This is a genomic window from Rhodobacter sp. JA431 (assembly GCF_900217725.1).
Classification (GTDB): domain Bacteria; phylum Pseudomonadota; class Alphaproteobacteria; order Rhodobacterales; family Rhodobacteraceae; genus Rhodobacter; species Rhodobacter aestuarii.
Genome location: NZ_OBMP01000004.1, coordinates 55,101 through 111,138 on the forward strand (window position 1 = coordinate 55,101; position 56,038 = coordinate 111,138).

Sequence of the window (56,038 nt, forward strand, 5' to 3'; positions counted from 1 at the left end):
TTGGCTCCTACCCATTCGTGACTGATGGCCGTTACGGCACCAATCTTGTGGCCCGCGCCACTGATGAAGCCGCGCTCGCGGCGGCCTATACCGCGCTTCAAGCCAATTTCCCGGAGGGGCAATGACCGATCTTTTCGCGGTCATAGATGCCACTTGGCCCGCGGCCTCTGCTCGCCGGGCTGGGGGGTTCGTGATCCGCGAAGGGTTAGGGGGCGGATCGCGGGTCAGCTGCGCGAGCCTTGAGGCAGACTTTGATCAAGCCGATATCGCGGCAGCGGAGGCTGCGCACCGCGCCCTTGGCCAGCAACCCAAATTCATGCTGCGCCCTGAAGATACTGCGCTGGATGCGGCCCTAGAGGCACGGGGCTATGAGCTTTTTGACCCGGTGGTGATCTATTCCGCGCCCCTTGCGCAATTGCCGCAAGACGTGCCACCCGTAACCGCCTTTGCCCATTGGCCCCCCTTGGCAATTGCGCGCGAGGTATGGGACGAAACCAGCATCGGCCCAGAACGCCAAGCGGTGATGGCGCGAGCAACCGGCCCTAAAGCGGTTGTGCTGGGCCGCAAGCAAGACCGCGCCGCCGGGGCAGGGTTCGTTGCGATCCATGAAGGCGTCGCAATGGTGCACGCGCTTTCGGTTCTGCCGAGCTTCCGCCGCCACGGCCTTGCCCGCGCCATGATGGCCGAGGCCACCCGTTGGGCCGCCGAGCAAGGGGCCGAAACGCTCGCCCTTGTCGTGACCCGCGCCAATGCCCCCGCCAATGCGCTTTACCGTGCCTTGGGCATGGTGGAGACCTGTTCCTACCATTACCGCCGCGAGGTCATCGCATGAAACGCTGGCTCGCCCTGCCCCTGATTTGCCTTGCTGCGCCTGCGGTGGCCGCGCCACTGCAACTCACCTTGCCGCAAGGCGCGATGGTTTCTGCCGAGCGCGCCGCCGCCGGAACCTCTTATGAAATGCGCATCGGGCCTTGGCAGGAAGATTCGCTTGCAAGCCAGCACCTTGAGGGCAGCCGCACCGATCGGGCTTGGCGGTTGCGCGGCAATCAAGAAACCTCGCTTCAGATCTTTGCACCCCTGCGCGCACAGATCGAAGCGGCGGGCTATGCCGTGGTCTATGAATGCGAGACGGATGCCTGTGGCGGCTTTGATTTCCGCTACGCGCTCGATCTGTTGCCCGAACCCGAAATGCATGTCGATTTGGGCGATTTTCGCTATTTGGCCGCGCGCCGGGGCGATGATTGGTTGGCGCTAACGGTCTCCCGCTCCTCCGAATCCGGGTTCGTGCATTTGACCAATTTCACCTTGCAGGAAGTGGCCGCACCGGTGCCCGCAACCCCCTTGGCCGCACCGCAACCCTCCCCGCAGCCACAAGCGGAACAGACAAGCGATCTTGGCACCTTGCTTGAGGCCGAAGGCGCGGTCCCGCTGGATGATCTGGTTTTTGAAAGCGGGGCAGCTGCGCTCGGCAATAACAGCTACGAAACGCTCGCTTCGCTGGCCGATTATCTGGCGATGCACCCTGATGCGCGCGTCGCGCTGGTTGGGCACACGGACAATTCCGGCTCGCTTGCGGGCAATATCGCGCTTTCAAAACGTCGCGCCGAGGCTGTGCGGCAACGGCTGATTTCGGTGCATGGGGTTAGCCCGGCACAACTGAGCGCCGAAGGCGCGGGCTGGCTCGCCCCGCGTGCGTCGAACCTGACCCCAGAGGGGCGCGAGCAAAACAGAAGGGTCGAAGCCGTATTGGCCTCGACCCCCAAGTAACAGCGCCGGGCGGAGAGGCGCCGCGAAAACTCACCAGTTGTCAGGACCTTTGTCGTTGAAGGTCTGCGCCAGAAAATCAATGAAGGCGCGCACTTTGGGCTGCGTGAACCGCCCCGGCGGGTAAACCGCATAGATGCCAAGCGTTTCCATTGGCAGATCGGGCATGGCCTCTTCCACCAGACCTTGCTGCATCGCCTCGGCGTAAAGGAACGAGGGCAGATAGGCGATGCCCAGCCCCGCAATCGCGGCATGCAGCAGCGATTGACCATCGTTCACCGTCAGCCAGCCGGCAGAACGCACCTGCCGCCGCTCGCCCGAAGGCGCGGTGATCTTCCAAACATTGCCATTCGACTGGTTCGAATAATGCAAAAGCTTGTGTTCGTTCAGATCGTCGATCTTTGTCGGGCGACCGTATTTCTCAAAATAGCCGGGGGCCGCGATCATCCGCTTGGCGGTTTCCGTCAGCTTTCGGGCGCGAAGCGTGCTGTCTTCCAACTCACCAACCCGGATCGCCATATCAAAGCCTTCGGAAATCAGCTCCACATAGCGGTTGTTGAGCACCATATTCACGGTGATCTCGGGATATTCTTGTAAGAAATCCCCAAGCACGGGCGAAAGCAAGTTGACCCCAAAATCGGTTGCCACCGAAATCCGTAACAGCCCCGAGGGCGCGACCTGCATGGAGGTTACAAGCGCATCGGCCTCCCCCGCATCATTGAGCACACGTCGGGCGCGGTCATAATAGGCGAGGCCAATCTCGGTGGGCGACACGCGCCGCGTGGTACGGTTCAAAAGCCGCGCGCCAAGCCGCGCCTCCAGCGCGGAAACATGCTTTGACACCGCAGATTTCGAGATACCCATTTTCTTCGCAGCATCAGTAAAGCCACCCTGATCCACAACGGTGGCAAAGGCTTCCATTTCGGTCAGGCGGTCCATCGGTTATCCATCGGCAATGTTTCCTGTTCTCAAAAGCTTTCACCCTCAAATCGGGCGCAAATGGGACACACCAAGGACAATACCGGGGAAATTGCGGGGTTCGGTTAAGGCATGGAAACGATTGTTGCCTTGGTAAACCTAAGGTTAGCTTTGCCCGATCCGCCTCTCATTTCCGCAACTTACCCGCCATGACGCGGCGTTGGGCGTGACAGCGCAGGCCATCTGGCTAATCTGGCCCAAAGGGAGGACATCATGAGCCAGTATCCGCATCTGCTAAGCCCGCTTGATTTGGGGCATGTGGTGTTGCCCAACCGTGTGCTGATGGGCTCGATGCATACGAACCTTGAAGAAACCGGAGATTGGAACCGGGTGGCCGAATTTTATGCCACCCGCGCGCGCGGCGGCGTTGGGCTTATGGTGACGGGCGGCATGGCGCCAAACCGCGAAGGCGGGGTCTTTCCCGGCGCGGCGGGGCTGTTCACGCCTGAAGACATGGCCAATCACAGGATGGTCACAGACCGGGTGCATGACGCGGGCGGGCGGATCGCGATGCAAATCTTGCATGCCGGGCGCTATGCCTATGGGCCAGAATGCGTCTCGGCCAGCGCGGTCAAATCCCCCATCTCGCCCTTTCCGCCAAAAGAACTGGATGCAGCGGGGATTGAAAAGCAAATCACTGACATCGCCACCGCCGCGGCGCGCGCCCGCGAGGCGGGCTATGACGGGGTCGAGGTAATGGGGTCAGAGGGGTATTTCCTCAACCAATTCCTTGTGCGCCATGTGAACCGCCGCACCGATGACTGGGGCGGGTCTTATGAAAACCGAATGCGCCTGCCCGTAGAGGTGATGAGACGCGTCCGCGCGGCGGTGGGCCAAGATTTCATCGTGATCTTTCGTATCTCTCTGATCGATCTCATTCCCGACGGCTCCACTTGGGACGAGGTGGTGACGCTGGCCAAAGCGATTGAGGGGGCGGGCGCCACGATGCTCAACACCGGGATCGGCTGGCATGAGGCGCGCGTGCCGACGATTGCCACCTCTGTCCCGCGCGCGGCCTTTGCATGGCTAACGGGGCGATTGCGGCCCGAGGTGGGAATCCCCGTCATCACCTCCAATAGGATCAACACGCCCGAGGTGGCCGAGGGCATCTTGGCCGAGGGGCAGGCGGATATGGTCAGCCTTGCGCGCCCCTTCTTGGCGGACCCCGATTTTGTGGCCAAGGCCGCTACCGGCCGCGCGGCGGAAATCGCTCCCTGTATCGGCTGCAACCAAGCCTGCCTTGATCATACTTTCTCCGGCAAAATCTCCACCTGTCTTGTGAACCCGCGCGCCGCGCATGAAACCGAACTGGTTCTGGAACCGGCGGAAAGCCCCAAACGCATCGCCGTGGTGGGCGCGGGGCCAGCGGGCATGGCCTGCGCGATCACCTTGGCCGAGCGGGGCCATGCGGTGAAACTTTTTGAAAAAGGTGCCGAGATCGGCGGGCAGCTTTGCCTCGCCCGCACCATTCCCGGCAAAGAGGAGTTTCACGGCCTCACCGACTGGTTCGCCACCATGCTGAAAAAAACGGGCGTGAGCCTGCGGCTCAGCACCGAGGCGACAGTGCGCAATTTGGGCGAGTTTGACGAGGTGGTGATTGCCACGGGCGTTGCCCCCCGCAGCCCCGGCATTGAAGGCGAAGCATTAGCCGTGAGCTACGCTGATCTATTGAGCGGGCGCGCCGAAGCTGGGCCGCGCGTTGCAGTGGTGGGTGCGGGCGGTATTGGCTTTGACGTTGCCGAATTCCTGACCGTGAGCGAAAGTCCAACCCTCCACCCCGAAGACTGGGCGCGCGAATGGGGCGTGGGCGATCCGGCGCAAACCCCCGGCGGCCTTGCCAAACCCGCGCCAAGTCCGCCCACGCGGCAGGTGACGCTTTTGCAGCGCAAGCCCGAAAAGCCCGGTCGCCGCTTGGGCAAAACCACGGGCTGGATTCACCGCGCCGCGCTGAACGCGAAAGGGGTGAAGATGTTGGGCGGGGTGAATTACGAGCGTATCACACCCGAAGGTCTGCACATCACCTTTGGGGAAGCGCGTGAAAACCCTACCTTGATCGCAGCCGAAACGGTGGTGCTTTGCGCGGGCCAAGAAAGCCAGCGCAGCTTGGCCGATAGCCTCAAGGCGCAAGGGATCGCGGCGCATGTGATTGGCGGGGCCGATGTCGCGGGCGAGTTGGATGCCAAGCGCGCCATCGACCAAGGCACCCGACTTGGCGCGATGCTCTGAGATCACAGCAAATTTCCTGCCGAAAGCGCTTTCGTTTTCTGCCGCGCCCGCTAGGGTCTGCGCATGCTTTGGATCAACGATAATTTGGCACTTGCCGATTGGGAGCTTTCAGAAAGCTTCACCCGCGCCCAAGGGCCCGGCGGGCAAAACGTCAACAAGGTGTCGACAGCGGTGGAACTGCGCTTTGAGGCAGAGCGCAGCCCGCATTTAACAACTGCGGTCAAAGCACGGCTCAAGCGCATTGCCGGGCGCAAATGGACCTTGGATGGGGCGATTGTCATTCGGGCAGAAGAGACCCGCTCGCAAACGCGCAACCGCGAACTGGCCCGCGAGCGGCTGGCCGAGATGATCCGGGCCGCGCTGGTGGCCCCAAAGCGCCGCATCGCGACCAAGCCCACCAAGGGCAGCCAGCGCCGCCGCTTGGCGGCCAAATCCATCCGCGGCGAGGTTAAATCCCTGCGCGGGAAAGTGGGCGAAGATGACTGATCTAATCGCGCGGCGTGAAGCGCTTCTGGGCCCGAATGTGCCCACCTTCTATGATGACCCCGTGCACATTGTGCGCGGCGAAGGTGTTTGGCTTTGTGATGCCAAGGGGCGGCGCTACCTCGATTGTTATAACAATGTTGCACATTTGGGGCATTGTCATCCGCGCGTGGTTGAGGCGATCGCGCGCCAAGCCGCGCAACTGAACACGCACAGCCGCTATCTGCATGAAGGCATTCTTGATTACGGCGAGCGGTTGGTGGCCAAGTTTGGCCACGGGCTCAGCCAAATGCTGATGACCTGCACCGGGTCGGAAGCGAATGACGTGGCTTTGCGCATGGCGCAGGCCGTGACGGGAAAGACGGGTTTGATTGCCACCGACAACACCTATCACGGCAACACAACGGCGGTGGCGCATCTGTCCACCCGCCGCCCACCGATTGGCGGCTACCCGCCCCATATCCGCCGTGTGCCCGCGCCTGATAGCCTTGCGCCCTTGGGCGGCAGCCCAGAGGCGCAGGCAAAGGCTTTTGCCGCGAATGTGGCGCAGGCGATTGAAGAGCTAGAGCAAGCAGGCCACGGCTTTGCCGGGCTGATGCTCTGCCCGATCTTTGCGAATGAAGGGATGCCGGGGCTCGCACCGGGGTTTCTGGATACCACGGTCGACGTTGTGAAACGCGCGGGCGGGTTGATTTTGTGTGATGAGGTCCAGCCCGGTTTCGGCCGTTTGGGCAGCCATTGGTGGGGGCATGAGCTTTTGGGCTTTGCGCCCGATCTTGTGACCTTGGGCAAGCCGATGGGCAATGGCCATCCGGTGGCAGCCGTCGTGGCCCGGCCCGATGTGATGGCGGCCTTCCGCAATGCCTTTGGCTATTTCAACACCTTCGCGGGCAACCCCGTTTCTTGTGCCGCCGCCAATGCGGTTTTAGATGTGATCGAAGACGAAGGTCTGGTGGAAAACGCCGAAGCCGTTGGCGCCTACGCGCTGGGGCTTTTGCAAGAGTTGCGTCACCCGTTGATTGCCGATGTGCGCGGCTTGGGCCTTTTCTTCGCGATTGAATTTGCACGCAATGGCCTGCCCGATGGCGCCTTTTGTGGCCGCGTCGTGGAAGCCGCGAAGGATAGAGGCATCCTTTTGGGCCGCGTTGGACGCGCCCAGCACATTTTGAAAATGCGCCCGCCGCTGCCGTTTTCGCGTGAAAATGCGCAGATGCTGGCAACAACCCTCAAAGATATACTGCAAGAGATGCCCGCATGATGGATGACGCCAAAGCCTATGAACTGGCCGGGGCCGCGCAGCGCGCTTGGCTGTGCCAAAGCGCGCCGCTGCAAATGGTTTGGCGGTCTGAAAATATCGTCTTTGCCACCGTGCATGGCTCGGGTGCGAAGCTCGCTTTGCGGCTACACCGCCCCGGCTACCAAGACCCGGCGGCAATTGCCTGTGAACTGGCGTGGTGCGCAAAGCTTGCAGATGCGGGCGTGGCCGTGGTGGAGCCGCTGCCCGCCGCCAGCGGAGCATGGATCGCACAGGTGCAGGGGATGACGGCCTCTTGCCTGCGCTGGATTTCGGGCAAGCCCCTCGGTGCGGCAGATGAAAAACTTGAAGGCTCCGCCGTTTTGGAACGGGCCGAGGATTTGGGCGCACTTTTGGCGCATCTGCATAATGCCGCCGATGCGGGTGCTTGCCCCTCGCCCTTCCCCCGTGCGGCCTGGGATCAAGACGCGCTTTTGGGCCCCGTGCCCCGGCTCGGGCCGTTTTGGGAGAACCCAACGCTAAGCGCGGAGGAATCTACCCTTCTTCAACAGGCCCGCGAGAAGGCGGCGCTGATGCTGCCCCGCGCCACCGATTTTGGCCCGATCCATGCTGACGTGCTGCGCTCGAATGTGATGGTCGAGGCAGGCAAGCTTAGGCTCATTGATTTTGACGACTGCGGGCCGGGCTGGCGGCTTTATGACTTGGCGACGGTTTTGATCCAAAGCTGGGGAGATCCGCTTCTTGGGGAGCATGCGCGACGACTTGTCGCGGGATACCGCAAAAACCGCGCATTGCCCGATGACCAGCTCGAACTGCTGCCACTTTTCCTTTCACTTAGGGCATTTAGCTCTGCGGGCTGGGTGGTCACCCGCGCCGCCCAAGACCCAAAGCGGCAACGCAGCTATGCTCGCCGCGCGGTTGAACTTGCCCGGCTGCTGCTCAAGGATGCGGCTCCTTGGAAAGGAGTCGCATGATGGAGATGCCGCACTTTCTTGGCACCCTCATGGGCAAGAAGCCAGACGCTTTGCAAGTCGCGGCGCTCTGCCTGCGCAGGCCCGATGCCGAGACTACGAAAGATGTTGAGGTGCTGTTGGTATCCTCGCTGGATACTGGGCGCTGGATCGTCCCGAAGGGCTGGCCGATGCGCGGCAAGACCTTGGCCGAGGCGGCGCTGCGTGAGGCTTGGGAAGAAGCGGGCGTGAAGGGCACCGTCAAGCACGAACCCGTCGGCAATTATGTCTACACCAAGGTGCGCAAGACCGGCCTCGATCAGCGCTGCCAAGTGCTTTGCTTTATTGTTGATGTTGAAGAGCTTGAAGACAAATATCCCGAAGCCGGGCGGCGCAAACGGAAATGGGTTACCCCAAAAGCGGCGGCCAAACGGGTTCAGGAAAAAGATTTGAAGCTGCTTTTGCGCACGCTCTCGTGAATGCGGCGTTGAATTAAAGGCGCAAACAGTTTAGGCCCCCGGCCCGAATGTAACAGAATCCTGACGGCCCGGTAACGCGCGGCCAGATGGGTCGTTCGGGGACCGCAACCGTGACCACACCTCCCATCAATCAGTGGAAAACCCTCGACAAAGATCTCAAGCGGATCGGTCGGATCGAGGAAGCCGCGCAGTTTGTTGCCAAGCCGCTTGTGGCGCCGGGGCTGTCGATCGCCTTCATCGTGCTTGCGGCACTGGCGGCGGGCGTTTTGATGGGTGCACAGCCGGGCGCGTGGATCGTGATCGGGGCGGCGGCGATTGGCGCCTATATGGCGCTTAACATCGGCGCGAACGATGTGGCCAACAACATGGGTCCGGCGGTGGGGGCCAATGCGCTGACGCTTGGCGGCGCGTTGCTGATCGCCGCGATCTTTGAAACCTCGGGCGCGCTTCTGGCGGGCGGCGATGTGGTCAAAACCGTCTCGACCGGGATTTTGGCCCCCGATGCGGTGCCCGATGCCGCGCATTTCGTTTGGGCGATGATGTCGGCGCTTTTGGCATCGGCGCTTTGGTTGCACCTCGCAACATGGATGGGGGCACCGGTTTCCACCACCCACTCCATCGTTGGCGGTGTTGTCGGCGCCGGGATTGCCGCAGCGGGCTTTGCCGCCGTGAATTGGGGGGCCATTGGCAAGATCGCGGCCAGCTGGGTCATTTCACCGGTGATGGGTGGGCTGATTGCAGCCGCCTTCTTGGCGCTGATCAAGGCCAAGGTGATTTATGTTGAAGACAAAATCGCCGCCGCGCGCCGCTGGGTGCCGGGCCTTATTGGTATTATGACGGGCGCCTTCGCGACCTATCTGGCGATCAAGGGGCTGAAACGCATCATCCATGTCGAGCCGTTTAGCGCGGTGATGATCGGCCTTGTGCTCGGCCTTGCGGCATGGGCGCTTGCGGTGCCGCTGGTGCGCCGCCAATCGCGCGATATGGAAAACCGCAAAAAGTCGCTCAAGAAGCTCTTCACGCTGCCGCTTGTGGTTTCGGCAGCGCTTCTCTCCTTTGCGCATGGTGCGAATGATGTCGCCAATGCTGTGGGGCCGCTGGCCGCAATTGTGCATGCGGTTGAAGCGGGCGAATTGGCCGACAACGTTACCGTGCCGCTTTGGGTGATGGTTGTGGGGGCGCTTGGGATCTCGGTCGGGCTGATGCTGTTTGGGCCGCGCCTGATCCAGCTTGTGGGGTCCGAGATCACCAAGCTGAACGCGATGCGCGCCTTTTGTGTGGCGCTTTCAGCCGCCATCACGGTGATTGTCGCCTCTTGGCTGGGCCTGCCGGTATCGTCCACCCATATCGCCGTTGGTGGCGTCTTTGGTGTGGGCTTTTACCGCGAGTGGCACTCGGAACGCCGCACACGGATGCTTGGCCTGCAAAAGGGGAAACCGGTCCCGCCCGAGGAACGCTCGCGCCGTTTGCTCGTGCGCCGTGCGCATATGACCACCGTCGCCGCGGCTTGGGTGATTACGGTGCCTGCCTCGGCGCTTTTGTCTGGGCTGTTGTTCCTGATGCTGAACGCGCTGGCCGGTTAAACCAGCACGTCCATGCGCTCTTGCGCGCCCACCTCAAACACCCGGCGGTAGCGCGAAATCTCGCCCGCCGGACCAGTGGCTTTTTCTGGGTTATCGGATAGTTTGACCGTGGGCCGGCCATTCGCCGCCACCGCTTTGCACACAAGGCTAAACGGCCCCAAAGCATCGCCGGGCACAAGGTCGCGGAAATCATTCGTCAACAGCGTGCCCCAGCCGAAGCTGACCTTCACCCGGCCTTTGAACCGCGCGTGTAATTCTTCGATCTGCGCAACATCAAGCCCGTCAGAAAAAATCACCAGCTTTTGCGTGGGGTCTTCGCCACGCGCCGTCCACCAGTTGATCGCCGTTTCCGCGCTTTCAAACGGGTTGCCAGAATCGATCCGAATGCCCGTCCACGCCGCCAGCCAATCGGGGGCGCGCTCCAAGAACCCCTTCGTGCCATAGGTGTCGGGCAAGATGATGCGCAGATTGCCATCATGCTCTTCATGCCAGTTTTCAAGCACCTTATAGGGCGCATCGCGCAACTCGGCATCGCTATCGGCCAAAGCCGCCATCACCATCGGCAATTCATGGGCGTTGGTGCCCACCGCCTCTAGGTCGCGCCGCATCGCAATCAGACAATTCGAGGTGCCGGTGAACGCCCCGCCTTGAGAGGCTTCGCCCAAGCCCTCGACCATCGCCTGCACGCACCAATCTTGCCACAAAAACCCATGCCGCCGACGGGTGCCGAAATCGGCGATCTTGAGCCCGTCGATGCGCTTGAGCCGCTCGATCTTTTCCCACACGCGGGTCATGCCGCGCGCATAAAGCACTTGCAGTTCAAACCGCTTCATCTCGCGCAAAACGGCGCGCGAACGCAGTTCCATCAAGATCGCCAGCGCCGGAATTTCCCACATCATCACCTCGGGCCAATTGCCCTCAAAGGTGAGTTCGTATTGGCCGTCGCGCTTTTCCAGATGATAGGGCGGCAATTGGAAGGTCTCGAACCATTCCATGAAGTCAGAGCGGAACATCTGCCGCTTGCCGTAAAAGGTATTGCCGCGCAGCCAAGTGCTTTCGCCCCGGCTAAGCCGCAGCCCGCGCGCATAGTCCAACTGCTCGCGCAGCTCGCCCTCATCAATCAAATCCGCTAGCCGGATCGATTTGGTGCGGTTGATCAGCGAAAACGTCACCTGCGTATCGCGGTTGTTGCGATAGACCGACTGGCACATCAGCAGCTTGTAAAAGTCGGTATCCAGCAAAGACCGTACAATCGGGTCAATCTGCCAGCGGTGATTGTAAACGCGGGTGGCGATATCGACCATGTCTTACGCTTCCAAGGTCACGCCAGCGGCCAGCATCGCTGCACGCGCCGCATCCAGCGAACCGTTCAAATCAATCGCGCGGCAGGCGCTTTCCAAAACGCGCACCTCAAAGCCAAGCTTCGCCGCATCCATTGCCGACCACGCCACGCAATAATCGAGCGCCAAGCCTACAAAGGTCAGCCGCGTCACGCCCCGGTCGCGCAGATAGCCCGCGAGCCCGGTTTGCGTTTCATGGTCGTTTTCGAAGAAGGCGGAATAGCTGTCGATCGGCGCGCGAAAGCCTTTGCGCAAGATCAGATCGGCCCGTTCCACATCCAGCGCCGGATGAAAGTCAGCCCCTTCCGAGCCCTGCACACAATGCACCGGCCACAGCGTCTGCTTGCCGTAGGGCATATCAATTTCAGAAAACGGCTCCGCGCCTTGGTGATTGGCAGCAAAAGAGGAATGGTTTTCCGGGTGCCAATCTTGCGTCAGCACCCGCACCGGGAATTGGCCCATCATCGCATTGACCTGCGGCAGAATTTCATCGCCCCCCGCAACAGCCAAAGCGCCACCGGGGCAGAAGTCATTCTGAATGTCGATGACAATCAACGCGTCGCGCGGCTCGGTCATACTGTCCCCCATCCGGTTTTCAGACCCAATGGGTAGGCCGCAGGCGCAGCAGGGTCAATGTTTCGCGCATTGGCGCCGTTGCCACAGGGGCACGGCGCCGCGCAAATAGGCAGGTTAGTGCGTGCACTTCTGCGTCAGATGGTTGCACCCTTGGGTGACTTGCGAGCCGGAACCCGGGAAGTCGAGCCGCGGCATATCAAAGCTCCACCCCCCCGCAACAGCGGCAGAAGCGGTCATCGTGGCAACCACAAGGCCGATAATGAGGCGTTTCATCGTGGATCTCCTTTTCTGAACCACTTGGTTCACATGATCTATATGAACTCATCGGTTCACTTTTTCAAGGTGAAAATGAACTAGATAGTTCACATTATTCGGTTGTATGCTCCGGGAATGCCGCTACTTTAGAACAATTCTAAACAGGATGGTGCCATGCTCCCCGGAATTGCCTCTCGCCGCCGCTTCAAAGACCTGTCCGAACAAGAGATTCTCGCGCTTGCGATTTCTTCAGAAGAAGATGACGCGCGGATCTATCGCAGCTTTGCGGAGCGCCTGCGCGAAGATTATCCGGGCACGGCAGCGGTGTTTGAGGGCATGGCGGAGGAGGAAGACGGCCACCGCAGGATGCTGATCGACCGTCATGCCGCGCGCTTTGGCCAGGTGATTCCCCTCATTCGCCGCGAACATGTGGCGGGCTTTTACAATCGCAAACCCGTCTGGCTGGCCGCGAACCTGTCGCTTGAAGCGATCCGTGCCGAGGCGGAAGATATGGAGCGCACGGCGGGCGCCTTTTATACCCGCGCCGCCCAGCAAACCACCGATGCCGATACGCGCGAGCTTCTCGGCGATCTTGCCGCTGCGGAACTCGGCCACGAAAAACATGCCGCAGCGCTGATGGAAGAAAACCTCGATGACGATACCAAGTCCGAGGAAGACCAAGCCGCGCATCGGCAATTTGTGCTGACATGGGTGCAGCCGGGGCTGGCGGGGTTGATGGATGGCTCAGTCTCCACCCTTGCGCCGATCTTCGCCACTGCCTTTGCCACGCAAGACACAAAAACCACTCTGCTGGTCGGTCTTGCCGCGGCGGTAGGTGCAGGCATCTCGATGGGCTTTACCGAAGCCGCGCATGATGATGGCGTGATCTCCGGTCGCGGCTCCCCGCTCAAACGCGGCCTTGCCTCTGGCATCATGACAACCGTGGGCGGTTTGGGCCACGCCCTGCCCTATTTGATCCCCGATTTCTGGACCGCGACCACCATCGCGATGATCATCGTTTTCGTCGAGCTTTGGGCGATTGCCTGGATCCAGAACAAATATATGGAAACGCCGATCTTGCGCGCCGTCACGCAGGTGGTGATTGGCGGCGCCTTGGTCTTTGCGGCGGGCGCGCTGATCGGCGCAGGCTAGGGGATGGTGCTGGCGCTTGGCGCATGCTAGCGCTGGCGCATGTGGGAAATCTTCCTCAAGACATTGCCGTTCTTTGGCCTGATCGGGCTGGGCTGGGGCGCAGGGCAACTGCGCTTTTTCCCGGCAGAGGCGACGGCATGGCTGACGAAGTTCGTCTTTTACTTCGCGCTTTCGGCAATGCTGTTTCGGTTTACCGCCACGCTGCCGCTTGAGGAACTTTTCGATCCCGCCTTTTTTGCCGCCTATCTGACCGGCTCTTTCTTGGTGTGGATCATCGGCTTTACTGTCGCCAAAGCCCGCACCCGCCCCTTGGCCGAAGCGGCAATGGAGGCGCATACCACGATGACCGGCAACACCGGCTTTTTGGGCGTGCCGATGCTGGTGGTTTTGCTTGGCCCCAAGGCCGCAGGCCCGGTGCTGATGGTGCTGGCCGCCGATATGATTGTCTTTTCAACCCTGATCACGCTGATCATCACCTATGCCCGCCACGGCCGGGTGGCCTTTGCGCCGCTGGCGCTGGGGCTGGTGAAGAACCCGATGATCGTTTCGATGGTGGCGGGGCTCGCTTGGGCGCTTTTGCATCTGCCGATGCCCGGCCCGCTGGATGAATTCACCAAACTTTTAGGCGCAGCCGCCACGCCCGGCGCGCTGTTTGCCATTGGCGCCTCGCTTGCCGGGCGCAGTGCCGAAAAGGTGGGGCCGGCGATTTGGCTCTCAGCCGCGAAGCTGTTCCTGCATCCCCTTGCCGTCGCCATTGCGGCGCTGCTGATCTTCCCGGTCGAACCCTTTTCCGCGGGGGTGATGATTGCCGCCGCTGCCCTCCCGGTGGCGGGCAATGTCTATATTCTGGCCGCACATTTCAGCGTTGCCCCGCAGCGCGTGTCTTCGGCGATCCTCTTTTCTACTGCCGTGAGCATTCTCACCATTCCCGCCGTCATCGCATGGGTGCACCAATGACCAAAGCTGTTGTGTTCGACATCGGCAAAGTGCTGATCGAATGGAACCCGGAACCGTTTTATGAAGCCCACCTCGGGGCCGAGCGCGCGGCGGCTTTTTTTGCCAATAGCGGCATCCATGAGCATAACGAGCAAATCGACCTTGGCGCACCGTTCCGGGAAACGGTGGAGGCGCTCGCCAAAGCCCGCCCAGATTGGGCCGAGGCGATCATGCTGTGGCATGATGAATGGCTGACGATGGCAAGCCCCGGCATCCCGCATTCGGCCCGGCTTTTGGCGGCGCTGAAGACCAAGGGCGTGCCGGTTTTCGCGCTTTCAAACTTTGGGCGCGAGACCTTTGAAATCGCCTGCGATGCCTATCCCTATCTGCGCAGCTTTGATCGGCTCTTTGTCTCAGCCCACCACCGGCTGATCAAACCCGACCCACGGTTTTACGCGCTCTTGGAGCAAGAAACAGGTCTTGCAGGGCCGAATCTGCTTTTTGCCGATGACAGGCCCGAAAATATTGACGCCGCCGCCGCGCGCGGTTGGAAAACCCATCTTTTTGAACATCCCCAAGGCTGGGCCGACCGGCTCGTGGCCGAGGGGTTATTGAGCGCAGAGGAAGCCGCATGACGCCCGCAATGATCGGCCCCGAGGCCGAAGCAAAACTGGACTGGATCGCGCTCACCGATGCTTTAGCGGCGGGCCACGCCCTGCCCCGCGCAGAGGTGGCCGATAGCTTCCTTTATCGTGGCAAAGACACGCTCTTGACCCGCTCTGCCCTGATCGACGGGCTGGGCATGTTGGTGAAGGCCGCGACCATCGTGCCGGGCAATGCGCCAGACCTTGCCACGGTGAACGGCGGCGTGATGCTGATGAACAATCAAACCGGGCTGCTGGATGCAGTGCTGGATTTTGGTCTTGTCACCAAATGGAAAACGGCGGGCGACAGCCTGTTGGCCGCGCGTCGCCTTGCCCGGCCCGAGGCGCGCAACATCCTGATTTGCGGCGCGGGCAATGTCGCAGCCTCAATGATTTCGGCCTATCGTACAGCCTTCCCGGAAGCGCGTTTCACGATCTGGAACCGCTCACCAGCCGGTGCCGAGGCTTTGGCCGACCGCATGGGCGCAGCGGTGGAGATGGATTTGGAAACCGCGCTTGGGCAGGCCGAGATTGTGGCGGGCACGACAATGGCGAAAGAACCATGGCTGCGCGGTGACTGGCTGCAACCCGGCACCCATGTTGACCTGATCGGTGCCTTCCGCCCCGATATGCGCGAGGCAGATGATGTGGCGCTAAAACGCGCGCGGATTTTTTGCGATGCCCGCGCGACAACGGTGCATCACATCGGCGAATTCCGCGACCCCATCGCACGCGGCGTGATCGCCGAGGCGGACATCGTCGCCGATTACTATGACCTTGGGTCCGGCACCTTCGCGCGCCAAAGCACCGAGGAAATCACGCTGTGCAAAAATGGTGGCGGGGCGCATCTGGACCTGATGACCGCGCGCTACATTTTGGACGCGGTGCAGGGTTAAGCGCCAGCCAAACAGAGCAATCGCCCGGGCGACCAGCCCGGGCCGCGCCCGACCCTTCCCCCGGGAGGGCGCATTGGGATGTCGCGCATCGCGAAAACGATGGAGGACTTACCCGATAAAGCGCTCATGCCCGGCGGAGCGACGCGCCCACCCAAGGTTCGGGCGCGTCCCTTTGTGTGCAGATCAGGCGCGTTTCGCAACCGCGACGCCCAAGACCTCAAGCACCTTTGCCTCGATATCCTCGGCGTTCATCTTGGCCGAGGCATACATATCCGCCGGATTGGCATGGTCGATGAACGTATCGGGCAGCACCATCGAGCGGAACTTGTAGCCCTGATCAAAGACGCCTTGCTCGCTCAGAAACTGTGCGACATGGCTGCCAAAGCCGCCCACGGCGCCTTCTTCGATGCAAATCAACGCCTCATGCTCGGCCACCAATTGCAAGATTAGATCGGTATCAAGCGGCTTGGCAAAGCGCGCATCAGCCACGGTCGGCGCCATGCCGCGTGCGGCCAAAGCCTCGCGCGCTTTCAGCACTTCGGCCAAACGCGTGCCAAAAGACAAAATCGCCACCCGCGCACCTTCGGCCACGATCCGGCCTTTGCCAATTTCAAGCGGCACGCCTTGGGCGGGCATATCAACGCCCATCCCCTCGCCGCGCGGATACCGGAAGGCAATCGGCCCTTCGTCATGCGCCGCGGCCGTGGCGACCATATGCACAAGCTCAGCCTCATCAGCGGCGGCCATCACCACCATGCCGGGCAGGTTCGCCATAAAGGCAATGTCATAACTGCCCGCATGGGTCGCGCCATCCGCGCCCACAAGCCCCGCCCGGTCGATGGCAAAGCGCACCGGCAGGCGTTGGATCGCCACATCATGCACGATCTGGTCATAGCCGCGCTGCAAGAAGGTCGAATAGATCGCGCAAAACGGCTTCATACCGCCCGCCGCCAAACCGGCCGAGAAGGTCACACCATGCTGTTCAGCAATCCCCACATCAAAACAGCGGCGCGGGAACCGCTCCGCAAAGAGGTTGAGCCCCGTGCCTTCGGGCATGGCCGCCGTCACGGCGACGATCTTTTCATCGCGCGACGCCTCGTCGATCAGGCTCTCGGCAAAGACCTTGGTGTAGTTTGGCGCATTGGAGGGCGATTTGTGCTGCGTGCCGGTTTGCACGTCAAAGCGTGCGGTGGCATGGCCCCGGTCAGGGCGGTTTTCGGCGGGCGCATAGCCCTTGCCCTTTTTCGTCACCGCATGGATCAGCACCGGCCCGGTGGCGCGGGTCTTGAGGCTGCGGAACAGATGCAAGAGCGTATCAAGGTCGTGCCCATCAACCGGCCCAACATAAGAGAAGTTCAGCTCTTCAAAGAGCGTGCCCCCCACCGTCATGCCCTTGAGCATTTCCTTGGCCCGGCGTGCGCCCTCTTGGAAGGGTTCAGGCAGCAGGCTGACGGCCCCTTTCGCGACGGCCTTCAGGTCTTGCATCGGCGCTTCGGAATAAAGCCGGGTCAGGTAAGACGAAAGCGCCCCCACCGGCGGTGCGATCGACATTTCATTGTCGTTAAGCACCACGAACATCCGCTTGCCCAAATGGCCCGCGTGGTTGAGCGCCTCAAACGCCATCCCCCCCGTCAGCGCGCCATCGCCAATGATGGCAATCGCATCGCCGCATTCCGAACCCAGTTCGCGCGCCATGGTGAAGCCCGTCGCCGCCGAGATGGAGGTGGAGCTATGCCCTGCCCCAAAGGCGTCATAGGGGCTCTCAGACCGCTTGGTGAAACCCGACAGCCCGCCCTTGGTGCGCAGGGTGCGAATACGGTCGCGCCGCCCGGTCAGGATCTTATGCGGGTAGCATTGGTGCCCCACATCCCAAATGATCTTGTCGCGCGGGCAATCAAAAACGGCATGCAGGGCAACCGTCAGTTCCACCACGCCCAGCCCGGCCCCAAGGTGGCCCCCGGTCTCCGAGACCGCCGAAATGGTCTCGGCCCGCAGCTCATCGGCCAAGCGTTGCAGATCACGATCAGAAAGGGATTTGAGATCCGACGGCAAGCGGACCTTATCAAGAACGGGGGTGATTGGCGGTTGGCTCATCGGTCTTTACTTATCACGGGCGATCACGAAACGCGCGGCATCGCGCAGGGGTTCAGCGGCGGGGCCGTAGGGCTCCAGCGCCGCAACGGCTTCGGCAACCAATTCAGCCGCGCGCGCTTTTGCGCCCGCCAAGCCAAGGTGGGAAACGAAGGTCGCCTTGCCCGCATCGGCATCTTTGCCAAGGCGTTTTCCTGCCGCTTCCTCGCTGCCTTCCACGTCCAAGATGTCGTCCGCGATCTGAAAGGCAAGGCCGAGCGCTTTCGCATAGGCCGCAAGCGGCGCCCGGTCGGCCCCCGCCAAAATAGCCCCCGCCTGCGCGGCAAAGGAAATCAACGCCCCGGTTTTGCCCGCTTGCAGTTTGATAATGTCGTCGAGCGAAAGCGGCGCTGCAGCCGTTTCCGCGGCAATGTCGAGCGCTTGGCCGTAGACCATGCCTGCCGCGCCCGAACCCTCGGCCAAAGCTTTCACCAGCGCAATGCGATGTTCCGCATCGCCCAGCACCGGTTCGGCACAAAGTTCAAACGCCATCGTTTGCAGCGCATCGCCGACCAAAACGGCGGTCGCCTCATCCCATTTGCGGTGCACCGTGGGCTGGCCGCGACGCAGGTCATCATCATCCATGCAGGGCATGTCATCATGGACGAGCGAATAGGCATGCAATGCCTCAATCGCGAGCGCGGCGGGCATGGCTTGGTCATCGCTCAGCCCATGAATGCGGGCCGATTCCAGCACCAAAAATGCACGCAGCCGCTTGCCGCCTTGCGCAGCATAGGCCATGGCATCGCGCAGATCGCTTTGCGGAAACGCGGCAATGGTCGCTTGCATCGCGGTTTCCACCGCGTCTTGCACTTCCTTCAGACGTTGATCGAACATTACAGACCTTCCACCGGTTGCGTGCCTTTGGGCACCCCGCCTTCGCCAAGGGTGATCTTTTCGACCCGCTCCTCGGCTTCCTTAAGCAGCTTCGCGCAGCGCTCCTTGAGCAATGCCCCACGTTCCGAGAGCCGGATCGACTGATCCAGCGCCACTTCGCCGCGTTCTAGCTGATTGACCACCTGTTCAAGCGCGGCCATCGCCTGCTCAAACGTCATGTCTGCAATTTCGATTTCCGCCATCGGCCCCTCCAAGACCCTCTCGGAGTGCCACGGCGCGGCGCCCGAATCCAGCCCCAGACAGCAAAAAGGGGGCCTGAAAAGCCCCCTCGGTCGATAAGTCGCAAAGAGAAAGGGTCGCGGGATTTCCCTGCGACCCCCGAGATCTACGGAGATGGTCCGGTTAGGGTCTGGATCAGATCCTCCGTCCCAGCTATGGATGAAACCTTTGGGTCTGCCCTCAGGCCTCGGCCCCCATAACTGTCCCGACACCTCTCTCCAATATCACTCTAGACACTGGACCACCTCCTTTCAATGCGTTGCCGATAAGGAAAGGGTGGCACAGATTTGGTGTATGACAAGTAAAATTACGCTAACCGTGGCGTGACACGCCAAATAAATGCCCGGAAAGGCACCAGCGCGACGACCGCAAGCGCAATTTTTACGCACCAATCGGCCAGCGCGAGCGACACCCAGAGCGGCAGCGCGGGTCCAAGCCCCAAAAGCGGCAGGATTTCATTAGCCCAAGCCACATCATTGGCCGGCTCAAGGAAGGTCAATTGCGCGGCGAAGGCAATGGTGAAGAAGATCACCGTGTCGAGGCTCGAGCCAACCAAAGTCGAGGCGAGCGGCGCTTTCCACCAGCCGCCGCGCGCGCGCAGGCGGTTAAAGATCGACACATCAGTGAGTTGCGCCGTGAGGAAGGCCAGACCAGAGGCCAAAGCGACGCGGAAGCTCACCAGCGGACCGAACTCGCCCATGATTTGCGAGCCAATCAGCGAACAAATCACACCGACGACAAAGCCCGAGACCACAACCAGCCGCGCGGCGCGCGCGCCTTGCAGACGGTTCGTCAGGTCGGTGACCAGAAAGGCGAAGGGATAGGTGAAAGCCCCGAGCGTCAGCCATTGGCCGTAAAGATGCTGCACGAGGATGTTAGAGGCCACCACAATGGCGGCCATGGCAAGAATGCCGGGCAGGTAGCGCATATTGGATCACCGTTTTTACATGGTAGCGGGGACATGGTCCGCACCATGCGGACGGGGCGCGGATACGCCCGCGCCCGGCATCGGTCAAGCAAAACATCAGCGATTAACGCTGTATTCGACAATTTCGGTGCGCTGGATCGGCAAGAAATTGTCATCCGAGATCATCGTGAGCCGGATCGCCCCCTTGGCATCACGCCAGACCGCCAGCCCCTCGAGATTGTCAAACTGGCCCGCCGCGCTTTGCAACAGAACCTCACCAGCGGAGATTTTGTCGCCCGTAATGTCAAACACCCGCACCCGCGAGGCAAACCCAAAAAGGCCGCGAAAATCACGCTCCAACAGATAGAAACGACCATCGGGGCCGAAATCGGCGCCCACCGGCTTCCAATCTCCATCACGCGAAATGGCAAAGGGCTGGCTCCAAAGCCCGCTTCGATACCGCCAGATCGGGGTTACGCCCACGCTCCCCGGCACCTCTTCCGGCAGGGTATAAAGCGTGCCATCCGCTGCGACAGCTAGGGCCTCTAGCGCGCCGTTCCTTGGGAAGAACCGAAACGCCTCAGGCCGGGGTAAAAGCCCCGCAGGCCCAGCATCCGTTGGGAACACGCTAACCCGGGCCAAACCCTCAAACGAGATATAAAGCACGCCACCTTTGGTAACCGCCAAACCTTCGGAGTCGCCCGTATGATCACGCAACGCCCGACCAAGACTGTCATGCAAAACGACGGGGCCAGCGGTCTGCACACCGACGATTTGCCCTGACGCATCGCGCGCAAGCTGCCCGCGCCACAGCGTGGCACGGTCGGAAAGGGCAATGAAGCCGCGCCCATCCTCTGCCAATTCGAGCGCCGAAAAGCCCCCAAAGGCCTTTTCAGGTCGGGTCCATTCATAGCTTTGCAGAAAGCTCGCTTTATCTTGCGCGGTTGCCGCGCAAGCGCCCAAGGCAAGGGCGAAGGCCGCGATCAGGGCGCGGCAAGAACGGTGCGGCATTGGGCAGGCAAATCCGACATCACATAGGTTTTCGCGCTTTTCTTCACCGGCTGAGGCTTGGCCGGTTTCGCGGGCTTGCCCGTGGGTTTAGGCGGGTTGAGCATATCCGTCACCCACCAATTCAGTGTTTCGTCACAGCCATCACCGCCATTTGAAAGCTGCCGAACGGTGGGCTTTTGCGTTTCGCACAAACGCGAACCCGGAGGGCATTTGAGCCGAACATGGAAATGAACGTTATGACCGTAAAACGGCCGGATCTTCTGCAACCAAGCTTTATCAGCCCGAGTAGCTTGATTGCACATCGCAATCTTGGCAGCCGCCGCAACGAAGATGCGATCCACCCGCGGGTCCGAAGCCGCCGCCCTCAAAAGCGCCATATGCGCCGGGGTCCAATTGCCGTTCACGCGGGTTTGGTCTTCGGTGCGGATCGAGATGGACGAGATATTTTCGCGCTGCCCGCGGCTCAACCGCAGCGATTTGGGCGGCAACATCCAGATATCAACATCCAACCCGATCTGGTGGCTCGCATGCCCGCCGGTCATTGGCCCACCACGCGGCTGGCTGATGTCGCCGACGTAAAGCCCCTGCCAACCGGGCAAAGTGGCGGCATAGGCGGACAGGTCTTGAATGAAGGCAATCGTCTCTGGCTGGCCCCAGTTTCGATTACGGCTCAACCGCATCGCTTGCCACGTCGGCCCGGTTTCGGGCAATTGCAGCAGCCCCGACGCGCAGCCCCGTGCATAAGTGCCAATCGGCTCAGAAGCCCCCTGCGCGGGCATGGATTTAGAGCCAAAAAGTGTACGTGCCAAAGGCTCGGCTTGCAGCGGGGTGATGGTCAGCGCCAATAGGGTCAGGGCGGCAAACAGGCGTAGGGGTCTCATCTGGGCTCCTCTCAACTGTTGCGGGTATCGTCCCCCGCGCTTTTTACGAAGTCTAGCAGGATCAGCCCCAAAACGAAAAGCACGATGATCGGCGTGATCCCGGCGGATTGGCTGCCAGTCATTCCCGTCACCACCCCAATTGAGATCGGCGCAATGAACGCCGTGGCCTTGCCGGTCAGCGCATAAAGGCCGAAGCATTCGGTCATCTTCTCTGGGTCGGACTGGCGCACCATCATCGTGCGGGAGGCCGATTGCAAAGCCCCTCCGCCTGCGCCAATCAACCCACCCAAGATGAAAAAGGCGATATCGGGCAAGCTGCTTTCAGCAGGCACCGCAATACCAAAGACGCTGTCGCGCGAGATCATCACCACGCCAATCACCACCGCCGTGAGCATCAAAAGGTTGAAGACGATCACCGTTTTCGGGCCGAAGCGATCATCCGCCCGCCCGCCAAGCCAAGCGAACAAAGACCCGGTGATCAGCGTCAAAATGCCAAAAATGCCGATCTGCGTGATCGACCAATTGAGCACCCCCGCCGCATAGATGCCGCCAAAAGTGTAGATGCCATTGAGCCCATCGCGATAGAACATTGATGCCGCGAGATACGCAAAGAGGCTCGGCTTTTTCGGCAGATGCGAAAGCGTCTCACGCAGCTCTGGCCAGGCTTCGCGGGTGGCTTGCGCCACCGGCACCGCGCCCGCATGGCGCGGCTCGCGCACCCATAGGAAAAACGGGATCATGAAAACCGCATACCAAAGCGCGGTCAGCGGGCCGACAACGCGGGTATCTTCACGCGTGGCGACATCCAGGCCTAGGATAGGTTTAAGCCCGATCAGGGTCTTGCCCGTCTCTGGATTGGCTTGCAGCAAGGTAAGCATAATGATCAGGCACAAAAGCCCGCCCACATAGCCAAAGGCCCAGCCCGACCCCGAAACCTTGCCGATATTTTCGCGCCCCGCGAGGTCTGGCAGCATCGCATTGGTGAAGGCGGTGGCAAATTCCATCCCGATCATGCCAATCGCGAAAGACAGCATGATCAAGATAAGGCTGAAATCACCGGGAATGGCAAACCACAACCCCGCCGCGCCCAGCACATACATGAGCGAAAAAAGCCACACGAAGGGGAGCCGTCGCCCGGTTCGGTCAGCAATCGCGCCAAGGAAGGGCGAGGCCAGCGCGATGATCAACCCAGCCGCCCCAACGCCATAGCCCCACACCGTTTGCGCGGTGGTGCCATCGCCCAAAAGCACCTTCATGAAAGGGGCAAAAATGAAGGTGATCAGCAGTGTGTTGTAGGGCTGGCTCGCCCAGTCAAAGAACCACCATCCCCAGATGCGCTTGCGGTCCGTGATCATCATGCCCCCCTGTCCCGGATGGCAAGATCAAAGCCCTAAAGCGGCCAGTGGCGCAAGATTTACCTTATCCGTGGAATTTAGCGCGGCATTTCGGGCGGCCATGGGCGCTGTTGATCGGCGGCAGCCCAAGCCTGCACCCAAGCGGGCAGTTCGGGGCTCATACCCTTGTGCCCCATGTCTTCTACGACCTGTTGCGGCGGCACGATCCCGGCTTTGGAGGTGATCGCGCCGCGGATCAAAATGTGGTTGCAGCATTCCTCGCCGCGCCACATCGCCTGTTCCATGTAGAAAAAGCGCGCGTCCCAACCCAAGCAACGGGTGCGCATTTCAAACCGCTGCAGCATCGTGATGCGCTTGCGGTAGCGCGTGGTATTGCCCGCCACCACAATCCCCCACCGGTTGCGCAGCATCGCCTTTGTCAGCCCGGTTTGTTCCGAAAGTGCGATCCGGCCCAAATCAAACAGCGTGATGATCCGGCCGTTGTTGAGGTCTTTCCACGGGTCAATATCCCACGGCCAAGCCCGATGCGTGGTGGTGATCTGGTCCAAAATATCCATGCGCTTTCCGCGCGAACCGATGATCGCCTTCATCATACGAATGATCGGATACATGAACCCCTCCGTTCAGCTATATCCCCCTTGCCGCAGCGCAGCAGCCCGGTCAACCATGCCCTTGCGGAAAATGCCCCACGTCCAACAGTTGCAAGACGGGCGCGGCTCGCTTACCTGTCAGCTAACTTTGCGGAGGTTTCCGATGCTTTCTTCCTTCCTGCCCTATAGCGTGCTCGTGGCGCTGTCGCTGGTGTTCCAGATCCTGTGGTTCGTCATTTTGGCCCATGTGATCATGAGCTGGCTGATTGGCTTCAACGTGCTGAACATGCGCCAGCCGCTCGTTTACAAGCTGTGGGATCTGCTGACCCGCGCGCTTGAGCCGTTTTACGGCCCGATCCGGCGCATCTTGCCGCCGATGCAGGGCATTGATCTGACGCCTATGATCGTGATCATCGCCCTGATCTTCATCCAGCGGCTTTTGGGCATCTAAATGCCCGACCAGCCGGAGCGTGCGCCCGAGGCATTGCTTGCCTCGGTGTTCGGATTCCATGCCTTTCGACCGGGGCAGGAAGAGATCGTGCGCGCGGTTCTGGCAGGGCGCAACACTTTGGCGATCATGCCGACGGGCGGCGGGAAATCTTTGTGTTTCCAACTGCCTGCGCTGTGCCTAGACGGGCTGACGGTCGTTATCTCGCCGCTCATTGCGTTGATGCGCGATCAGGTGCGCTCACTGCGTGAGGCGGGCGTTGCGGCGGGCGCGCTCACCTCTGGCAATACCGAAGAAGAGACCGAAGAGGTCTTTGCTGCAATTGATGAAGGGCGCCTCAAGCTCCTTTACATCGCGCCCGAGCGACTCGCTGGCATTGGCACGCAAAACCTTTTGCGCCGCGCCAAGACCCGGCTGATTGCGGTGGACGAGGCGCATTGCGTGAGCCAATGGGGCCATGATTTCCGCCCCGATTATCTGCGCATTGGCGATTTGCGCCGCGCGCTGAATGTACCCTTGGCGGCGTTTACGGCCACGGCAGACGAGGAAACCCGCGCCGAGATTGTGACTCGGCTGTTTGATGGGCAGGCCCCGGCCACGTTCCTGCGGGGGTTTGACCGGCCCAATATCTCGCTCGCTTTTGAGCCCAAAGACCAACCACGCAAGCAAATCCTCGACTTTGCCGCCGCAAGGCGTGGGCAATCGGGCATTGTTTATTGTGCCTCGCGCGCGAAGACCGAACAATTGGCGAAGGCGCTGCAAGAGGCGGGGCACCCCGCCTGCCATTATCATGGTGGCATGGAGGCAGAAGACCGCCGCGCAGTCGAGGCCCGCTTTCAGCGCGAAGACGGGTTGATTGTGGTCGCCACCGTTGCCTTTGGCATGGGAGTCGATAAGCCAGATATCCGCTGGGTCGCCCATGCCGATCTGCCCAAGTCGATCGAAGGCTATTACCAAGAAATTGGCCGCGCGGGCCGCGATGGCGCGCCAGCCGAAACGCTTACGCTCTATGGCGCCGATGACATCCGCTTTCGGCGCCAGCAAATTGACGAAGGCATGGCCCCGCCGGAGCGCAAAGCAGCAGATCACGGGCGGCTGAATGCGCTTTTGGGGCTGGCAGAGGCCACGGGCTGCCGTCGCCAAAGGCTGCTCTCCTATTTCGGCGAAAGCTCCGAGCCGTGCGGGAATTGTGATCTGTGCGACACGCCGCCAGACCTGTTTGACGGCACCGAACCCGTTCGCAAAGCGCTGTCTGCCGCGCTGCGCACGGAGGAAAGCTACGGCGCGGGCCATCTGATCGAGATTTTGCTGGGCCAAACCAATGACCGGATCACCGCGCGCGGGCACGACAAGCTGCCGACTTTTGGCGTGGGCAAAGACCTGAGCCGCACGCAATGGCAGGCGGTGTTTCGGCAAATGCAGGGGCATGACCTCATTCGCCCCGATACCGCACGGCATGGCGCATTGGTGATGACCGAGCGCGCGCGGCCGATCTTGCGCGGTGAAGAAAGCATCACGTTGCGGCGCGATCTGGTGCGCAAGGCGCGCGCAAAACATGTGCCCAAGGCGCTGGTGTCAGATGAAGATGCGCCGCTGCTTTCGGCACTTAAGGCCAAGCGGCGCGCCTTGGCCGAGGCCGCTGGCCTGCCCGCCTATATGGTCTTTCCCGACCGCACCTTGATTGAAATGGCCGAAACCCGGCCACAAACGCTCGACCAATTCGCACGGATCAGCGGCGTGGGCGCGAAAAAGCTTGAAAGCTATGGCGCTGCGTTTTTGGAGGTGATTGCCGGGGCCGAGGCCGCAGCGCCCGTGCATCCGGCCCGACGCAAATTGGCAGGGCGCGAGGCGGGCACGCTTTATGATGCGCTAGAGGCCGCCCAGCGCGACCTCGCCCGCGGGTCTGATGGCTATGATCGGTTCCTGACCTGCCCGGCCAATGTGTTGCGCCGAATTGCCGAAAAGAAACCCCGCACCCGCGCGGAACTGGAAAAGGTCGGCGCATTGGGCGAAGCGAAATTGGACCGCTTCGCCGAGGCGTTTTTGGCGATTATCGCGGAAGAGCGCTGATTACTCTTCCGGTTCCGGCAGCACCGGGCGCGCTTCCTCGGGTTGATGCGCCTTGATCCTGTCCGTGATCGCGGCCTTCTTGAGCGGCTTCGTCAGATAATGGTCGAGCCCCGCTTCAAAGATCGAGTCGCTATCGCCCTCCATCGCATGGGCGGTGAGCGCACAAATCGGCACATGCGCCCCGGTGCCAAATTCCTCAGACCGGATCGCGCGGGTCGCCTCGCGCCCATCCATTTCGGGCATCGAGATATCCATGAAGATCAGGTCTGGCTTATATTTGCGCCATTCTTCCACCGCCTCGCGGCCATTGCCCGCAAAGCGCAGCTCGATATCGAGATCCTTGACCATCTTGCCGAACACCAATTGGTTGGTGCGGTTATCCTCGGCGGCCAAGATCCGCATCTGCCGCTTCACCGGCGCAGGCGGCGGGGGCGGCGGCGGTTCAGGTTCGGGCAGCGGCTCCGGTTCGGGCCGGACAGAAATTTTTTGCAGCATCCGGAACAGATCGGAGCGCAGCACGGGCTTTTCGAGGCAGCCAAAAAGGTTGCAATCCGCCTCTGCCTGCTCCAGCGCGGCATTGTCAGAGGTGAGCAACAAAATCGGCGTTTCATGCCCCATCGCGCGCAGGCGTTTGGAAAGCTCGATCCCGTCAAGATCGGGCATGTGATGATCGGTCAGCACCACGTCGAACTGCCCGCCATCATCAATGACATTGAGCGCCTCTGCCCCGGTGCGGCACAGCGTGACTTCGAGCCCATAGGTCTCAAGCTGGCGTTCCAAAATGACCCGGTTCACCAGAAGGTCATCCACCACCAGCGCCGCGCGCAGCGTGACGGGCGGGGTCGGTCGGTCAACGGGTTCAGCGGGTTCGGCACGCGGCAAGGTGACGATAAAGCCAAAGCAAGACCCTTCGCCCAGATTGCTATCCACCCAGACCGAGCCGCCCATCAGCAGCACCAACTGTCGGGTGATCGCAAGGCCAAGCCCGGTGCCCTCAAACCGGCGGTTCGAGGTGCTTTCGACCTGATTGAACTCACCAAAGACATGGTCGATGTTGTCGGCGGAAATGCCGATCCCGGTGTCTTCCACGGTGACGTGAAGTTCATAGGCATCGTCTTCACGCTCAAAGCCCACGACACGTGCCAGCACATGACCGGAGGCGGTGAACTTCACCGCATTGCCAATCAGGTTGGTCAAAATCTGCCGCATCCGCCCCGGGTCCGCCATGAAGCGGGTGGGCAAGAACAGGTCGTAATCGACCAGAAGCTTGATCCCCTTATCCTTGGCAGAGGGTTGAAGCAGCACCATGATCTCGTGCAGGCAGCGTTCCAGATCGAACTGTTCGGGGTATAGCCGCAGCCGTTCCGCCTCGATCTTCGAATAATCCAGAACGTCGTTGATGATCGTCAGCAGTGCTTCGCCCGAAGAGCGGATCGTTTCCGCGTAAAGCTGCTGTTCTTCGTTCAGATCGGTTTCGTAAAGCAATTCGGCCATGCCCACGACGCCATTCATCGGCGTGCGGATTTCATGGCTCATATTCGCCAAGAAGGCGGATTTCGCGCGGTTCGCGGCCTCGGCCTTATTGCGCGCCTCCTCCAATTCGCGCTCACGCTCAATGATCGGGGTGATGTTTTGCGACAGGCACACAAGGTCACCGTCGTCGCTCCACCGATCAATCATCTTGATATGCTGCCCCTCGCGGGTCTTGAGCACCATCGGCTCGATATGCTCGCGTTTGATTCGGGCAATCATGTCATGATGCCAATCAAGCGGGTCACGGCCCGCCATATCAATCATCTGATGATTGGCAACGATCTTGAGCACGGAATCATAGGTGACACCTGCCGTCACCGCGATCTCGCCATGAAAGAAAGACAGATAGGCTTTGTTCGCCACAACAAGCCGCAACTCACTGTCATAAACGGCAAAACCATCCTGAATCGTTTCAAGCGCGTCCCAAAGACGGCGCTGCGCGATCATCGCAACCGATTCTGCGCGCTCGAGATCACCGCGCACACGGTGGTTTTCCCCCTTGAGAGAGGCGGCCTCCGTAAGGGCCACTTGCAACCCGTGGCGTTGCTTCACGATCTGATCTGAAAGCGCCCGCGCATGCAGCGCAAGCTTTTGATTAGCGGCAAAAAGTTCGCGTTTCTTTTGCTCCAGCAGACGTTCTGCAGCCAACCGCGCGCGACGTTCTTGCGCCAATTTTTCCGACAACGCGGCTTCCATGCCCGGCACCCATTCAAAGTCTTTCCGGCAAAACTCGGCCATTTGGGTGAATTTGCAGTTAACGTTGTTGGGGTGTGAGCTTCACCGTTGAACGAAATTCCTTTGCGTGAGACGCTCTTGGCATCCAGTCCGGAGGATCAAATGCATTTGCCCAAAGCCTTGCTCGCCCTCTCCCTTTCTCTCATGGCCGCGCTGCCTGTAGCCGCCCAAGATAGACCGCTGACCCCTGCAAAACGTCTCTCCATCGCAGAAGGGATGGACCTGAGCGGGCGCGATTTGGCGCAATTGTTCGACACCACGCTGGAAGCCTGTCAGGCGGCGTGTCTACAAATCCCGGCCTGTGAAGCGATCACCTTTAACGCGCGCAACAACTCGTGCTTCCCCAAAACAGAGATCACCGGAATGACGCCCTATCAGGGTGCCTATTCCGGGGTTGTGGTGAAAGCGGCCAAAGAGACGGAAGCCCGCGCCCGGATTCGTGCTGCCGATCTTGGCTTTCTGCGCGAGGGCACAATCGCTGCTGCGACCGAGATGGCCAATGCCATGGGGCGGCGCCATATGACGAATTTCTCTTCGCCGAACGAGTTGCAGCAGGCGTTGCAAGCCGCCCGCGAACGCGGCGACCGAGAGCGGATGCAAGCCCTTACCGGCGCGCTTTTGGTGCTGAATGACTCCGCCGATTTGTGGGTGGATTACGCCACAATCGGGCTGGCGCTCAGCGACACCCGCGCGACCGCGTCGCAGCAAGTGACCGCCGCGGTGAACGGCTATTTGCGGGCGCCCAACAGTGCGGGCCAAGCGCAAGCGCTTTTGGTGATGTCAGACGCGTTGGAAAAGGCGCGCCGCACCAAGGAAATGCTGGAAGCTTTGAGGCTCGCAGTCACGCTTTCCAACCGACAAGACATTGCGACCGCATTGGAAAAGGCTGAGGGCAAATACGGGTTCCGGATCTCGGAGCATCAGGTGGAGGCCGACAAAGCCAGCCCGCGCATCTGCGCCACTTTCTCAGAAAACCTTGCGAAAAGCGGGGTAGATTACGCAAGCTTTGTGCAACTGCCCAAAGCGGGGCTCAGCGTTGAAGCCGAGGCGAACCAAATCTGCATCAGCGGAATTGAGCATGGTGAGCGTATCTCGCTGACCTTCCGCAAGGGCCTGCCCGATGCGCGCGGCGATACGCTGGGCAAAGATGTCGAGATCACGGCCTATGTGCGCGACCGCTCGCCCGCCGTAAGCTTTGCTGGGCGTTCTTATATCCTGCCGCGCGGAGCCGATACCGGCGTGCCGGTGCAAACGGTCAACCTTGAGCATCTGGACCTAAAAATCTTGCGCGTTTCCGACCGCAACCTGATCGCGGCGATGCGCGATGGCTATTTTGCACAGTCGCTCGACAGTTGGGGGCTCGACTATTTCGCGGGCGAGATGGCCGAAGAGGTCTGGCGCGGCACCGCAGATGTGAAGCTGCAAGTGAACCGCGACATGACCACCCGCCTGCCGGTGCAAGAGGTGACCGGGGCCTTGGGCGCGGGGGTTTATGTATTGGTGGCGGCGGTACCCGGTGCCGACGAATATGAAAGCCCGCCCGCCGCGCAATGGTTTGCGATTTCCGATCTGGGGATGACGACGTTTTCCGGTGCGGATGGCCTTACCGTCGCGGTGCGTGGCCTTTCTGATGCCGCCGCTGTGGATGGTGCCAAGGTGGAACTGGTTTCCAAAGGCAACAGCGTGATTGCCACCGCCATGACCGATGCTGCCGGGCTTGCCCATTTCGGCCCGGAGCTGGCGGCAGGCCACGGCAATGCTGCGCCGGGTCTGCTTTCGGTGACACGCGGCGAGGATCTGGCCTTCCTATCGCTTTCGGATGCCGAGTTTGACCTTTCGGATCGCGGGGTGGAAGGCATGCCGCCTGCCCCGGCTATTGATGTGTTCATGGCCACAGACCGGGGTGCCTACCGGGTGGGCGAAACCATCCACGCCACGCTTTTGGCGCGCGATTCCACTGCCACCGCGCTTGCGGGCCTGCCGCTTACCGCCGTGCTGATGCGCCCCGATGGCGTGGAATATGCTCGCGGCCTTGCCGAAGATGTGGGCGATGGCGGGCATCTTGTCGCGATGGATTTGGGGGCCGAGGTGCCGCGCGGCACCTGGCGGTTGGATATCTTCGCCGACCCGAAAGCCGCGCCGCTCACCTCTAAAAAACTGCTGGTAGAAGACTTCCTGCCCGAGCGGATCGACTTCACTCTTGACCTGCCCGAGGGGGTACTCTCGGGCGGTGATCTGCCCAAAATCGCGCTTGATGCGCGCTATCTGTTCGGCGCACCCGGTGCCGCGCTTGAAACCGAGGGCGATTTGACGATGCGCGCGGCGGCAACCGTGCCGGGCTATGATGGCTATCGTTTTGGCCGCCATGATGAGCCGACCGAAACCTCTTGGGGCGGTCTCGATAGCGGGGAAACCGATGCCCAAGGCCATGCCGATATCTGGGCGGAAATCCCCGAATATGGCTTTGATCAAGGCCGCCCGCTGCAAGCCACCTTCACGCTGCGCGTGAAAGAGGGCTCGGGCCGCCCGGTGGAGCGCAGCATTTCGCGGCTCGTGATGCCGCCCAAACCCGTGGTCGGGATCAAGCCGATGTTTGGCGAGAATACCGTGGCCGAGGGCACCGAGGCGGGCTTTGAGATTGTCGCGCTCAATGACAAGGTGCAGCCCGTGGCGCTTCCGGTGCGCTGGGTCGTGAACCGGGTCGAGACACAGTATCAGTGGTATGCGATGGATGGCTACTGGAACTGGGAGCCGATCACGCATCGCACCCGTGTTGCCGAAGGCAGTGCCACCACCGGCACGCTCAACCCGCTTAGAGTTTCGGCCAAGGTCGATTGGGGCCAATATGAGCTGGTGATTGAAACCGGCGATGATGAGGTTGTGGCGAGCTACGCTTTCGATGCGGGCTGGTATGCGCCTGCCGATGTGCTGACCAGCCCCGATCGGCTGCAACTCTCGTTGGATCAACCCGCTTATAAGGCGGGCGACACCGCGCAATTGCGGGTGGTTGCCCCTGCCAAAGGGGTGGCGCTGGTGTCGGTGCTCTCAAACCGGGTGATTTCGCTTGAGGCGGTTGAAGTGGCCGAGGGCGAGAACAAAATCGCGCTCCCCGTCACCGCAGAATGGGGCGCAGGCGCCTATGTCACGGCCTCCGTCTTGCGGCCCTTGGCCGAAGAGGCCCCCACCCGCGCCCCGAACCGCGCGATGGGGCTGGCCTATGCCAAGGTTGATCCGGGGCTGCGGGCACTGAAGGCCAGCTTTGATATGGCCGATGCCTCTGACCCGCGCGCCCCCATGCCGGTGGCGCTCAAGGTCGAAGGGATCGCGCCGGGTGAAACCGTGCATGCCACAATTGCCGCCGTGGATCTGGGGATTTTGAACCTGACGGGCTTCAAAGTTCCCGATCCGCAGGCGCATTACTTTGGCCAACGGCGGCTGGGCGTCGGCCTGCGCGATATTTACGGGCGGCTGATTGATGGCCGCGCGGGCGAGGCAGGCGTGATCCGTTCTGGTGGCGATGCCGCGCGCGAAATGTCGATGCAGGCGCCGCCCCCGACAGAGGAATTAGTGGCCTATTTCTCGGGCGCTTTGACGGCCGATGAAAACGGGGTGATTCACACCAGTTTTGACATGCCCGCCTTCAACGGCACGGTGCGACTTTCGGCCTTGGTTTGGTCCAAAACCGGGGTGGGGCAAGCCAGCAAAGATGTGCTGGTGCGCGATCCGGTGGTCGTCACCGCCTCGCTGCCGCGCTTCTTGGCACCGGGGGACCGCTCGCGCCTGTTGCTTGAGATTGTCCATGCCACCGGGCCTTCGGGCCGGATGGGGCTTGATGTCAGTTCGATGGGGCTTGGCCTTGGCGCTGCGCCTTCGGGCGTTGATTTGGCCGACCTTGGCAAAGCCGAAATCGAGGTGCCGCTGACCGCGCCGATGATTGAAGGCGTGCAAGAGGTGCGCGTGGCGCTCACCACCCCCGATGGCAAGCTTTTGGAAAAAGTGCTGAAGGTGGAGGTGAAAAACCTCAGCCCCGAGGTCGCGCGGCAATCGCGGTTTGACCTTGCAGCGGGGGATACCTTCACCTTTGACGCCAATGTCTTTGCCGGGTTCTTGCCCGGTTCGGCGCGCGCCACGCTCGCCTCTGGCCCGCTCGCGCAATTCAACACACCCGCGCTACTGTCGGCGCTGGATCGTTACCCTTATGGCTGCACCGAGCAGGTGACCTCCAAGGCGATGCCGCTGCTTTATCTCAGCTCGGTCGCTGAGGCGATGGAACTGGCCTCGCCCGCAGATTTACAAGACCGGATTGATACCGCCATTCGCAAGGTGCTGACCAATCAAGATGCCTCTGGCGCGTTTGGCCTGTGGCGCGCCGATGCGGGCGATGGCTGGCTTGATGCCTATGTGACCGACTTCCTGAGCCGGGCCCGTAAAGCGGGCCATGCGGTGCCCGACACTGCCTTCCGCAACGCGCTCGACAATCTGCGCAACCAAATCAACTACGCGCCAGATTTTGACGCAAACTCCAATGGTGGCGGGCAGGAACTGGCCTATCAACTGATGGTGCTGGCGCGGGAAGGGGCGGCAGCCGTTGGTGATTTGCGCTATTATGCCGATGTGAAAGGCGATGATTTCGGCACGCCCTTGGCTGCGGCCCAATTGGGCGCGGCGCTTGCCTCTTATGGGGATCAAACGCGGGCCGATGCAATGTTTGCTCGCGCCGCGCGGATGATCCGCGACTATGGCAAAGAAAAACCCGGTTGGCGCAACGACTATGGCACCCAATTGCGCGACAGTGCGGCGGTGCTGGCGCTAGCCTCGGAATCAGGGTCCAATGCCGTTAGCCTAGACACGGTTGGCACCTCGCTGATGGGGCGGCTCAACACCGGCACGCTGTCAACGCAGGAAGCCACTTGGACGCTGCTGGCCGCCCATGCGTTGATTGATCGCCCCGGCGCAGATGGGCTGACGATTGACGGTCTGCCCGCCGAGGGGCCGCTCGTGAAGGTGATTGACGCGGAGACCGCAGGCCGGTCGATTGCCATTGCCAATACCGGGGCGCGCCCGGCCACGCTGACGCTGACATCGGTGGGTGTGCCCGAAGTGGCGGAACCCGCAGGGGGCAATGGCTGGGCGATCAGCCGTAGCTATTACACGCTGCAAGGGGAGCGCGCCGACCCCGCGCTTGTGGCGCAAGGCACGCGGCTGGTGACGGTTCTGGAAGTGGCGCCGCAGGGCTATCAAGAAGCGCGGCTGATGGTTTCTGACCCGCTGCCCGCAGGTTTTGAGATCGACAACCCGAACCTGATCAGTGGCGGCGATCTGGCGGCACTTGATTGGCTGGAAGCCACCTCCAACACGCGGATGACCGAGTTCCGGCAAGACCAGTTCTTGGCGGCGGTGGATTGGCAGTCGAAACAACCGTTCCGGCTTGTCTATATCGTCCGCGCTGTGTCGCCCGGCACCTTCTTGCATCCCGCGCCATCGGTCGAAGATATGTATCGCCCCGAGATGCGCGCGCATGGGGACACCGGGGTGGTGCGGATCGAGTGAGACCACGGCTTTTCTTTGCGGCCGCCCTTGGCCTTGCGCTGACTGCGGGCGGCCGTGATGCGTTTGACGACTGGATCGCGGCGACCGACTTGCCGCCTCTGACCGTCGCTGTCGGCACTGAAGTTCTGGCCCGTGATGGCAGCCTGTTGCGTGCCTTTCCGGTGGCCGATGGGCGCTGGAGGCTGGCCCCCGGCCCAGTGGACAGCGCCTATCTGCAAGAGCTTGTCGCCTATGAAGATGGGCGGTTTTGGCAGCATGCGGGCGTGGACCCTTGGGCGGTTTTGCGCGCCGGGGCGCAGGTGCTTTGGCATCAAAAGGTCGTTTCGGGGGCCTCAACGTTAACGATGCAAGTGGCGCGGCTTTTGGAAGATGGCCCCACCGGCACGCTGGCGGGCAAAGCACGGCAGGCGCGGGTGGCACTGGCGCTCGAACGGCGGCTGAGCAAAGAGCAAGTTCTTGATCTTTACCTGAGGCTCGCCCCCTATGGGGGCAATCTTGAGGGCGTGCGGGCGGCCTCCTTGTCTTGGTTTGGCAAAGAGCCGCGGCGGCTTACCCCCGCACAAGCGGCGCTTTTGATCGCCCTGCCGCAATCGCCCGAAAGCCGCCGCCCGGACCGCCATCCGCAAGCCGCCAAAGCCGCGCGCGACCGGGTGCTGGATCGGCTCGCTGCCGCAGGTGTTTTGGCCAAAGACAGCGCCGCAGCAGCCAAAGCCGAACCCATCCCAAACGCGCGACGCGCTTTCCCCGCCCTTGCCCCACATCTCACCGCACGGCTGTTTGCCGGTGCGCCCCAAGGCGCGCGGATAGAAACAACGATTGATCCGCAACTGCAGCGCGCGGCGGAAAAACTCGCCCGCCGTGCTGTGCGCGGGCAGGTCGGGCAAGTGTCCGTGGCGATGCTTATGGCCGATCATCAGAGCGGGGAGATTTTGGCCGAAGTTGGCGGCGCAGAATGGACAGACAGCGCGCGCGCCGGGTTTGTCGACCTGACCCAAGCGCCGCGCTCGCCCGGGTCTACGCTCAAGCCGTTTATCTATGCGCTGGCTTTTGATGACGGCCTCGCCCATCCCGAAACGCTGATTGAAGACCGCCCCGTTGCCTTTGGCCCGTGGCGACCACAGAACTTTGACCGCGAATTTCGCGGCACCGTCACGATACGCCAAGCGCTGACGCTGTCGCTCAACATCCCCGTCGTCAGTCTGACAGAGGCTTTGGGGCCCGAACGGCTTTTGGCCACTTTGCGCCGTGCAGGCGCGACCCCCACCCTGCCCACGAGCGCACCACCCGGATTGGCGATCAGTTTGGGCGGGCTGGGGATCAGTCTTGAAGACCTTGTGCAAGCCTATGCCGCGCTCGCCCGTCTGGGCCAACCGGTGCAGCTTTCTGCCGAAGCGGGTGGGGCACATCCGCTGGATGGGCAGTTGTTCGGAGCCGTGGCCGCGTGGCAAGTGAGCGAGATTTTGTCGCGTATCGCGCCGCCGCCGGGCGGCACGCCAAATCGCATCGCCTATAAGACCGGCACTTCGTATGGGCACCGTGATGCGCTGGCTTTGGGTTTTGATGGTCGCCATGTGGCGGGCGTTTGGATGGGGCGGGCCGATGGCACGCCGGTGCCGGGCGCCTTTGGCGGCGAGCTTGCCGCGCCGATCCTGTTTGAGATGTTCGACTGGGTTGGGCCCGAACGCGCGCCTTTACCACCGCCGCCGCCCGCTACGCTATTGCTGCCCAATGCGCGACTGCCGCAACCGTTACAACGCTTCCGCCCGCGTGATGCCGCTTTTGCCGAGGTGGTGGCGGGTGCGCCGGAAGTCACCTTCCCGCCCGATGGGGCCGAGGTGGAAACAGCGGGCCAAGGGCTGGTGGTCAAGCTGCGTGGCGGTCAACCGCCCTTCACATGGCTCGTGAACGGCGCGCCGCTGATTGTGGGCTCACGCACGCGCGAAACGGTGCTGAACCTGACAAACCCCGGTTACGTGAGCCTAACGGTTCTCGACGCGCAAGGCCGCGCCGCGCATCGGCAGGTTATCCTGCGCCGTTAGACGAGCGTCTTAGCCCGCGAACCGCCAAATGAAACACAGGCGCGCCCGACCCGTGTTGCTGCCCTTCGGCTCGACCATTTCCCACTGCCCGACCAGCTTGTGCTTGCTACCATGTTTCATTGTTACGCCCTTTGATCGTCGATGCCGCAGCATCGTCGAAAAGGGTTAACGAACCATGGGCTCCAGCAGCACGGGTTCCAGCGGCTGGCGGCCTTCGGGGGTCAAGAGCCACGCTTTACGCCCCTCGATCACTGCGGTGGACAGCGGCCCACCATAGCCAGCAGAACTATCTAGGTTGAGCCGGTTGCCATAATGGGTGGATTCATCAAGCGCGGTATGACCATGCACAATAAGCGCACCATGGTCGCGCGTATCGGTCAGGAACTCGCCCCGGATCCACACCAGATCATCTTCTTGTTGCGCCTCCAGCGGGATGCCGGGGCGAATGCCCGCATGCACAAAAACAGCGTCATCGCGGGTGTAGCTGGTGGGCAATTCTCGCGCCCAGATGCGATGCTCGGGCGGCACGGCGCAAAGTGCCTCGGTATGCACTTGCTCGACGGGGCGATTGCCCGGTTCGCGGATGCCATAGCTTGCCAACGTCTGCGGCCCACCGAGGCGCGGGTGCAGCCAAGTATATCCGGGCCTCAGGCGCGGATCGCGTTTCCACGGATCATCTAGAAAGGTCGAAAACATCCGGTCATGGTTGCCCTTGATCACAACAATGTTTTCGCCCCGGCTTTGGGCCTCGTACAAATGCGCGATCACCTGCGCCGATTTTGGGCCGCGATCACACAAATCGCCCAGCACCACCACTGGGCTATCGGCCGCGCCATCGCGGGCGCGGTCTTTTTCAATCATCTCGAAGGCGCGCAGCATCAGGTCATATTGGCCGTGAATGTCGCCAATGGCGTAAGTCTGCATAGTCTCTCCAATGGATAAGGCCCCCCGCGGTCGCGGAGGGCCCCGATTACCTAAGGTTAGCTAGCTCAGCGGATATTAAATTCCAACGGCTTCACTTGCTGGAAGAGACCGGTGGCTTCCAAATCGGCCACAGCCTCGGCCCCGAGCACCTCATCAAGATAGGCAATGGCAATCGCTTCGCCACCCGCCGCTGCGCGGCCAAGGGTAAAGTTCGCGACGTTGGCCTTGTGCTTGCCAAGCATCGTGCCGAGCGTACCGATGATGCCGGGCACGTCTTTGTTGGTGGTGTAGAGCATGTGCTGCCCCACCTCGGCGTCGATGGTGATGCCTTTGATCTGGATGAAGCGCGGTTTGCCATCCGAGAAGCAAGTGCCCGCAATCGACCGCTCGCGCTCATCGGTGACCACGGTCACTTTGATGTAGCCATCGAACACGCCCGATTTGTCTTGCGTCGTGGTCGAGATTTGGATGCCGCGTTCCTTCGCGATCACCGGGGCCGAGACCATGTTCACATCGGGGTTGGCGCGGCTCATGATGCCCGCGATCACCGCGCAATCAAGTGCCTTGAGGTTCATGCCCGAAGCGGTGCCGTCATAGGTGATGTTGATCGCTTTGATCGGTTCATCGGTCATTTGGCCGATGAAGGCACCGAGGTATTCGGCCAGTTTCACCCAGGGGCCCATGACCTTCGCTTCTTCAGCGGTCATCGAAGGCATGTTGAGCGCGTTTTCAACCGCCCCGTCGAGCAGGTAGTTCGACATTTGCTCGGCGACTTGCAGCGCCACGTTTTCTTGGGCTTCCGAGGTGGAGGCACCAAGGTGCGGGGTGCAAACGACGTTGGGCAGGTTGAAAAGCGGGTTTTCGGTGGCCGGTTCAACCGAGAACACGTCAAAGGCAGCGCCCGCGACATGGCCCGATTTCAGCATTTCGGCCAGCGCCTCTTCATCGACCAGACCGCCACGGGCGCAGTTGATGATGCGCACGCCGGGTTTGGTTTTGGCGAGGTTTTCGCGGCTCAGGATGTTGCGGGTGCTGTCGGTCAGCGGCACGTGCAGCGTGATGAAATCGGCGCGCTTGAGCAGGTCTTCCAGTTCGACCTTTTCGACGCCCATTTTTTGCGCCTTTTCTTCGCCCAAGAAGGGGTCATAGGCCACGACCTTCATTTTCAGGCCTTTGGCGCGGTCGCACACGATCCCGCCAATGTTGCCCGCGCCGATCACGCCGAGCGTTTTACCGGTCAGTTCGACACCCATGAATTTCGACTTTTCCCATTTGCCCGCATGGGTCGAAGCCGAAGCCTCGGGGATTTGGCGCGCCACGGCGAACATCATCGCAATTGCATGTTCGGCAGTGGTGATCATGTTGCCGAAGGGCGTGTTCATCACGATGATGCCCTTTTTCGACGCGGCTTCTTTATCGACGTTGTCGACACCGATACCCGCACGGCCGATCACTTTGAGGTTGGTGGCTTTTTCAAGCAACGCAGCCGTGGCCTTGGTGGCCGAACGGATCGCCAGACCATCATAGTTGCCGATGATCTCGGCCAGTTTTTCTTTGTCTTTGCCGAGTTTCGGCTGGAAATCGACCTCGATGCCGCGATCTTTGAAGATCTGAACGGCGGCGTCAGAGAGGGCGTCGGAGATGAGAACCTTGGGGGCCATTTCTAGGGCTCCTGAATATTCAGAAAATTTGGGAAGGATGGGCGCCGCATGCGCCCATCACGTTCACAGATCAGATGTGAAATCAGGCTTGCGCCGCGATTTCCGCTTCAAAAGCGTAGGCAACCCACGGCATCAGCGCTTCAACGTCCGATTTCTCGACCGTCGAGCCGCACCAGATACGCAGACCAGCCGGGGCATCGCGATAGGCGCCCATGTCCAGCGCAACGCCTTCTTTTTCCAGCCGTTTGGCAACGGCTTTGGCAAAGGCAGCACCGTCTTTGATGCGGTCGTCGGTGAATTTCACGCAAACGCTGGTGGTCGAAGCCGTCGCTGGATCATTGGCAAGGTTCGCGATCCAGTCATTGGCGTCGCAGAAATCCCAGACAACTTTGGCATTGGCGGCGGCACGGTCGACAAGGCCTTTCAGCCCGCCCACGGTTTGCGCCCATTTCAGCGAGACAAGGTAATCTTCGACGCAAAGCATCGAGGGCGTGTTGATCGTTTCACCTTTGAAGATGCCTTCGATCAGCTTGCCGCCTTTGGTCATGCGGAAGATTTTCGGCAGCGGCCATGCGGGGGCGTAGCTTTCAAGGCGCTCCACAGCGCGCGGGCTGAGGATCAGCACACCGTGACCACCTTCACCGCCCAGCACCTTCTGCCAAGAGAAGGTGGTGACATCGAGTTTGTCCCACGGCAAGTCCATCGCGAAAGCGGCCGAGGTGGCGTCGCAAATGGTCAGGCCTTCGCGGTCCGCCGGGATCGCGTCGCCATTCGGCACGCGCACACCCGAGGTGGTGCCGTTCCACGTGAACACAACATCGGTGTTAAAATCGACGGTGGCAAAATCGACGATATCGCCGTAGCCAGCTTCTTTCACTTCGGCGTCAATCTTGAGCTGTTTCACCACATCGGTGACCCAGCCGGAGCCAAAGCTTTCCCAAGCGCACATGGTCGCTTTGCGGGCGCCAAGGAGCGACCAAAGCGCCATCTCAACAGCGCCGGTGTCCGAGGCAGGAACGATGCCGATGCGGTAATCCGCAGGCACGCCCAGAATTTCACGGGTGAGGTCAATCGCCTCTTTCAGCTTGGCTTTGCCAATCGCGGCGCGGTGCGACCGACCAAGCGGCGCATCAGCAAGCATGTCGAGGGAGTAACCGGGGATCTTCGTGCAGGGGCCCGAAGAAAAACGCGGGTTAGCCGGCCGCGTGGCCGGAGCAGTCTGTGCCATCTGTGCTATCCTTCCAGATAAACGCCCCTCGTTGGGGAGGGGTGTCCCGCCGTCGCTGGTATAGGTTTCGCTGCACTGGCACAATATAGAAAATACCGCTAAAGCGTCGCATCAGGCGCAAAAAGCGACACAGAATTCCACTATCGGAAACAGACCGGATAAAGCCCATGTTTATTGCCACTTTGCTTGCCAACCCCACCGCTGCCGATCTGACCGCCATTGCGGTTGAGTCGCTGCGCAATGCTTGGGGGGGCGGCGAGTTGCGCTGGCTCGCCCCCGGTATTGCGGCGGAATTCGCGCTGGAAAGCGTGCCCGAGAATCGCTGGCAAGTGTGGGAAGATCTTCAAGGCATGGGTGTCGACCTTGTCGTGCAACCGCAGGCCGGGCGTCGCAAACAGATGCTGCTGGCCGATATGGACAGCACGATGATCCAGCAAGAGTGCATTGATGAGCTGGCCGATGTGGCGGGCGTCGGCGCGCAGGTAAGCGAAATCACCGCGCGGGCGATGAATGGAGAGCTCGACTTTGAAGGCGCGCTGACCGAGCGGCTGGGGCTTTTGACCGGGCTACCGGAAAGCGTGATCGCGCGGGTGATTGCCGAGCGCATCACCTTCATGCCGGGCGGGCACGATCTGCTGCGCACGATGAAGGCCAATGGCGCCTATTGCGCGCTGGTCTCGGGCGGGTTCACCGCCTTTACGGCCTATGTCGCCGAAACGCTCGGGTTTGAGGAGCATCGCGCCAATGTGCTTGGCATTGAAAACGGTGCGCTGACGGGCATTCCGGTCAAGCCGATCTTGGGGCGCGAGGCGAAGGTGCAGGCCTTCCATGACATCACCACCCGGCTTGGCCTCGCCCCCGAACAAGTGATGGCCGTGGGCGATGGCGCGAACGATCTAGGCATGTTGAAACTGGCGGGAGCAGGCGTGGCGCTGCACGCCAAACCCTCTGTCGCGGCGCAGTGCGATATTCGCATCAACCACGGTGACCTGTCGGCGCTGCTTTACATTCAGGGCTATGCGGTCGGCGATTTCGCCTGAAGCTCGGCCCCGCCCTGCCAGATGCGGGCAAGCTGCCAATCTTCGGTGAAATGCACCAGATCGGCGGGATAGCCGGGGGCGATGCGCCCGGCCCTTGCCCCAATCACATCCGCGGGGCGAGCGGTCATCATCGCCAGCGCCTGCGCAGGCGGCAGACCCAAACTGCCTAGGCAAAACCGCAAAGCTTGCGGCAGGCTGAGGTCTGCGCCAGCAAGCGTGCCATTTTCGGTGCGCAAGGCGCCATCGGCGCGCAAAATGCGCTGCCCGGCCAAGTCAAACGCCGCCAAATCAGTGCCCGCGGCGGCCATCGCATCGGTGACAAGAATGATCCGATCCCCGGCCAGTTGCAGCGCCAGCTTTGCAGTCTCCGGCGCGACGTGAATGCCGTCGGCAATCAACCCCACAGCGAAGGGCAGGCTCAGCGCCGCGCCCACAAGACCGGGCTCGCGGGAACCAAGCTGGCTCATCGCGTTAAAAAGATGCGTCACCCCGCGCGCACCTGCCTGGCTTGCAGCCTGCGCTTCCGCAAAGCTGCAGTCGGCATGGCCCAAAAACACAACCACCCCCGCTTCGGTCAGCCGGGCGATTTGCTCGGGCGTCACCGCAGCCGGAGCCACAGTAATTTTCAGCACGGGCAAACCGGCGCGCGCTTCGCAGAGTGTTTCGAGGTCGTCTTGATCCATCGGGCGGATGTGCTGGGCAGGATGGCAACCGGGGCGCTTGGGGTCCAAATGCGGGCCTTCAAGATGCAACCCCAAGAACCCCGGCACACGGCCCACAGCCGCCACGCCCGCCGCCAAGACCTTGCGCGTTTCAGCAGCAGAGTTGGTGATGAGCGTTGGCAAAACAGAGGTCGTCCCCAAGGCGGCATGGGCGGCGCAAATCGTGGCGATCTCTTGCACTGGGTCATCGCCCGCGCCCAGCATCACCCCGCCGCCGCCGTTCACTTGTAGGTCCACAAGACCCGGCGCCAGAACCCCGCCTTTGAGCGCGATCTGCTCTCCCTCAGGGCATTGCGCCAAGGGTGTGATCGCTTCAATCTGGCCATCGCAAACCACCAGCGCCTGGCCCTCATGAAAGGCCGCACCGTCAAAGAACCGCGCGCCAGTAAAGATCACTCTGCCCATATCGTTTCATCCATCGCCATGGCCAGCGCGCCATCGACAGCCGTCCCCAAAGGCTCGGCCCGAGGCCAATCGGGCAGCGCAAGCGTGGGGCCGAGCCCGCCTTGCCACACAACCGGCAAGGGCGGATCGCATTGCAACAAGCCAATTGCACGGCGCAGTTCCGCCTGCGTTTCAGCCATGACCTCTTGTGTCAGCGGGTCATCCAGCGCAGCCGCCATTTTATAAACGAGCCGCGCATGATCCCCCGGCGTTTTGGAGAGCGTAAAGGCCACAAGTCCCGGCCCGCCGCCCAAATCCGCCAGCACCGTTTCAGCCAAAGGGGTGAGCGGGGTATAGCCATCCAACATCCGGGTGATGCGGTTGAGCATTAGCCGCCCCATCCATGCGCCCGACGCTTCATCGCCCAACCGAAAGCCCCAGCCGCCGATCGCTTTCACCTCGCCATGCAATTGCCGCGCAAAAACAGAGCCCGTGCCAATCGCCGCCACGATCCCAGCGCCTTGGCCCAGCGCCCCGCGCAGCGACGTGGCAATGTCTTGCACCACCTTGGCGCGAAACGGCAGTTCTGCCGCCAAGCGCCCCCCGGCGCCCGAAAGGTTTGCCCCGGCCACCCCCAAAACCGCGCGCACATCAGCCACCGGATGATCCCCGATTACCTCAAGCGCCAAAGCCTTTAAGCGCGCTGCAGCGGTTGTGTAATCGGAGGCGATATTGGCCGAGCCACCCTCGCCGCGCGCCAAAATTTGACCCGACGCATCGGCCAAAACCGCGCGGCACCCGCTGCCACCGCCATCAATGCCCAGATAGATCATCGTCCCTCCGTTTGCCGCAAGATGCCGCGCGGCTTAGGGCCGGGCAAGGCGAAACACGGCGAATATACGCGTGCCGCCCGATCCGGGCTTGCGATCTTGGTAACGAGATTGTTAGGAGATTGCCCGAACACTGGGGGGCAGATGTTACGCAAATCGGCTTGGGCATTGGCGCTGGGAACAATGGCGCTTTCGGGTTGTGTGGCCGTGGTGCCGCTACCGATCATCAAACCCACCGAGGTCAGCAGCCGCGCCAATGTATTGGATGGCAGCCTGACACTTGCCGCGCCTGAAGGCTATTGCGTTGATCCGAAATCGCGGCAAGACGGAGCCGAGGCTGCCTTTGTTCTTTGGGGCAATTGCGCCGCGATTGCGCGGGATGGGAGCGCACCGCAACCCAAGCACCGCGCCCTCCTAAGCGCGACCGTCGGCCCCATGCCCGACGTTCCGCTTGAGACTGCCCTGAAGAATTATGAGACCTTCTTCCAGTCCGAAGCCGGGCGGGCGGCGATGGCGCGATCTGGGCAGGCCGAAGACGTCGAAATTCTGACGGTGCAAGAACAAGAGCGGCGTTTGCTGTTCAAAATATCGGACCGCTCCGCCGTAACGAAGGGGCCGCTTGATGCCGTCTACTGGCGCGCGATCACCGGGCTGGATCATCATATCGCCGCGCTGTCGGTGATGCCGATGCGCGGCAGCGCCCTAAGCGACAAAGCGCAACTCTCCCTTTTGCAATCGCTAGAGGCGAGTATCCGCGCCGCGAACTGAATCTGGCTCACGCATAAGTTGTGACGTGCGGGAAAACCCCCATATCGAATGATTTGCGGCTTCATTTCCACGGCTCGACATGCCAAATGGGACATGTGGGGTAGATTGTTTCGCAATTCGCAACGCCGCAGCGGCACTGTAGCACTATTGGGGCACAATGGTGAAAATGACGGGCAAGTCTAACACCTTCCTTGATCGGCTTGTGCAAGGCCGGATGCTCGCCCGCTGGGCCCGCGCCGCACGCCTTGCCCCCGCGCTTGAGGGGCAAGAATTGCGGCAGCTGCGCTCTGATGCCCGCGCTCTCAAACGTGAAATTGACCGGGTTTTGTTCGCCGCTGAGGGCAAGCTTTCGATGCCGCTGGGCGGTGGGGATGGGATTGAGCGCCCCTTGGGCTGCGATTGGGCTTGGCGCCCCGAGGTTTGGCGTGGGCCAGTCTTTCCGCAAGGAGTCGCGGCCGCGCAATCGCGCGCGATGATGGGCCGCGAGGTTACGCTGTTTCATGATTGCAAAGTCTCGGAACTGACCCTGCGCCAAATCCGTAATACTGGCGTGCAAGACTTAGCTCCCTTTGGGCTGCGCATGGATGTGTTCCGCTTTGACGGGTCTTTCCTGTCGCTGGTACTGGACCTCCCCGAGGCAGGCGTGACAGGGCTGCGGCGCAACCATCTCATCCGGCTCGGGCTTGAGGTGGAGCTGGAAAAACCGCTTGAGATTTTCTGCCGGCTGAATGTGAAGCACGGCCCGAACACCGACCAATTGGTGCGCGAACTGCCCGTCCAGACGGGGCAGAATTTCGTCGAATTCGACCTCGCCTATACAAAGATGAATGAAAAGCGGGTCGAGAAGGCTTGGGTGGATATCATCTTCGAAGGGCCGCAGATGAACCAGATCGTGCTGCGCGACCTGACCTTCGCGCGCCATCCGCGCGCTGAAATTTAAGGGGGCGACATGCTGGAACAATCGCGCGTCCGCGCTGGCCATTGGGAAGGCATCTGGGCGGGAGCCGAGGCGCCCGATCTTCAGGTCTCGCATCTCGAAAAAGACCTGCCCGATCTGAGCGCCGAGAAGATGGAAAACGGCAAGTGGAAGCTGCGCCTGCCGATCCCGCCGGAGTTGTTGTCAGACGGCGTGCAGACCTTCTTGATCCGCATGGATGAGGAAACGTTGACCCATTTCACCATCGTCACCGGGGTGCCGCTGGAAGATGATCTTCGCGCAGAGATTGACCTGTTGCGCGCCGAGCTTGATATGCTCAAACGCGCCTTCCGCCGCCATTGCGTGGAAACCGGGGCTTAAGCGATTAGCCTTTCGCCGTTTTGCCCGGTGATGCGCAGGCGCATCAGCGTGCCTTCGGGCATGTCGCGATCAAAGCTGACCTCGGTGAAAAACTCCGTCCGGCCCAAACGCGGCCCTTCGGTGAGAATTTCGCGTTCTTGCCCAACTTCCGCTTCTAGGTGACGCAAAAGCGCCGCCTGCCCCGCCGCGCGCAGCCGCGCCGCGCGGTCTTTGATATCCGGCCCCGCCACACGCGGCATGCGCGCGGCCGGCGTGCCTTTGCGGGCGGAATACGGGAAGACATGCAAGAAGGTCAGCCCACAATCCTCGACCAGGCGCAGCGAGTTTTGGAACATCTCTTCCGTCTCGGTCGGGAAGCCTGCAATGATATCGGCCCCAAAGACGATGCCGGGGCGCAGCTTGCGCGCCTCTTCACAAAAGGCAATCGCATCATCGCGCAGATGGCGGCGTTTCATCCGCTTCAGAATCATATCATCGCCATGCTGCAAGCTCAGATGCAGATGCGGCATCAAGCGCGGCTCGGTGGCGATGGCGAGCATCAGGTTTTCATCCGCCTCGATACTGTCGATCGAGGAAATCCGCAGCCGGGCAAGATCGGGCACCAGTTTGAGGATGCGCATCACCAAATCGCCCAAACGCGGCGCGCCGGGCAGGTCTGCCCCCCAAGAGGTGAGATCCACCCCCGTCAGCACAACTTCATGGAAGCCCTTGTCCACAAGCCGCTTGATTTGCTCGACCACCACGCCCGCAGGGACCGAGCGCGAATTGCCCCGGCCATAGGGAATGATGCAGAAGGTGCAGCGGTGGTCGCAGCCATTTTGCACCTGCACATAGGCGCGGTGGCGGCCAAAGCCATCAATCAGATGCCCCGCCGTTTCCTTGACCGACAGAATATCATCGACCATCACCCGCTCGGTCTCGCCAATGAAATCGGCGCCTTTGGGGGCAAGTGCGGCCCAAGTCTCGGCCTGCATCTTCTCATGGTTGCCGATCACACGCGTCACCTCGGCCATTGCGGCAAAGGTCTCTGGTTCGGTCTGCGCAGCGCAGCCCGTAACAATGATCGGCACATCGGGATTTTCGCGCGCGAGCTTGCGAATCTCTTGCTTGGCTTTGCGCACCGCCTCGGCGGTGACGGCACAGGTGTTGACCACAACCGCCCCTTCGAGCCCCGCACCTGCGGCGAGTTCTTTCATCGCCTCCGTCTCATAGGCATTGAGACGGCAGCCAAGCGTGGCAAAAACGGGCGGCTTCATAGGCTGGCCAGAAATGCGGGCGCCAAAACGCCCTCAAACACCGTCGCGGTGGGGCCGGTCATCCAAACGCCATCGTCGCGCCAGTCAATTTCCAACTGCCCCCCATCAACATCAACGATCACTTTGCGGCCCGTGAGCCCCTTGAGATGCGCGGCAACGGCGGTGGCACAGGTGCCGGAGCCGCAAGCAAGCGTGATACCCGCGCCACGCTCCCAGACCCGCATCCGTAGGTGGTCCGGCCCGGTGAGCGAGGCAAATTCGACATTGGTGCGTTCGGGGAACAGCGGATGGTGCTCAACCTTCTGGCCCAGCGCCACCACATCCACAGCCTCGGCATCGGGCACAAAGAAAATGCAATGCGGGTTCCCCATCCCCACAGCGACAGGCTCGCCGGGCAGCGGCAAGGCCATCGGGTCGGCGGTGACGGGAATCGCCGCCGCGTCCAGAATCGGGTCGCCCATATTGACCGAAACGAGCCCGTCTTCCCGCCGACAGGCCGCCAACTGGCCGCGTTCGGTGAAGAGCGTGACCGAAGCTTTGCCCAGATCGCGCATCACAAGGTCTGACACACAGCGCGTGGCATTGCCGCAGGCGCCCGCCTTTGAACCATCGGAATTCCAAAATTCCAGCGTGAAATCTGCCCCTTCAGCGGGCAAGATCACCGCAAGCTGATCAAAGCCCACACCGCGGTGACGGTCCCCCAGCGCCCGCGCAAGCGCAGGCACAACAGGGTTTTCGCCCGTCCGGGCGTCGATGATCACAAAATCGTTGCCAAGGCCGTGCATCTTGAGAAAGCGAAGACCGGCGGGGGAGAGGGGCGCGTGTTCCATGCGCGCCCTCTACACCCGCGCCCGAGTTTTTTCCAGTGTTGCAATTTTTTCGCGCTTTGGGCCTTGACCCCCCCGGCACACCCCTTTAGAGACCCGCTCCAGTGATGGGCCGTTAGCTCAGTTGGTAGAGCAGCTGACTTTTAATCAGCGGGTCACAGGTTCGAATCCTGTACGGCTCACCATCACTCTCCTGACATCGAAAAAAGCACATCCCCCTTGGGGGCTGGACTTTTTTCTGTGCTACCCCATCTGAACGGTTCCCGAGGATGGAGGCCCTATGACACGCCGGTATGAAAAAACCGAAGAGGCGCTGGCGCGCCTGACGCCAGAGCAATTCTATGTCACGCAAGAAAGCGGCACCGAGCGCCCCTTTACGGGCGAATATTGGAATCGCACAGAACCGGGGCTTTATGTGGATATTGTCTCGGGTGAGCCGCTCTTTTCCTCGCGCGATAAGTTTGAAAGCGGTTGCGGCTGGCCCTCATTCACGCAGCCTGTCGAATCGGCCCATGTGACCGAGCATCAAGACCTGAGCCACGGGATGCGCCGGGTTGAGGTCCGCTCGACCCATGGCGACAGCCATCTGGGCCATGTCTTCCCCGATGGGCCGCGCGACCGGGGCGGGCTGCGCTACTGCATCAACTCCGCGAGCCTGCGCTTCATCCCCAAAGACCGGATGGAGGAAGAGGGCTACGGCGATTATCTGGCACTGCTGGAGGACTAAGATGGAAAAAGCGATTCTGGCCGGGGGCTGCTTTTGGGGCATGCAGGATTTGATCCGCAAACTGCCCGGCGTGAGCGCCACGCGCGTGGGCTATTCGGGGGGTGATGTCGCCAACGCCACCTATCGCAACCACGGCACCCATGCCGAAGCGATTGAGATTGCCTTTGACCCGGCGGAGATCAGCTATCGGCGGCTGTTGGAGTTCTTCTTCCAGATCCATGACCCGACCACGCTGAACCGGCAGGGCAATGATCACGGGCTGTCTTACCGCTCGGCGATCTATTTTCTGGATGAAGCGCAACAGCAAACCGCGCTAGACACGATTGCCGATGTGGATGCCTCTGGCCTTTGGCCCGGCAAGCTGGTGACCGAAGTTGCCCCGGCAGGCCCGTTTTGGGAGGCCGAGCCGGAGCATCAAGATTATCTTGAGCGGTTCCCACATGGCTACACCTGCCACCGCATCCGCCCCGATTGGGTCTTGCCCAAGCGTCAGGAATAAGACCGCACCAGCGCGCCCGACAAAAGCACCCAGCCGTTCGCCACGACAAAGAAGGCCAGCTTGAAGGGCAGCGCCACAACCGCGGGCGGCACCATCATCATGCCCATCGACATCAAGATCGCCGACACAACAAGGTCGATGATCAAGAAGGGCAGAAAGACAAGGAAGCCAATCTCAAAGGCACGGGTGATCTCTGACAGCATGAAAGAGGGCACCAGCATCGAAAGCGGCGCGGTGCGAATCTCGCCCTCAAAGGCCACGCCATCACGCAGGGCAGAAAGTTGGCTGAACGTGTCAGGGTCCACACGGCCCGCCATGAAGATGCGGAAGGGTTCCACCCCACGCTCAAAGGCGGTGATCATGTCGATGCTGCCCGCAATCAGCGGCTCGATCCCGGCTTGGTAGCTGGCCATGAAGGTCGGCTCCATGATGTACCAGGTCAGGAACAACGCGAGACTGACGATAAGCATATTGGGCGGCGATTGCTGCAACCCCATCGCTTGGCGCAAGATCGACAGCACCGTGACGATGAAGGGAAAGCACGTGACCATGATCGCAATGCCCGGCGCGAGGCTGAGCAGCGTGATCCCGGCGATGAGCAGCAGCGAAGAATTGGTCAACGACCCCTCGCCGCCGAGGTCAATATTGATCGCCTGCGCGCCCGCAGGGAGCGTGCCGAGCAGAAAGACACCAACGATTAACGTTAATAGTCTGTAGTGACGGGCCATTTTCACAGCCCGTTTTGCAGATCAACGACTTCGGTGAGCCGCACAGCCAATTGGCCGTTCGAATCGCCTTCCATCTCGGTCAACTCGCCACGCGCGATCAGCTTGTCGCCCACATAAAGCTCGACCGGGTCTTCCACCCGACGATCCAACGGCAAGATCGAATCGCGTTTCATGCGCAGCAGGTCGCGCACAAGCGGACGCGCCTTGCCGACAGAAATGGTGATTTCGATCGGCACTTGCGAAAACGGGTTCGCGGTTTGGGGCATATCATCCATGAGCGGCCTCCTGCGGGTCTTGGTTGGCGCTGAAATAGGTTTCGATTGCGGCACCGATTGCGCCGATCACCCCGTCGAGGTCGATCCGCGTCTCTGTTTCGGCGAATTTCAGATACACCTGCCCCTCCCCCAAGGTGGGTTCGGCCTGAAAGATCAGGGGCAGGCTGGCACGATCGGCCATGACTTCTTCGATCATCGGCAGGCTGGCCGGGTTCGCCACAACGGCGATTGGCACGGTGGTCGCCTGCTCGGACAGGGGCTCAAGCTGCTCCACCACCATATGCGCGAGCGTTTGGCGCGCCATTTCGGGCAGCATCTTGGTCGCGATGCCCATCAACAGCGGGCGTAATGCAGCCAGAATTTGCTGGCGGGCCTCGTGATAGGTGAAGGACAGTTCCTGCAAGTTCTGGCCGAGTTCCGCGCGCAGCTTTGCCCCTTCGGCCGCTTGCGCGGCCACGGCATCATCCCAACCCGCCGTGTAGCCTTTTTCGAAAGCGGCAAGCCGTTCTTCCTCAAAGGCACGCGGGTCGATCTCGATCTGCGGCTCTTGCGGCGCGGTCTCGACCTCGAAGGATTCAAGTTGGATACCGCGACGCGTCATGCGCGTTCCTCCGCCTCGTTCATCCAAGCCCGCAGAATCTCAACCGATTCGGCCTGACGCTCCTCGATCAGTTTCTTGAGCCGTGCGACCGGATCGGCGTTGTCACTATCGCCACCGAAGCCGCCGCCGAAGTCGCCCATCGCCATACTCATCGGCATGTCGCCAAGATCGAAGTCGGACACCACGGCCATGTTACCAATCGGCATATCATCCTCCGCAATCTCACCCGTCAGAGCAGGCGTTCCATCAGAGCTCGGGATGCCTTCGGCGCCGATCATACCACCGGGCAGTTCGCCCAGTTCAGCCTCAGCCGCTGCGGCAGCCCGCTGCGCCAAGATCGGACGCATCACAAAGAGACCCAGCACCAGCGCCACAATCGCGGCCACAGCAATCTTGATCAGCTGCATCACATCCAAAGGAGAGGAGGCAAACATGCTGGCACTGGCTTCGGTGCCCAGATCGGTGATCGGCTCAAAGGCCATCGACCGAATGGTGATCACGTCGCCGCGCGTTTCATCAAAGCCAACGGCCGAGGCCACCAGTTCTTTCAACGCCGAGAGTTCTTCATCCGAGCGCGGCACGACCGCCGCAACACCATTGGCATCGGTGCCTTCGACCCCATCCACCAGAACGGCAACGGTCAGCCGCTTGATGTCGCCCGGGGTACGCAGCACCTCGCGGGTGGTTTCAGAAACTTCGTAATTGGTGCGCTCACGCGATTCGCTCGATTGGCTTTGCGATTTTCCACCATTGCCCGCATCCCCCGCCGGGAGGTTGGACGCCACGGTCACCGCCCCCGGTTTGGTATCGTCGGATTTATCCGAGCGCGCCTCCACATCGGTCGAAATCGGAACCCGGCTCCCCGGATCAATCAGTCGTTCGGTGATCGCTTCGCGTTCGGTCACGGTCTGGACGGAAACTTCGACCACCGCATTGCCATATCCCACGCGCGCCTCAAGCAGCCGTTCAACATTCTTGCGCAGCTCTTCCGCACGATCGCCCGCCACTTGCCCGGTGACTTCATCGCCGGTCGCAATCAGCCCCGAGACACTGTCGATGATCGAGACATCATCAGGCGACATGCCCTGAACCGCAGAAGACACAAGGAATTTCAACGCTTTCGCATGGGTGGGCGAAAGCCCGCCCGAGGCCGTTACCACGGTAACGGAAGCGCTGGCATGGGTATCGCGGCGGAAAGATTGCGCGGCAGGCGCCGCAATATGCACGCGCGCTTGGCGAATCATTGGGTTCGAAACGATGGTCCGGGCCAATTCGCCCTCTTTCGCGCGCCAATAGGCAGCGTCGAACATTTGCGAGGTTGTGCCGAAGCCCGAAAGCGAATCGAGCAATTCGTAGCCCGCGCCCCCGGTTGCCGGAAGACCTTCGCCCGCAAGCGACATCCGCAGCTCATCACGCCGCGTCGATTCTACGTAAATCGAATCGCCACGCACTTGGTAAAGCACGCCGCGCGCTTCCAGCGCGGTCACGACCTCACCTGCGCGCGGCCCCTCGAGCCCCGCATACAAAAGCGCCATGTCAGGCTTCGAGGCAAAGCTCGAAAGCGCCAATACAGCTGCAAACATGAGAACTGTCGCACCAATTACGACCGCACGCTTTAGCGTGTCTAATCCCTGCCAAAGGGCCAAGAGTTGTTGCAAGACGCACCTCCTTCGAGCGGGCTTCTGCCCCGTCGTCGAAAGCATCTTTCTCCGATCGCCCTTAACAATCGGTTAGTGGGTGCCGGTCTATATCGGGGAAGAACGAAGAAATCGGGATACCGCCATGGCCGAGCCAGAAGCTGAAGGCGAAGAAGCGCCAAAGAAGAAATCTAAGCTGCCGCTGATCATTGGATTGGTGCTGATGCTCGTCTTGGGCGGCGGCGCATTCTTTGCCATTTACTCCGGGATGATTCTTGCCGCGCCCCCTGCAGAGGGCGCGGCGGCGCATGAACCCGAACCTGAACCCGAGCCGCTGCCGGAGATCGCCTTTGTGGCGCTGGATCCGATGGTGATCTCGCTGCCGGGTGGTGGCAGCCGCCACCTCCGCTTTACCGCGCAACTTGAAGTGCCGCTCAACTACCAAAAGGAAGTCGAGCTGGTGAAACCGCGGGTGCTTGATGTGCTCAACGGCTTCTTGCGTGCGGTTGAGGTGAAGGATCTCGAAGACCCTTCTTCGCTAATGCGTCTGCGCGCGCAAATGCTGCGCCGGGTGCTTGTTGTTGTGGGCGAGGGCAAGGTCAACGACCTGCTCGTGATCGAATTCGTGCTGAACTAGGAGAGGCAGATGTTGCAGTATACCGCCGATATTCTCATGGGTCTGGGCGCGCTGGGTGCGACCATCTACTGCATGGTTCTGGCCCGCCGTCTGAAACGCTTCAACCAGCTGGAAAACGGCATGGGCGGCGCAATCGCCGTGCTGTCGGCGCAGGTTGATGACATGACCAAGGCGCTGAACCGGGCGCAAGCCACTTCGGCCAGCTCGGCCGAGCAGCTTCGCACGGTGACCGAACGCGCCGAACAAGCGACGCAACGGCTTGAACTGTTGCTTGCCACAATGAACCAAACCCCGGCCCCCGCCGCGGCAGCCCCCGCGCCGCCGCCCGCACCGGAACCCGCCGCGGATGCGCGCCGTCACCAACGCGTGTTGCGCCGCCGGCTGCGTCCGTCGGATCTGGAGGCCGCGGAATGAAACCCGCCAAAGCAGCCAAACAACCGACCAAAGCACCGGCGAAGAAAAAGTCGCGCAAACGGTTCGGACGCGGCAGCTTGATGCTAATCGCGAGCTTGTTTGCCGTCTCGGGGGCGATTCGTTTTGGCACCGGGATCGCAGAAGCTTTCGCGACCGGCACCGGGGCGCATGACGCACCGCAAGAAACTGCGGGCGATTGCGTTTCCGAGCCCGGCGTCATGCTGATGCTCAAGGAAGTGCAAGCGCGCGAGAAAAAACTAGGCGAGCGCGAACAACTTCTGACGGATCGGTCGCAAGCCATCACTTTGGCCGAGCGGCGAATCGAAGAACGGCTGGCCTCGCTGGTTGAGGCGGAGCGCAACCTTGCGCAAACCGTGACCATGGCCGACGAAGCCGCCGATGAAGACGTGGCGCGGCTTGTCACCGTCTATGAGAGCATGAAACCGAAAGAAGCGGCCCCGCTCTTTGCGGCGATGGCCCCGGACTTCGCCGCTGGCTTCCTTGCGCGGATGCGCCCGGATGCTTCCGCGGCAGTGATGGCGGCGCTCGAACCTCAGGTTGCCTATTCGATCTCGGTGATCATGGCCGGGCGTAATGCGGGCGCACCGCAGGAATAACCTTGCAGAGCATTTGTTAAGCCAAATCTGGCACAGTCGCTCCGTATGAATGGAGAACGGACATGATCGGCATTATCGGGATCGTCGTCATCTTTGGCATGGTCTTCGGCGGCTACGTGGCTGCCGGGGGCAAGATGGGGATCATTCTGAAATCACTGCCCTTTGAGATGATTATGATCGGTGGCGCTGCGGTGGGGGCCTTCTTGCTCTCGAATGACGGGGCCTCGGTCAAACATACGCTCAAGGATGTGGGAAAGGTGTTCAAGGGCCCGAAATGGAAGCCCGGGGACTACCGCGACCTTCTGTGCCTGCTGTTTGAACTGATCCGACTCGCCCGGCAAAACCCGGTCGCGATCGAAGAACATATCGAGGATGCAGAAAATTCCTCGATTTTCGGGAAATACCCGAAAATTGTACATGACCACGAAGCGGTGGAATTGATCTGCGATACGATGCGCTCGGCCTCGATGAACTATGACGACCCCCACCAGGTCGAAGAGGTGCTCGAAAAGCAGCTCGAGGCAAACTATCACCACGCCATGCACTCAAGCCACGCGATGCAATCGGTGGCGGATGCTATGCCCGCGCTTGGGATCGTGGCCGCCGTGCTCGGCGTGATTAAAACCATGGGCTCGATCGACCAGCCGCCCGAAATTCTGGGCAAAATGATCGGCGGCGCGCTTGTGGGGACGTTCTTGGGCGTGTTCCTCGCCTATGGGTTCATCGGCCCCTTCGCGGTACGCATCAAAGCCGTGGTCGATGAAGACGCCAATTTCTACAAGCTGATCCGTGAAGTGCTGGTGGCCAACCTGCACAACCACGCCACCAACATCTGCATCGAAGTCGGCCGTCAGAACACGCCGCATCACATCCGGCCCAGTTTCTCGGAACTCGAAGAGGCGCTCAAGGCGGTGAAATCGGAGGCGGCATGAGGTTCTTCGCCCTCGTCCTCACCGGGCTGCTGGTTTTGGCCAGCCCGGTTGCGGCGCAACAGATTGACGTGCGCTCTGGCGAACACGCCGATTTCTCCCGGCTGGTCTTCATGTTCCCGCCCGGCACCGACTGGAGCACGGAGCGTGTGGAGGGGGGCTATAAGCTCACCGCGCCGCCGCGCACCCGCTTCAACCTTGCCAATGTGTTTCGGCTGATCCCGAAAACCCGGATTCAGGCAATTTCCGCCGATATTGATGCGCGCTCGGTCTTTATTGAAACCGCGCCGGATGTGCATCTTGAAGTCTTCCAATTGCCGATTGGCGCGGTGGTGGTCGACATCGCCGATGGGGCCGAGCCTGAACCGTTCGAGCCCGGCACCCCCAAGCCGCAGATAACAGCACCGGATCATTCCTACCGCCCGGCTCCAAAGCTTGGCTATCTGGATCTTTATTGGTCCGATAAACCGACTCAAATGCGGCCCGAAGCGCAACCTGCCCCGCCGCCCGCCCCAAAGCCCGCACCGCAACCCGGTGAAGCAACGGAAAACGTTGCCTTCCCCGATGGGCGGATCAGCGCGGCTGAGATTGCTTTGATTGACGAATTGGGGCGCGCTGCATCGCAGGGTCTGATCACCATGCAGATGCCCAAGCATCCAGTGGCAGACCCGCATCAGACAGATGGGCATGAAGCGGGAGGGCATGACATGCCCACAACTGAACCCGCGCATGATACCCCGACAGAGGGCCATGATACCGAAGGCCATCCCGGCAGGGATGAATCACATCTTGCCTTGCAAGCAGAAACCGTGATCGACCGGGATTCCTCGGCGCATTTCGCACCGGGGCGGCTGGCAGATTCGGGTCACAGCTGCCCGCGCGATGCCGACTTTGATCTGCAATCTTGGCTGACCGAGGAAGCCCCTTCGGTACAGATCGCACATGCCCGACGCGATCTTTTGGCAGAATTCGACAAGCCGCGGCTACGCGCGGTCGAACATCTGGCAAAGGTCTATATCGCGCTCGGCCTCGGCACCGAAGCAAAGGCCCTGTTCAAATCCTTCGGGCTGGAAGAAGAGGCCAATCCCGCGCTGACCATTTTGGCAGATGTGGTCGATGGCAACACCCCCGACCCCTATCCCGCATTCAAAGCTTTCACCGCCTGTGACAGCCGCGTTGCGCTTTGGGCGCTCGTTGCGCAACCCGAACCGCCGCAGCGGGAAACCGTGAATTTTGGTGCCGTTCTGCGCGCCTATTCGGCCCTGCCCCCGCCGATTCGGAACCTCATTGGCCCAAAACTCAGTGACCGTTTGATCGAAGTTGGCGCGGCAGATGTTGCGCAAACCGTGCGTTCGATGCTGGCGCGCGCGCCAGCGGAACATCGCAGTTCGCTCGAATATATGGATGCGCGAATTGATCTGTCTGAAGGGCGGGTCGAAGACGCCACCGAACGGCTTGATAAAGTCGCCGAATCGCATTCCGAGATCGCCGCTGAAGCGCTGATTTTGTCGGTTGAGACCAAACTCTCGGAAGGGATCGCCATCCCCACGAATGAGGTCGAGAACGCGAGCGCCCTAGCCAAGCAGCTCGGCGGCAGCGACATGGGCGACAAGCTTACCCGGGTCGAGATTCTGGGCAACGCCTCAACCGCAAAATTCGACCCCGCTTTTGAGGCGCTCGAACGCTGGGAAGAGCCCCTCGATGAAACGCTGCGGCGCGATACCCAAAACGATTTGCTCGCCATGCTGGCGAAATTGCCCGACGAGCAGATGTTCATCGAAACCTTCTTCCGTTTCCGCCCGCAATGGAGCCCGGAAGAATTGGAACCCGGAGTGCAGATCGCGCTTTCGGAGCGGCTGTCGAAAAGCGGGTTCGATATTTCCTCACGGGCAGTTCTGTCACCGGCAACCCGGCGCAGTGAACCGGGTCGGTTGGCCATGGCACGTGCCGCCCTTGCGGGGCGCGATGCGGCGGCAGCCTATTCGCATCTGGTCGGGCTTCAAGGCGAAGAGGCAGCCCTTCTGCGCGGCGAGGCGCTTAGCCTTTTAGGCCAGCATCAAAACGCCGAGGCAGCCTTTGCCGAAGCGGGCGCGACCGAAGCGCGGCTGGAAGCCGCCTGGCGCGCAGGCAATTGGGACCAAGTGACCGATGGCGG

The 56,038-nt window shown here is 61.3% G+C and carries 52 protein-coding genes and 1 tRNA gene (2 of these 53 only partly in view); 29 read left to right on the forward strand and 24 right to left on the reverse strand.

Translation table 11 applies throughout. The annotated features are described in order from the left end of the window. The 3 genes in view from CRO18_RS09475 to CRO18_RS09485 are tightly spaced (each overlapping or abutting the next) and all read left to right on the forward strand, a layout consistent with a single transcriptional unit that may run on beyond the window. On the forward strand, nt 1-125 hold the 3' portion of the coding sequence (locus CRO18_RS09475) for a molybdopterin-binding protein (protein ID WP_097081958.1). It extends 604 nt beyond the left edge of the window; only the last 125 of its 729 coding nucleotides appear in the window; its start codon lies beyond the left edge, outside the window; it ends in the stop codon at nt 123-125. Beyond that, nucleotides 122-832 carry a GNAT family N-acetyltransferase gene (locus CRO18_RS09480; protein WP_097081959.1) on the forward strand — a complete coding sequence of 237 codons (711 nt, stop codon included), beginning with the start codon at nt 122-124 and terminating at the stop codon, nt 830-832. The genes CRO18_RS09475 and CRO18_RS09480 overlap by 4 nt, the downstream gene beginning before the upstream one ends. After that, nucleotides 829-1,767: an OmpA family protein gene (locus tag CRO18_RS09485; protein ID WP_097081960.1), complete on the forward strand. Its 939-nt coding sequence runs from the start codon at nt 829-831 to the stop codon at nt 1,765-1,767. The genes CRO18_RS09480 and CRO18_RS09485 overlap by 4 nt, the downstream gene beginning before the upstream one ends. A gap of 30 nt (nt 1,768-1,797) precedes the next feature. Here CRO18_RS09485 and CRO18_RS09490 read toward each other — a convergent pair whose 3' ends face one another. Then, nucleotides 1,798-2,703: a LysR family transcriptional regulator gene (locus tag CRO18_RS09490; RefSeq protein ID WP_076484466.1), complete on the reverse strand. Its 906-nt coding sequence runs from the start codon at nt 2,701-2,703 to the stop codon at nt 1,798-1,800. Between the two features lie 252 nt (nt 2,704-2,955). Between CRO18_RS09490 and CRO18_RS09495 the strand changes: the two genes are divergently transcribed. The 6 genes from CRO18_RS09495 (at nt 2,956) to CRO18_RS09520 (ending at nt 9,718) form a co-directional block, all read left to right on the forward strand. Further along, nucleotides 2,956-4,968: an NADPH-dependent 2,4-dienoyl-CoA reductase gene (locus CRO18_RS09495; RefSeq protein ID WP_097081961.1), complete on the forward strand. Its 2,013-nt coding sequence runs from the start codon at nt 2,956-2,958 to the stop codon at nt 4,966-4,968. A gap of 63 nt (nt 4,969-5,031) precedes the next feature. Continuing rightward, entirely contained in the window at nt 5,032-5,454 is a 423-nt protein-coding gene (gene arfB, locus CRO18_RS09500; RefSeq protein WP_097081962.1) for an alternative ribosome rescue aminoacyl-tRNA hydrolase ArfB, read from the forward strand. Next, nucleotides 5,447-6,709 carry an aspartate aminotransferase family protein gene (locus CRO18_RS09505; protein WP_097081963.1) on the forward strand — a complete coding sequence of 421 codons (1,263 nt, stop codon included), beginning with the start codon at nt 5,447-5,449 and terminating at the stop codon, nt 6,707-6,709. Before arfB ends, CRO18_RS09505 begins: the two co-directional genes overlap by 8 nt. Then, nucleotides 6,706-7,680, forward strand: a complete 975-nt coding sequence (locus CRO18_RS09510) for a phosphotransferase enzyme family protein (protein ID WP_097081964.1) — start codon at nt 6,706-6,708, stop codon at nt 7,678-7,680. The genes CRO18_RS09505 and CRO18_RS09510 overlap by 4 nt, the downstream gene beginning before the upstream one ends. Beyond that, the gene (locus CRO18_RS09515; protein WP_249276032.1) at nt 7,680-8,135 is read left to right on the forward strand and encodes an NUDIX hydrolase; all 456 of its coding nucleotides are present in this window, start codon (nt 7,680-7,682) and stop codon (nt 8,133-8,135) included. The genes CRO18_RS09510 and CRO18_RS09515 overlap by 1 nt, the downstream gene beginning before the upstream one ends. A gap of 86 nt (nt 8,136-8,221) precedes the next feature. Then, on the forward strand, nt 8,222-9,718 hold the full coding sequence (locus CRO18_RS09520; protein ID WP_097081965.1) for an inorganic phosphate transporter: 1,497 nt from the start codon (nt 8,222-8,224) through the stop codon (nt 9,716-9,718). On the opposite strand, the gene pncB is transcribed toward CRO18_RS09520, so the two are convergent. The 3 genes from pncB to CRO18_RS18810 all read right to left on the reverse strand — a co-directional run bounded on the left by pncB (nt 9,715) and on the right by CRO18_RS18810 (nt 11,907). Next, nucleotides 9,715-11,022, reverse strand: a complete 1,308-nt coding sequence (pncB, locus tag CRO18_RS09525) for a nicotinate phosphoribosyltransferase (protein ID WP_097081966.1) — start codon at nt 11,020-11,022, stop codon at nt 9,715-9,717. The genes CRO18_RS09520 and pncB overlap by 4 nt on opposite strands. 3 nt (nt 11,023-11,025) lie before the next feature. Continuing rightward, nucleotides 11,026-11,634 (reverse strand): bifunctional nicotinamidase/pyrazinamidase, encoded by a 609-nt coding sequence (gene pncA, locus CRO18_RS09530; RefSeq protein WP_097081967.1) that lies wholly within the window; start codon nt 11,632-11,634, stop codon nt 11,026-11,028. A 114-nt stretch (nt 11,635-11,748) separates the two neighbouring features. Next, nucleotides 11,749-11,907 carry a hypothetical protein gene (locus tag CRO18_RS18810; protein WP_170952620.1) on the reverse strand — a complete coding sequence of 53 codons (159 nt, stop codon included), beginning with the start codon at nt 11,905-11,907 and terminating at the stop codon, nt 11,749-11,751. 156 nt (nt 11,908-12,063) lie between these two features. On the opposite strand from CRO18_RS18810, the gene mbfA reads away from it, so the two are divergent. Genes mbfA through CRO18_RS09550 form a run of 4 tightly spaced genes read left to right on the forward strand, consistent with a single transcriptional unit; the run spans nt 12,064 to nt 15,517 of the window. Then, the gene (gene mbfA, locus CRO18_RS09535) at nt 12,064-13,041 is read left to right on the forward strand and encodes an iron exporter MbfA (RefSeq protein WP_097081968.1); all 978 of its coding nucleotides are present in this window, start codon (nt 12,064-12,066) and stop codon (nt 13,039-13,041) included. 39 nt (nt 13,042-13,080) lie between these two features. Further along, a complete protein-coding gene (locus tag CRO18_RS09540; protein ID WP_097081969.1) occupies nt 13,081-13,998 on the forward strand; it encodes an AEC family transporter in 918 nt (305 codons plus the stop codon). Beyond that, complete coding sequence (locus tag CRO18_RS09545; protein ID WP_097081970.1) at nt 13,995-14,612, forward strand: HAD family phosphatase; 618 nt, start codon at nt 13,995-13,997, stop codon at nt 14,610-14,612. Before CRO18_RS09540 ends, CRO18_RS09545 begins: the two co-directional genes overlap by 4 nt. Further along, nucleotides 14,609-15,517, forward strand: a complete 909-nt coding sequence (locus tag CRO18_RS09550) for an ornithine cyclodeaminase family protein (protein WP_097081971.1) — start codon at nt 14,609-14,611, stop codon at nt 15,515-15,517. Before CRO18_RS09545 ends, CRO18_RS09550 begins: the two co-directional genes overlap by 4 nt. Before the next feature lie 183 nt (nt 15,518-15,700). Here CRO18_RS09550 and dxs read toward each other — a convergent pair whose 3' ends face one another. The 8 genes from dxs to CRO18_RS09590 all read right to left on the reverse strand — a co-directional run bounded on the left by dxs (nt 15,701) and on the right by CRO18_RS09590 (nt 23,528). Beyond that, entirely contained in the window at nt 15,701-17,611 is a 1,911-nt protein-coding gene (gene dxs, locus CRO18_RS09555) for a 1-deoxy-D-xylulose-5-phosphate synthase (RefSeq protein WP_097081972.1), read from the reverse strand. Between the two features lie 6 nt (nt 17,612-17,617). Further along, entirely contained in the window at nt 17,618-18,484 is an 867-nt protein-coding gene (locus CRO18_RS09560) for a polyprenyl synthetase family protein (RefSeq protein WP_076484452.1), read from the reverse strand. Beyond that, on the reverse strand, nt 18,484-18,726 hold the full coding sequence (locus CRO18_RS09565; RefSeq protein ID WP_097081973.1) for an exodeoxyribonuclease VII small subunit: 243 nt from the start codon (nt 18,724-18,726) through the stop codon (nt 18,484-18,486). Before CRO18_RS09565 ends, CRO18_RS09560 begins: the two co-directional genes overlap by 1 nt. A 344-nt stretch (nt 18,727-19,070) precedes the next feature. Beyond that, nucleotides 19,071-19,691, reverse strand: a complete 621-nt coding sequence (locus tag CRO18_RS09570) for a queuosine precursor transporter (RefSeq protein WP_076484450.1) — start codon at nt 19,689-19,691, stop codon at nt 19,071-19,073. A gap of 96 nt (nt 19,692-19,787) precedes the next feature. Beyond that, nucleotides 19,788-20,681, reverse strand: a complete 894-nt coding sequence (locus CRO18_RS09575; protein WP_076484449.1) for an esterase-like activity of phytase family protein — start codon at nt 20,679-20,681, stop codon at nt 19,788-19,790. After that, nucleotides 20,654-21,562, reverse strand: coding sequence for a penicillin-insensitive murein endopeptidase (gene mepA, locus CRO18_RS09580; RefSeq protein WP_076484448.1), 909 nt, complete (start codon nt 21,560-21,562; stop codon nt 20,654-20,656). The genes CRO18_RS09575 and mepA overlap by 28 nt, the downstream gene beginning before the upstream one ends. A gap of 11 nt (nt 21,563-21,573) precedes the next feature. Next, nucleotides 21,574-22,917, reverse strand: coding sequence for an MFS transporter (locus CRO18_RS09585; RefSeq protein ID WP_097082153.1), 1,344 nt, complete (start codon nt 22,915-22,917; stop codon nt 21,574-21,576). A gap of 77 nt (nt 22,918-22,994) precedes the next feature. Next, nucleotides 22,995-23,528, reverse strand: coding sequence for an acyl-CoA thioesterase (locus tag CRO18_RS09590; protein WP_076484447.1), 534 nt, complete (start codon nt 23,526-23,528; stop codon nt 22,995-22,997). A 142-nt stretch (nt 23,529-23,670) separates the two neighbouring features. Between CRO18_RS09590 and CRO18_RS09595 the strand changes: the two genes are divergently transcribed. Beyond that, the gene (locus tag CRO18_RS09595; RefSeq protein ID WP_076484446.1) at nt 23,671-23,958 is read left to right on the forward strand and encodes a YggT family protein; all 288 of its coding nucleotides are present in this window, start codon (nt 23,671-23,673) and stop codon (nt 23,956-23,958) included. Next, nucleotides 23,959-26,025: a DNA helicase RecQ gene (gene recQ, locus CRO18_RS09600; protein ID WP_097081974.1), complete on the forward strand. Its 2,067-nt coding sequence runs from the start codon at nt 23,959-23,961 to the stop codon at nt 26,023-26,025. Here the strand turns inward: recQ and CRO18_RS09605 are convergent, their stop codons facing one another. After that, nucleotides 26,026-28,296, reverse strand: a complete 2,271-nt coding sequence (locus tag CRO18_RS09605) for a response regulator (RefSeq protein ID WP_249276033.1) — start codon at nt 28,294-28,296, stop codon at nt 26,026-26,028. A gap of 99 nt (nt 28,297-28,395) precedes the next feature. Between CRO18_RS09605 and CRO18_RS09610 the strand changes: the two genes are divergently transcribed. Together CRO18_RS09610 and pbpC are read left to right on the forward strand one after the other, a co-directional pair. Next, nucleotides 28,396-33,843, forward strand: a complete 5,448-nt coding sequence (locus CRO18_RS09610) for an alpha-2-macroglobulin family protein (RefSeq protein ID WP_097081975.1) — start codon at nt 28,396-28,398, stop codon at nt 33,841-33,843. Next, on the forward strand, nt 33,840-35,882 hold the full coding sequence (gene pbpC / locus CRO18_RS09615; protein WP_097081976.1) for a penicillin-binding protein 1C: 2,043 nt from the start codon (nt 33,840-33,842) through the stop codon (nt 35,880-35,882). Before CRO18_RS09610 ends, pbpC begins: the two co-directional genes overlap by 4 nt. Nucleotides 35,883-36,047: 165 nt before the next feature. On the opposite strand, the gene CRO18_RS09620 is transcribed toward pbpC, so the two are convergent. From CRO18_RS09620 to CRO18_RS09630, 3 genes are all read right to left on the reverse strand, one after another. Beyond that, nucleotides 36,048-36,806, reverse strand: a complete 759-nt coding sequence (locus CRO18_RS09620) for a metallophosphoesterase family protein (protein WP_097081977.1) — start codon at nt 36,804-36,806, stop codon at nt 36,048-36,050. 65 nt (nt 36,807-36,871) lie between these two features. Then, nucleotides 36,872-38,467, reverse strand: coding sequence for a phosphoglycerate dehydrogenase (gene serA / locus CRO18_RS09625; protein WP_076484441.1), 1,596 nt, complete (start codon nt 38,465-38,467; stop codon nt 36,872-36,874). A gap of 82 nt (nt 38,468-38,549) precedes the next feature. Beyond that, nucleotides 38,550-39,695 (reverse strand): phosphoserine transaminase, encoded by a 1,146-nt coding sequence (locus CRO18_RS09630; RefSeq protein WP_076484440.1) that lies wholly within the window; start codon nt 39,693-39,695, stop codon nt 38,550-38,552. Between the two features lie 167 nt (nt 39,696-39,862). On the opposite strand from CRO18_RS09630, the gene serB reads away from it, so the two are divergent. Beyond that, a complete protein-coding gene (gene serB, locus CRO18_RS09635) occupies nt 39,863-40,735 on the forward strand; it encodes a phosphoserine phosphatase SerB (protein WP_097081978.1) in 873 nt (290 codons plus the stop codon). On the opposite strand, the gene nagA is transcribed toward serB, so the two are convergent. Together nagA and CRO18_RS09645 are read right to left on the reverse strand one after the other, a co-directional pair. Continuing rightward, nucleotides 40,711-41,862 (reverse strand): N-acetylglucosamine-6-phosphate deacetylase, encoded by a 1,152-nt coding sequence (gene nagA, locus CRO18_RS09640; protein ID WP_097081979.1) that lies wholly within the window; start codon nt 41,860-41,862, stop codon nt 40,711-40,713. The two genes, serB and nagA, sit on opposite strands and share 25 nt — an antisense overlap. Next, nucleotides 41,850-42,674: a BadF/BadG/BcrA/BcrD ATPase family protein gene (locus CRO18_RS09645; RefSeq protein WP_097081980.1), complete on the reverse strand. Its 825-nt coding sequence runs from the start codon at nt 42,672-42,674 to the stop codon at nt 41,850-41,852. The genes nagA and CRO18_RS09645 overlap by 13 nt, the downstream gene beginning before the upstream one ends. Nucleotides 42,675-42,815: 141 nt before the next feature. Here CRO18_RS09645 and CRO18_RS09650 point away from each other — a divergent pair, with 141 nt between their 5' ends. From CRO18_RS09650 to CRO18_RS09660, 3 genes are all read left to right on the forward strand, one after another. Further along, nucleotides 42,816-43,439: a hypothetical protein gene (locus tag CRO18_RS09650; RefSeq protein ID WP_143128621.1), complete on the forward strand. Its 624-nt coding sequence runs from the start codon at nt 42,816-42,818 to the stop codon at nt 43,437-43,439. 166 nt (nt 43,440-43,605) lie between these two features. Continuing rightward, nucleotides 43,606-44,379, forward strand: a complete 774-nt coding sequence (locus tag CRO18_RS09655) for a DUF6478 family protein (protein ID WP_076484537.1) — start codon at nt 43,606-43,608, stop codon at nt 44,377-44,379. Between the two features lie 9 nt (nt 44,380-44,388). After that, a complete protein-coding gene (locus CRO18_RS09660) occupies nt 44,389-44,736 on the forward strand; it encodes a hypothetical protein (RefSeq protein ID WP_076484435.1) in 348 nt (115 codons plus the stop codon). Here the strand turns inward: CRO18_RS09660 and mtaB are convergent. Together mtaB and dapF are read right to left on the reverse strand one after the other, a co-directional pair. Then, complete coding sequence (mtaB, locus tag CRO18_RS09665; protein WP_076484434.1) at nt 44,733-45,992, reverse strand: tRNA (N(6)-L-threonylcarbamoyladenosine(37)-C(2))-methylthiotransferase MtaB; 1,260 nt, start codon at nt 45,990-45,992, stop codon at nt 44,733-44,735. The two genes, CRO18_RS09660 and mtaB, sit on opposite strands and share 4 nt — an antisense overlap. Beyond that, the gene (gene dapF, locus CRO18_RS09670) at nt 45,989-46,822 is read right to left on the reverse strand and encodes a diaminopimelate epimerase (protein ID WP_097081982.1); all 834 of its coding nucleotides are present in this window, start codon (nt 46,820-46,822) and stop codon (nt 45,989-45,991) included. Before dapF ends, mtaB begins: the two co-directional genes overlap by 4 nt. Before the next feature lie 106 nt (nt 46,823-46,928). Here dapF and CRO18_RS09675 point away from each other — a divergent pair. The 3 genes from CRO18_RS09675 (at nt 46,929) to msrA (ending at nt 48,045) form a co-directional block, all read left to right on the forward strand. Further along, a tRNA-Lys gene (locus tag CRO18_RS09675) sits at nt 46,929-47,004 on the forward strand. Between the two features lie 95 nt (nt 47,005-47,099). Continuing rightward, nucleotides 47,100-47,546: a peptide-methionine (R)-S-oxide reductase MsrB gene (gene msrB / locus CRO18_RS09680; protein ID WP_076484432.1), complete on the forward strand. Its 447-nt coding sequence runs from the start codon at nt 47,100-47,102 to the stop codon at nt 47,544-47,546. A gap of 1 nt (nt 47,547) precedes the next feature. After that, a complete protein-coding gene (gene msrA, locus CRO18_RS09685; RefSeq protein ID WP_097081983.1) occupies nt 47,548-48,045 on the forward strand; it encodes a peptide-methionine (S)-S-oxide reductase MsrA in 498 nt (165 codons plus the stop codon). On the opposite strand, the gene fliP is transcribed toward msrA, so the two are convergent. The 4 genes from fliP to fliF are packed head-to-tail and all read right to left on the reverse strand — an operon-like array spanning nt 48,036 to nt 51,352. Next, nucleotides 48,036-48,773 carry a flagellar type III secretion system pore protein FliP gene (gene fliP / locus CRO18_RS09690; protein ID WP_076484430.1) on the reverse strand — a complete coding sequence of 246 codons (738 nt, stop codon included), beginning with the start codon at nt 48,771-48,773 and terminating at the stop codon, nt 48,036-48,038. The two genes, msrA and fliP, sit on opposite strands and share 10 nt — an antisense overlap. A gap of 2 nt (nt 48,774-48,775) precedes the next feature. Next, nucleotides 48,776-49,048, reverse strand: coding sequence for a FliM/FliN family flagellar motor C-terminal domain-containing protein (locus CRO18_RS09695; protein ID WP_076484429.1), 273 nt, complete (start codon nt 49,046-49,048; stop codon nt 48,776-48,778). Further along, nucleotides 49,041-49,649 (reverse strand): hypothetical protein, encoded by a 609-nt coding sequence (locus CRO18_RS09700; protein WP_076484428.1) that lies wholly within the window; start codon nt 49,647-49,649, stop codon nt 49,041-49,043. The genes CRO18_RS09695 and CRO18_RS09700 overlap by 8 nt, the downstream gene beginning before the upstream one ends. Continuing rightward, nucleotides 49,646-51,352 (reverse strand): flagellar basal-body MS-ring/collar protein FliF, encoded by a 1,707-nt coding sequence (gene fliF, locus CRO18_RS09705; RefSeq protein ID WP_170952621.1) that lies wholly within the window; start codon nt 51,350-51,352, stop codon nt 49,646-49,648. Before fliF ends, CRO18_RS09700 begins: the two co-directional genes overlap by 4 nt. A 79-nt stretch (nt 51,353-51,431) precedes the next feature. Between fliF and fliL the strand changes: the two genes are divergently transcribed. From fliL to CRO18_RS09730, 5 genes are all read left to right on the forward strand, one after another. Beyond that, on the forward strand, nt 51,432-51,923 hold the full coding sequence (gene fliL / locus CRO18_RS09710; protein ID WP_097081985.1) for a flagellar basal body-associated protein FliL: 492 nt from the start codon (nt 51,432-51,434) through the stop codon (nt 51,921-51,923). 12 nt (nt 51,924-51,935) lie between these two features. Continuing rightward, a complete protein-coding gene (locus tag CRO18_RS09715) occupies nt 51,936-52,337 on the forward strand; it encodes a hypothetical protein (RefSeq protein WP_076484536.1) in 402 nt (133 codons plus the stop codon). Beyond that, on the forward strand, nt 52,334-52,954 hold the full coding sequence (locus CRO18_RS09720; RefSeq protein WP_249276034.1) for a MotE family protein: 621 nt from the start codon (nt 52,334-52,336) through the stop codon (nt 52,952-52,954). Before CRO18_RS09715 ends, CRO18_RS09720 begins: the two co-directional genes overlap by 4 nt. 62 nt (nt 52,955-53,016) lie before the next feature. Further along, on the forward strand, nt 53,017-53,886 hold the full coding sequence (gene motA, locus CRO18_RS09725; protein WP_076484424.1) for a flagellar motor stator protein MotA: 870 nt from the start codon (nt 53,017-53,019) through the stop codon (nt 53,884-53,886). Next, nucleotides 53,883-56,038, forward strand: partial view of a hypothetical protein gene (locus CRO18_RS09730; protein WP_097081986.1) — the 5' portion only. The gene runs 166 nt beyond the window's last position; only the first 2,156 of its 2,322 coding nucleotides appear in the window; it begins with the start codon at nt 53,883-53,885; the stop codon falls past the right edge of the window. Before motA ends, CRO18_RS09730 begins: the two co-directional genes overlap by 4 nt.

What these genes read in the sequence shown, in the direction of transcription:
- CRO18_RS09480 (WP_097081959.1), top strand. Translation starts at nt 122, where the DNA reads ATGACCGATCTTTTCGCGGTCATAGATGCCACTTGGCCCGCGGCCTCT.
- CRO18_RS09485 (WP_097081960.1), top strand. Translation starts at nt 829, where the DNA reads ATGAAACGCTGGCTCGCCCTGCCCCTGATTTGCCTTGCTGCGCCTGCG.
- CRO18_RS09490 (WP_076484466.1), bottom strand. Translation starts at nt 2,703, where the DNA reads ATGGACCGCCTGACCGAAATGGAAGCCTTTGCCACCGTTGTGGATCAG.
- CRO18_RS09495 (WP_097081961.1), top strand. Translation starts at nt 2,956, where the DNA reads ATGAGCCAGTATCCGCATCTGCTAAGCCCGCTTGATTTGGGGCATGTG.
- arfB (WP_097081962.1), top strand. Translation starts at nt 5,032, where the DNA reads ATGCTTTGGATCAACGATAATTTGGCACTTGCCGATTGGGAGCTTTCA.
- CRO18_RS09505 (WP_097081963.1), top strand. Translation starts at nt 5,447, where the DNA reads ATGACTGATCTAATCGCGCGGCGTGAAGCGCTTCTGGGCCCGAATGTG.
- CRO18_RS09510 (WP_097081964.1), top strand. Translation starts at nt 6,706, where the DNA reads ATGATGGATGACGCCAAAGCCTATGAACTGGCCGGGGCCGCGCAGCGC.
- CRO18_RS09515 (WP_249276032.1), top strand. Translation starts at nt 7,680, where the DNA reads ATGGAGATGCCGCACTTTCTTGGCACCCTCATGGGCAAGAAGCCAGAC.
- CRO18_RS09520 (WP_097081965.1), top strand. Translation starts at nt 8,222, where the DNA reads ATGGGTCGTTCGGGGACCGCAACCGTGACCACACCTCCCATCAATCAG.
- pncB (WP_097081966.1), bottom strand. Translation starts at nt 11,022, where the DNA reads ATGGTCGATATCGCCACCCGCGTTTACAATCACCGCTGGCAGATTGAC.
- pncA (WP_097081967.1), bottom strand. Translation starts at nt 11,634, where the DNA reads ATGACCGAGCCGCGCGACGCGTTGATTGTCATCGACATTCAGAATGAC.
- CRO18_RS18810 (WP_170952620.1), bottom strand. Translation starts at nt 11,907, where the DNA reads ATGAAACGCCTCATTATCGGCCTTGTGGTTGCCACGATGACCGCTTCT.
- mbfA (WP_097081968.1), top strand. Translation starts at nt 12,064, where the DNA reads ATGCTCCCCGGAATTGCCTCTCGCCGCCGCTTCAAAGACCTGTCCGAA.
- CRO18_RS09540 (WP_097081969.1), top strand. Translation starts at nt 13,081, where the DNA reads ATGTGGGAAATCTTCCTCAAGACATTGCCGTTCTTTGGCCTGATCGGG.
- CRO18_RS09545 (WP_097081970.1), top strand. Translation starts at nt 13,995, where the DNA reads ATGACCAAAGCTGTTGTGTTCGACATCGGCAAAGTGCTGATCGAATGG.
- CRO18_RS09550 (WP_097081971.1), top strand. Translation starts at nt 14,609, where the DNA reads ATGACGCCCGCAATGATCGGCCCCGAGGCCGAAGCAAAACTGGACTGG.
- dxs (WP_097081972.1), bottom strand. Translation starts at nt 17,611, where the DNA reads ATGAGCCAACCGCCAATCACCCCCGTTCTTGATAAGGTCCGCTTGCCG.
- CRO18_RS09560 (WP_076484452.1), bottom strand. Translation starts at nt 18,484, where the DNA reads ATGTTCGATCAACGTCTGAAGGAAGTGCAAGACGCGGTGGAAACCGCG.
- CRO18_RS09565 (WP_097081973.1), bottom strand. Translation starts at nt 18,726, where the DNA reads ATGGCGGAAATCGAAATTGCAGACATGACGTTTGAGCAGGCGATGGCC.
- CRO18_RS09570 (WP_076484450.1), bottom strand. Translation starts at nt 19,691, where the DNA reads ATGCGCTACCTGCCCGGCATTCTTGCCATGGCCGCCATTGTGGTGGCC.
- CRO18_RS09575 (WP_076484449.1), bottom strand. Translation starts at nt 20,681, where the DNA reads ATGCCGCACCGTTCTTGCCGCGCCCTGATCGCGGCCTTCGCCCTTGCC.
- mepA (WP_076484448.1), bottom strand. Translation starts at nt 21,562, where the DNA reads ATGAGACCCCTACGCCTGTTTGCCGCCCTGACCCTATTGGCGCTGACC.
- CRO18_RS09585 (WP_097082153.1), bottom strand. Translation starts at nt 22,917, where the DNA reads ATGATCACGGACCGCAAGCGCATCTGGGGATGGTGGTTCTTTGACTGG.
- CRO18_RS09590 (WP_076484447.1), bottom strand. Translation starts at nt 23,528, where the DNA reads ATGTATCCGATCATTCGTATGATGAAGGCGATCATCGGTTCGCGCGGA.
- CRO18_RS09595 (WP_076484446.1), top strand. Translation starts at nt 23,671, where the DNA reads ATGCTTTCTTCCTTCCTGCCCTATAGCGTGCTCGTGGCGCTGTCGCTG.
- recQ (WP_097081974.1), top strand. Translation starts at nt 23,959, where the DNA reads ATGCCCGACCAGCCGGAGCGTGCGCCCGAGGCATTGCTTGCCTCGGTG.
- CRO18_RS09605 (WP_249276033.1), bottom strand. Translation starts at nt 28,296, where the DNA reads ATGGCCGAGTTTTGCCGGAAAGACTTTGAATGGGTGCCGGGCATGGAA.
- CRO18_RS09610 (WP_097081975.1), top strand. Translation starts at nt 28,396, where the DNA reads ATGCATTTGCCCAAAGCCTTGCTCGCCCTCTCCCTTTCTCTCATGGCC.
- CRO18_RS09620 (WP_097081977.1), bottom strand. Translation starts at nt 36,806, where the DNA reads ATGCAGACTTACGCCATTGGCGACATTCACGGCCAATATGACCTGATG.
- serA (WP_076484441.1), bottom strand. Translation starts at nt 38,467, where the DNA reads ATGGCCCCCAAGGTTCTCATCTCCGACGCCCTCTCTGACGCCGCCGTT.
- CRO18_RS09630 (WP_076484440.1), bottom strand. Translation starts at nt 39,695, where the DNA reads ATGGCACAGACTGCTCCGGCCACGCGGCCGGCTAACCCGCGTTTTTCT.
- serB (WP_097081978.1), top strand. Translation starts at nt 39,863, where the DNA reads ATGTTTATTGCCACTTTGCTTGCCAACCCCACCGCTGCCGATCTGACC.
- nagA (WP_097081979.1), bottom strand. Translation starts at nt 41,862, where the DNA reads ATGGGCAGAGTGATCTTTACTGGCGCGCGGTTCTTTGACGGTGCGGCC.
- CRO18_RS09645 (WP_097081980.1), bottom strand. Translation starts at nt 42,674, where the DNA reads ATGATCTATCTGGGCATTGATGGCGGTGGCAGCGGGTGCCGCGCGGTT.
- CRO18_RS09650 (WP_143128621.1), top strand. Translation starts at nt 42,816, where the DNA reads ATGTTACGCAAATCGGCTTGGGCATTGGCGCTGGGAACAATGGCGCTT.
- CRO18_RS09655 (WP_076484537.1), top strand. Translation starts at nt 43,606, where the DNA reads ATGACGGGCAAGTCTAACACCTTCCTTGATCGGCTTGTGCAAGGCCGG.
- CRO18_RS09660 (WP_076484435.1), top strand. Translation starts at nt 44,389, where the DNA reads ATGCTGGAACAATCGCGCGTCCGCGCTGGCCATTGGGAAGGCATCTGG.
- mtaB (WP_076484434.1), bottom strand. Translation starts at nt 45,992, where the DNA reads ATGAAGCCGCCCGTTTTTGCCACGCTTGGCTGCCGTCTCAATGCCTAT.
- dapF (WP_097081982.1), bottom strand. Translation starts at nt 46,822, where the DNA reads ATGGAACACGCGCCCCTCTCCCCCGCCGGTCTTCGCTTTCTCAAGATG.
- msrB (WP_076484432.1), top strand. Translation starts at nt 47,100, where the DNA reads ATGACACGCCGGTATGAAAAAACCGAAGAGGCGCTGGCGCGCCTGACG.
- msrA (WP_097081983.1), top strand. Translation starts at nt 47,548, where the DNA reads ATGGAAAAAGCGATTCTGGCCGGGGGCTGCTTTTGGGGCATGCAGGAT.
- fliP (WP_076484430.1), bottom strand. Translation starts at nt 48,773, where the DNA reads ATGGCCCGTCACTACAGACTATTAACGTTAATCGTTGGTGTCTTTCTG.
- CRO18_RS09695 (WP_076484429.1), bottom strand. Translation starts at nt 49,048, where the DNA reads ATGGATGATATGCCCCAAACCGCGAACCCGTTTTCGCAAGTGCCGATC.
- CRO18_RS09700 (WP_076484428.1), bottom strand. Translation starts at nt 49,649, where the DNA reads ATGACGCGTCGCGGTATCCAACTTGAATCCTTCGAGGTCGAGACCGCG.
- fliF (WP_170952621.1), bottom strand. Translation starts at nt 51,352, where the DNA reads ATGCTTTCGACGACGGGGCAGAAGCCCGCTCGAAGGAGGTGCGTCTTG.
- fliL (WP_097081985.1), top strand. Translation starts at nt 51,432, where the DNA reads ATGGCCGAGCCAGAAGCTGAAGGCGAAGAAGCGCCAAAGAAGAAATCT.
- CRO18_RS09720 (WP_249276034.1), top strand. Translation starts at nt 52,334, where the DNA reads ATGAAACCCGCCAAAGCAGCCAAACAACCGACCAAAGCACCGGCGAAG.
- motA (WP_076484424.1), top strand. Translation starts at nt 53,017, where the DNA reads ATGATCGGCATTATCGGGATCGTCGTCATCTTTGGCATGGTCTTCGGC.